48 protein-coding genes (1 of these 48 cut by a window edge) are annotated in these 56752 nt (G+C 64.0%); 32 read left to right on the top strand and 16 right to left on the bottom strand.

The annotated features are described in order from the left end of the window. Nucleotides 1-63: 63 nt before the first annotated feature. From ispG to HHL22_RS05790, 5 genes are all read left to right on the top strand, one after another. Complete coding sequence (gene ispG, locus HHL22_RS05810) at nt 64-2052, top strand: (E)-4-hydroxy-3-methylbut-2-enyl-diphosphate synthase (RefSeq protein ID WP_169529999.1); 1989 nt, start codon at nt 64-66, stop codon at nt 2050-2052. Nucleotides 2053-2055: 3 nt separating this feature from the next. Continuing rightward, on the top strand, nt 2056-2340 hold the full coding sequence (locus tag HHL22_RS05805; RefSeq protein WP_169529998.1) for a hypothetical protein: 285 nt from the start codon (nt 2056-2058) through the stop codon (nt 2338-2340). Nucleotides 2341-2375: 35 nt separating this feature from the next. After that, nucleotides 2376-3095: a phytanoyl-CoA dioxygenase family protein gene (locus tag HHL22_RS05800; RefSeq protein WP_206680687.1), complete on the top strand. Its 720-nt coding sequence runs from the start codon at nt 2376-2378 to the stop codon at nt 3093-3095. A gap of 100 nt (nt 3096-3195) precedes the next feature. Next, entirely contained in the window at nt 3196-3372 is a 177-nt protein-coding gene (locus HHL22_RS05795) for a DUF6728 family protein (RefSeq protein WP_169529997.1), read from the top strand. Between the two features lie 13 nt (nt 3373-3385). Beyond that, on the top strand, nt 3386-3751 hold the full coding sequence (locus HHL22_RS05790; protein ID WP_169529996.1) for an MmcQ/YjbR family DNA-binding protein: 366 nt from the start codon (nt 3386-3388) through the stop codon (nt 3749-3751). A gap of 36 nt (nt 3752-3787) precedes the next feature. Here the strand turns inward: HHL22_RS05790 and HHL22_RS05785 are convergent, their stop codons facing one another. The 5 genes from HHL22_RS05785 to HHL22_RS05765 all read right to left on the bottom strand — a co-directional run bounded on the left by HHL22_RS05785 (nt 3788) and on the right by HHL22_RS05765 (nt 7139). After that, nucleotides 3788-4666 carry a UbiA family prenyltransferase gene (locus HHL22_RS05785; protein WP_169529995.1) on the bottom strand — a complete coding sequence of 293 codons (879 nt, stop codon included), beginning with the start codon at nt 4664-4666 and terminating at the stop codon, nt 3788-3790. Nucleotides 4667-4676: 10 nt separating this feature from the next. Beyond that, nucleotides 4677-5477 (bottom strand): class I SAM-dependent methyltransferase, encoded by an 801-nt coding sequence (locus tag HHL22_RS05780; protein WP_169529994.1) that lies wholly within the window; start codon nt 5475-5477, stop codon nt 4677-4679. A gap of 197 nt (nt 5478-5674) precedes the next feature. Beyond that, entirely contained in the window at nt 5675-6436 is a 762-nt protein-coding gene (locus HHL22_RS05775) for a DUF4197 domain-containing protein (RefSeq protein ID WP_169529993.1), read from the bottom strand. A 277-nt stretch (nt 6437-6713) separates the two neighbouring features. Further along, entirely contained in the window at nt 6714-6938 is a 225-nt protein-coding gene (locus HHL22_RS05770; RefSeq protein ID WP_169529992.1) for a hypothetical protein, read from the bottom strand. 21 nt (nt 6939-6959) lie between these two features. Next, nucleotides 6960-7139, bottom strand: coding sequence for a hypothetical protein (locus HHL22_RS05765; protein ID WP_169529991.1), 180 nt, complete (start codon nt 7137-7139; stop codon nt 6960-6962). 98 nt (nt 7140-7237) lie between these two features. Here HHL22_RS05765 and HHL22_RS05760 point away from each other — a divergent pair, with 98 nt between their 5' ends. From HHL22_RS05760 to HHL22_RS05710, 11 genes are all read left to right on the top strand, one after another. Next, on the top strand, nt 7238-7906 hold the full coding sequence (locus HHL22_RS05760; RefSeq protein ID WP_169529990.1) for a hypothetical protein: 669 nt from the start codon (nt 7238-7240) through the stop codon (nt 7904-7906). After that, the gene (locus tag HHL22_RS05755) at nt 7903-8199 is read left to right on the top strand and encodes a winged helix-turn-helix domain-containing protein (protein ID WP_169529989.1); all 297 of its coding nucleotides are present in this window, start codon (nt 7903-7905) and stop codon (nt 8197-8199) included. Before HHL22_RS05760 ends, HHL22_RS05755 begins: the two co-directional genes overlap by 4 nt. Before the next feature lie 194 nt (nt 8200-8393). Next, nucleotides 8394-10013, top strand: coding sequence for a DUF4153 domain-containing protein (locus tag HHL22_RS05750; protein WP_169529988.1), 1620 nt, complete (start codon nt 8394-8396; stop codon nt 10011-10013). Continuing rightward, entirely contained in the window at nt 10013-10345 is a 333-nt protein-coding gene (locus HHL22_RS05745; protein ID WP_169529987.1) for a hypothetical protein, read from the top strand. Before HHL22_RS05750 ends, HHL22_RS05745 begins: the two co-directional genes overlap by 1 nt. A 55-nt stretch (nt 10346-10400) precedes the next feature. Then, nucleotides 10401-11885 carry a B12-binding domain-containing radical SAM protein gene (locus tag HHL22_RS05740; protein WP_169529986.1) on the top strand — a complete coding sequence of 495 codons (1485 nt, stop codon included), beginning with the start codon at nt 10401-10403 and terminating at the stop codon, nt 11883-11885. A 166-nt stretch (nt 11886-12051) separates the two neighbouring features. Continuing rightward, on the top strand, nt 12052-12429 hold the full coding sequence (locus HHL22_RS05735; RefSeq protein ID WP_169529985.1) for a hypothetical protein: 378 nt from the start codon (nt 12052-12054) through the stop codon (nt 12427-12429). Between the two features lie 18 nt (nt 12430-12447). Then, nucleotides 12448-13260, top strand: a complete 813-nt coding sequence (locus HHL22_RS05730) for a ferritin-like domain-containing protein (protein ID WP_169529984.1) — start codon at nt 12448-12450, stop codon at nt 13258-13260. After that, nucleotides 13257-13670 (top strand): hypothetical protein, encoded by a 414-nt coding sequence (locus tag HHL22_RS05725; protein WP_169529983.1) that lies wholly within the window; start codon nt 13257-13259, stop codon nt 13668-13670. The genes HHL22_RS05730 and HHL22_RS05725 overlap by 4 nt, the downstream gene beginning before the upstream one ends. A 92-nt stretch (nt 13671-13762) precedes the next feature. Further along, entirely contained in the window at nt 13763-14152 is a 390-nt protein-coding gene (locus tag HHL22_RS05720) for a hypothetical protein (protein ID WP_169529982.1), read from the top strand. Nucleotides 14153-14220: 68 nt separating this feature from the next. Further along, on the top strand, nt 14221-14658 hold the full coding sequence (locus HHL22_RS05715; RefSeq protein ID WP_169529981.1) for a hypothetical protein: 438 nt from the start codon (nt 14221-14223) through the stop codon (nt 14656-14658). 49 nt (nt 14659-14707) lie between these two features. Then, the gene (locus HHL22_RS05710) at nt 14708-17134 is read left to right on the top strand and encodes a transglycosylase domain-containing protein (protein WP_195809227.1); all 2427 of its coding nucleotides are present in this window, start codon (nt 14708-14710) and stop codon (nt 17132-17134) included. Between the two features lie 14 nt (nt 17135-17148). Here the strand turns inward: HHL22_RS05710 and HHL22_RS05705 are convergent, their stop codons facing one another. From HHL22_RS05705 to HHL22_RS05680, 6 genes are all read right to left on the bottom strand, one after another. Continuing rightward, nucleotides 17149-17562 carry a type II toxin-antitoxin system VapC family toxin gene (locus HHL22_RS05705; protein WP_169529980.1) on the bottom strand — a complete coding sequence of 138 codons (414 nt, stop codon included), beginning with the start codon at nt 17560-17562 and terminating at the stop codon, nt 17149-17151. Further along, the gene (locus tag HHL22_RS05700) at nt 17559-17891 is read right to left on the bottom strand and encodes a hypothetical protein (protein ID WP_169529979.1); all 333 of its coding nucleotides are present in this window, start codon (nt 17889-17891) and stop codon (nt 17559-17561) included. The genes HHL22_RS05705 and HHL22_RS05700 overlap by 4 nt, the downstream gene beginning before the upstream one ends. Before the next feature lie 36 nt (nt 17892-17927). Next, nucleotides 17928-18983 (bottom strand): aldose epimerase family protein, encoded by a 1056-nt coding sequence (locus HHL22_RS05695; RefSeq protein WP_169529978.1) that lies wholly within the window; start codon nt 18981-18983, stop codon nt 17928-17930. Between the two features lie 171 nt (nt 18984-19154). After that, nucleotides 19155-20321: a glycoside hydrolase family 172 protein gene (locus tag HHL22_RS05690; protein ID WP_169529977.1), complete on the bottom strand. Its 1167-nt coding sequence runs from the start codon at nt 20319-20321 to the stop codon at nt 19155-19157. A 245-nt stretch (nt 20322-20566) separates the two neighbouring features. Beyond that, nucleotides 20567-20713, bottom strand: a complete 147-nt coding sequence (locus HHL22_RS05685) for a hypothetical protein (protein WP_169529976.1) — start codon at nt 20711-20713, stop codon at nt 20567-20569. Between the two features lie 135 nt (nt 20714-20848). After that, entirely contained in the window at nt 20849-22270 is a 1422-nt protein-coding gene (locus tag HHL22_RS05680; protein WP_169529975.1) for a type III PLP-dependent enzyme domain-containing protein, read from the bottom strand. A gap of 347 nt (nt 22271-22617) precedes the next feature. Between HHL22_RS05680 and HHL22_RS05675 the strand changes: the two genes are divergently transcribed. Further along, nucleotides 22618-23592 (top strand): arginase, encoded by a 975-nt coding sequence (locus HHL22_RS05675; RefSeq protein WP_169529974.1) that lies wholly within the window; start codon nt 22618-22620, stop codon nt 23590-23592. Between the two features lie 115 nt (nt 23593-23707). Here the strand turns inward: HHL22_RS05675 and HHL22_RS05670 are convergent, their stop codons facing one another. Beyond that, nucleotides 23708-24916 carry an alpha/beta hydrolase family protein gene (locus tag HHL22_RS05670; RefSeq protein ID WP_169529973.1) on the bottom strand — a complete coding sequence of 403 codons (1209 nt, stop codon included), beginning with the start codon at nt 24914-24916 and terminating at the stop codon, nt 23708-23710. A 101-nt stretch (nt 24917-25017) separates the two neighbouring features. Here HHL22_RS05670 and argS point away from each other — a divergent pair, with 101 nt between their 5' ends. Then, the gene (gene argS / locus HHL22_RS05665; protein ID WP_169529972.1) at nt 25018-26811 is read left to right on the top strand and encodes an arginine--tRNA ligase; all 1794 of its coding nucleotides are present in this window, start codon (nt 25018-25020) and stop codon (nt 26809-26811) included. Nucleotides 26812-26968: 157 nt separating this feature from the next. Further along, nucleotides 26969-27550 (top strand): LOG family protein, encoded by a 582-nt coding sequence (locus tag HHL22_RS05660; protein WP_169529971.1) that lies wholly within the window; start codon nt 26969-26971, stop codon nt 27548-27550. A 145-nt stretch (nt 27551-27695) separates the two neighbouring features. On the opposite strand, the gene egtB is transcribed toward HHL22_RS05660, so the two are convergent. Next, nucleotides 27696-29000, bottom strand: a complete 1305-nt coding sequence (egtB, locus tag HHL22_RS05655) for an ergothioneine biosynthesis protein EgtB (RefSeq protein WP_169529970.1) — start codon at nt 28998-29000, stop codon at nt 27696-27698. 284 nt (nt 29001-29284) lie between these two features. Between egtB and HHL22_RS05650 the strand changes: the two genes are divergently transcribed. The 3 genes from HHL22_RS05650 to HHL22_RS05640 all read left to right on the top strand — a co-directional run bounded on the left by HHL22_RS05650 (nt 29285) and on the right by HHL22_RS05640 (nt 32089). Then, the gene (locus HHL22_RS05650; RefSeq protein WP_169529969.1) at nt 29285-29548 is read left to right on the top strand and encodes a con-10 family general stress protein; all 264 of its coding nucleotides are present in this window, start codon (nt 29285-29287) and stop codon (nt 29546-29548) included. 74 nt (nt 29549-29622) lie between these two features. Further along, nucleotides 29623-30690 carry an o-succinylbenzoate synthase gene (locus HHL22_RS05645; protein ID WP_169529968.1) on the top strand — a complete coding sequence of 356 codons (1068 nt, stop codon included), beginning with the start codon at nt 29623-29625 and terminating at the stop codon, nt 30688-30690. Between the two features lie 94 nt (nt 30691-30784). Next, complete coding sequence (locus tag HHL22_RS05640; protein WP_169529967.1) at nt 30785-32089, top strand: aspartyl protease family protein; 1305 nt, start codon at nt 30785-30787, stop codon at nt 32087-32089. Between the two features lie 135 nt (nt 32090-32224). Here the strand turns inward: HHL22_RS05640 and HHL22_RS05635 are convergent, their stop codons facing one another. Continuing rightward, a complete protein-coding gene (locus HHL22_RS05635) occupies nt 32225-34831 on the bottom strand; it encodes a M14 family zinc carboxypeptidase (protein WP_169529966.1) in 2607 nt (868 codons plus the stop codon). Between the two features lie 220 nt (nt 34832-35051). Between HHL22_RS05635 and galB the strand changes: the two genes are divergently transcribed. The 3 genes from galB to HHL22_RS05620 all read left to right on the top strand — a co-directional run bounded on the left by galB (nt 35052) and on the right by HHL22_RS05620 (nt 41616). Next, nucleotides 35052-37844, top strand: coding sequence for a beta-galactosidase GalB (galB, locus tag HHL22_RS05630; protein WP_169529965.1), 2793 nt, complete (start codon nt 35052-35054; stop codon nt 37842-37844). Nucleotides 37845-38149: 305 nt separating this feature from the next. Beyond that, nucleotides 38150-40207 carry an alpha/beta hydrolase family protein gene (locus tag HHL22_RS05625; RefSeq protein ID WP_169529964.1) on the top strand — a complete coding sequence of 686 codons (2058 nt, stop codon included), beginning with the start codon at nt 38150-38152 and terminating at the stop codon, nt 40205-40207. A gap of 275 nt (nt 40208-40482) precedes the next feature. Then, complete coding sequence (locus HHL22_RS05620; RefSeq protein ID WP_262888342.1) at nt 40483-41616, top strand: acyltransferase family protein; 1134 nt, start codon at nt 40483-40485, stop codon at nt 41614-41616. A 97-nt stretch (nt 41617-41713) separates the two neighbouring features. On the opposite strand, the gene HHL22_RS24340 is transcribed toward HHL22_RS05620, so the two are convergent. Beyond that, nucleotides 41714-44680: a leucine--tRNA ligase gene (locus HHL22_RS24340; RefSeq protein WP_169529962.1), complete on the bottom strand. Its 2967-nt coding sequence runs from the start codon at nt 44678-44680 to the stop codon at nt 41714-41716. A gap of 560 nt (nt 44681-45240) precedes the next feature. Here HHL22_RS24340 and HHL22_RS05610 point away from each other — a divergent pair. From HHL22_RS05610 to HHL22_RS05600, 3 genes are all read left to right on the top strand, one after another. Further along, a complete protein-coding gene (locus HHL22_RS05610) occupies nt 45241-45555 on the top strand; it encodes a hypothetical protein (RefSeq protein WP_169529961.1) in 315 nt (104 codons plus the stop codon). A gap of 502 nt (nt 45556-46057) precedes the next feature. Then, nucleotides 46058-48175 carry a DNA primase gene (gene dnaG, locus HHL22_RS05605; RefSeq protein WP_169529960.1) on the top strand — a complete coding sequence of 706 codons (2118 nt, stop codon included), beginning with the start codon at nt 46058-46060 and terminating at the stop codon, nt 48173-48175. 133 nt (nt 48176-48308) lie between these two features. Then, nucleotides 48309-49328 carry a potassium channel family protein gene (locus tag HHL22_RS05600; protein WP_169529959.1) on the top strand — a complete coding sequence of 340 codons (1020 nt, stop codon included), beginning with the start codon at nt 48309-48311 and terminating at the stop codon, nt 49326-49328. Nucleotides 49329-49499: 171 nt separating this feature from the next. Here HHL22_RS05600 and HHL22_RS05595 read toward each other — a convergent pair whose 3' ends face one another. Continuing rightward, nucleotides 49500-51989, bottom strand: a complete 2490-nt coding sequence (locus HHL22_RS05595) for a TonB-dependent receptor domain-containing protein (protein WP_169529958.1) — start codon at nt 51987-51989, stop codon at nt 49500-49502. Between the two features lie 379 nt (nt 51990-52368). On the opposite strand from HHL22_RS05595, the gene HHL22_RS05590 reads away from it, so the two are divergent. The 4 genes from HHL22_RS05590 to HHL22_RS05575 all read left to right on the top strand — a co-directional run. Beyond that, nucleotides 52369-53646: a glycosyltransferase family 4 protein gene (locus tag HHL22_RS05590; RefSeq protein ID WP_169529957.1), complete on the top strand. Its 1278-nt coding sequence runs from the start codon at nt 52369-52371 to the stop codon at nt 53644-53646. 72 nt (nt 53647-53718) lie between these two features. Then, the gene (locus HHL22_RS05585) at nt 53719-54900 is read left to right on the top strand and encodes a glycosyltransferase (protein ID WP_169529956.1); all 1182 of its coding nucleotides are present in this window, start codon (nt 53719-53721) and stop codon (nt 54898-54900) included. 138 nt (nt 54901-55038) lie between these two features. After that, nucleotides 55039-56262 (top strand): bifunctional 3,4-dihydroxy-2-butanone-4-phosphate synthase/GTP cyclohydrolase II, encoded by a 1224-nt coding sequence (locus tag HHL22_RS05580; protein ID WP_169529955.1) that lies wholly within the window; start codon nt 55039-55041, stop codon nt 56260-56262. A 92-nt stretch (nt 56263-56354) separates the two neighbouring features. Beyond that, nucleotides 56355-56752, top strand: partial view of a BLUF domain-containing protein gene (locus HHL22_RS05575; RefSeq protein WP_169529954.1) — the 5' portion only. 67 nt of this gene lie beyond the right edge of the window; 398 of the gene's 465 nt are visible here — the first part of the coding sequence; its start codon is at nt 56355-56357; its stop codon lies off the right edge, out of view.

Genomic DNA, 56752 nt, shown 5'->3' with positions numbered 1-56752 from the left:
GGCCCGAAGTTACCTTTGTGCGCAAGCGCAACCCTCGCTCCTGGCGCGTAGTTTCTAACTAGTATGAACAAGCAGTATTGCCCCAGCCTGACCGAATATAAGCGCCGCTGGGCGCGGGTGGTAAACATTGGCGGGGTGCCGCTGGGGGGCGACTACCCCATCCGAGTGCAGAGCATGACCACCGTGGACACGATGGACACCCTAGGGTCGGTGGAGCAGACCTTGCGCATGGTGGCGGCCGGCTGCGAGTACGTGCGCATCACCGCACCGAGTGTGAAAGAAGCCCAGAACCTGCTGGAAATCAAGAAGCAGCTGCGGGCGCGGGGCTGCAACGTGCCGCTGGTGGCCGACATCCACTTCACGCCCAACGCCGCCGAGCTGGCCGCCCGCATCGTGGAAAAGGTGCGCGTGAACCCCGGCAACTACGCCGATAAGAAGAAATTTGAGGAAATCGACTACACCGACGCCAGCTACGCGGCCGAGGTCGAGCGCATTCGTGAGCGGTTCCGGCCGCTGGTCAAAATTTGCAAGGAATACGGCACAGCTATGCGCATCGGCACCAACCACGGCTCGCTGAGTGACCGCATCCTGAGCCGCTACGGCGACACTCCCCTCGGAATGGTGGAGTCGGCGCTGGAGTTTTTGCGGCTGTGCGAGGAGGAAAACTACTACGACGTGGTGCTGAGCATGAAAGCCAGCAACACCCAGGTGATGGTGCAGGCCTACCGCCTGCTGGTGCAGAAGCTCGATGAGGAGGGCCTGCAGCCCTACCCGCTGCACCTAGGGGTGACGGAGGCCGGCGAGGCCGAAGACGGCCGCATCAAGAGCGCCGTGGGCATTGGCACGCTGCTCGAAGACGGCCTGGGCGACACCGTGCGCGTGAGCCTGACCGAAGCGCCTGAGCACGAGGCCCCGGTGGCCCGTATGCTCATCGACCGCTACGTAGACCGCGCCGCCCTGGCCCGGCCCATCGAGCCCCTAGGGGCCCCCGAGCCGCTCGACCCCTTCCAGTACCACCGCCGCAGCACCCACGAGGTGGCCAACTTCGGGGGCCTGAACGTGCCGCGCGTGGTGGCCGACCTCGCGCGCCTGCCCCGGCTAGAGTACGCCGACCTGCGCGCCGCTGGGCACCTGTACTCGCCGTTTCTGGATAAGTTCCAGATGTCGGACCTCGGGGCCGACTATATCTATACGGGTGAGCGGCCGGTGCCCTTTATGCTGCCCAATGGCCTGAAAGAAATCGTGAACTTCACGGCTTGGCGCGACGCGGGCCGCCAACCGTACCACTTCCCGCTGCTCACAGCCTGCACCTACATGGACGACGAGTCGCGCCACCCGCAGCTCAACTTCTTGATGCTGAGCCTGGCCGAGCTAGACGCCGACCTGTTGCGCCGGCTGCGCACCGATATGGCGGTGGTGTTGGTGCTGGCAACCCGGAACGCCCACGCCATGCCCGAGCTGCGCCGCGCCTACTTCAAGCTGCTGGAGGCGGGCGTGACGTGCCCCGTCATCAACTGCCGCTCCTACGGCGACCAGCCACTGGAGAAAACCCAGCTCGACGCTTCCACCGACATTGGGGGCCTGCTCATCGATGGCCTCGGCGACGGCATTGTGCTGGGCACCGAGCAGTACGCGCCGCGCGGCCAGGAGGCGTGGCTGGAGTTGCTGGGCCAGCTCAACCAGCTGAGCTTCGGCATCTTGCAGGCGGCCCGCACCCGCATGAGCAAGACCGAGTACATTAGCTGCCCGAGCTGCGGCCGCACGCTCTTCGACTTGCAGGAAACCACGGCCATGATTCGCCAGCGCACCGACCACCTCAAGGGCATCAAAATCGGCATCATGGGCTGCATCGTGAACGGCCCCGGCGAAATGGCCGACGCCGACTACGGCTACGTGGGCGTGGGCAAGGGCAAAATCGCTCTCTACCGCGGCCAGGAAGTCATCAAGAAAGCAGTGCCCGAAGCCAACGCCGTAGACGAGCTAATCGAGCTGATGCGCGAGGATGGGAAATGGGTGGAAAAGGAAGTGGTGGACGAGCCAGTAGGGGCCTAGGGTATGCTAGATTTTTATTTGATTGCCGACGAGCAGCCCAACAATACGCCCAGTAGCCAGCTGCGCCGCCTGGGTGGCATTGAGGAAGAGGAATTTGAGATGGCGCAGCACCTCGGTTTGATTGAAACTTACGCCGACTACTATGGCAAATTTCGGTGGTCGAGCCAGCAGGTAAGCCACAAGCTGTTTCTACTATCTAGCTGCCCTATGCGCGGCAGCACGGCCCTGCAAGACATTCTGCAACAGGCCCAGGCCGGTGGCTTAGGCTTGGCCGCCTGGGGCGACTAGCCGCGCCCGTAGCTTTGCCACCCATACCACCTACTGTGCTCACCGACTTCGCCGCCTGCGGCTTTGCCACGCTGCCGGGCCTCTATACGCCCACCGAGGTGGCCGCCATCCTAGCTTGCATTGAGGCGGCTCCGGCGGCCGGCCCCAGCTTTCGGCGCAGCCAGGACGTGTTTGCCATCCGCAACCTGCTGGGCGAGGTGCCGGGGCTGTGGCCGCTGCTGGATACGCCGGCCCTACGCACGCTGCTGGCCGAGCTGTTTCCTAGGGGCTGCCACCTTACGAAGGCCATTTATTTCGACAAGCCGGCGGGCTCTAACTGGCTGGTGGCCTGGCACCAGGACTTGATGATAAACGTGCGCGAGCGGGCCGAGCAGCCCGGCTACGGGCCCTGGACCGCCAAGGCCAGCTGGGTGGCCGTGCAGCCCCCGGCGGCCGTGCTCGAAAACACCGTGACCGTGCGCCTGCACCTCGACGACTGCGACGCTACCAACGGCGCGCTGCGGGTGGTGCCCGGCTCGCACCGCCTAGGGGTGGTGCCGGCCGAAACCATTGCCGGCCACACGGCGGCGGCCGAAGTGTGCGCCGTGCCCGCCGGCGGCGCCATGCTGATGCGCCCGCTGCTGCTGCACGCCTCGCACCGCAGCACCAGCCCCAGGCCGCGCCGGGTGGTGCACCTGGAGTTTTCGGCCGAAGTGTTGCCTGCCGGGCTGGCCTGGCGCGAGCACCTGGCGTTAATTAAAACTGAAGTGGCTTAGGCTGCCTCCAAGGCTTGGCGCCGGGCTAATTAAATGCGTCATTTGGTCAATCTTTCTGGCCTAGGTGATGTTACTTTGCCACACCCAACCTCGCCCCGATATGAACGGCAAAGACCTTTTTAATTTCGGCCCGGTATTCGGCTACTTCTTCCGCAAGAATGACCCGAGCCGCCAATCCAACTTCAACCTGCGCACCATGCACTTCATCAATAAGCTGAGCATGGCCATGTTTTTGGTAGGGTTGGGCGTGCTGCTCTACCGCTGGTTTTTACGCTAAAGCAGCGAGCGGTATGAACATCGAGGAGTTTCGCGACTTCTGCCTCGGGCTGGCCGGCGCCACCGAAGAAACCCCTTTCGGGCCCGACACGCTGGTGTTTAAGGTAGGCGGCAAGGTATTCGCCCTCACCGACTTGCAAACCTTTGCCAGCTTTAACGTGAAGTGCGACCCCGAGCGCGCCGCCGAGTTGCGCGAGCGCTACGACTACGTGCTGCCCGGCTTCCACATGAATAAAAAGCACTGGAACACCATTTTGGTGGGAGCCGGCGCCACGCTCGCCCAGCAGCGCGAGTGGCTCACGCACTCGTACCAGCTGGTGCGCGCCGCGCTGCCCAAGGCCCTGCAAGCCGAGCTGGCCGCAGCCGAAGCGCAGGCCTGAGCCTGGCCGCGCGGTAGTGGCGGGCACCCTAGGGCCCTAGCGGCCCCAAAGCAGCGTGGCTAGGAAAGCCGCGCTCAAGCACACCGACGATACCAGGTTCATGCGCATCGTCCAGGTGTGGTTGGCGTGGGTGGGGTCGGGCCAGGCCAGCCACACCCAGCGCCCGAACAGGGCCAGCACCGGCCCGGTAGCCACCGCAAAAATGAGCAGCGCCCGCAGTTCGCCGCGCAGCCAGTAGGCCAGGGCCAGCGTGGCCGCGCCCGCCAGCAGCCCTAGGGCCGCAAACACGAAAGTGCCCCGCACGCCCAGCCGCAAACTCAGGGTGCGGTCGCCGCGCCGGGCGTCTTCCTGGTGCTGGTAAATTTGGGTGAGCGGGTACGAGCCGCACAAAAATAGGCTGCTCACTAGCGATAGCAGCAGGTTGGTTTTCTCGAAGAGTGCCCCTGGGCCGGCGCCCGCGCCCGCGCCCACCTGGGCCAGCAAAAACGTGTAGGCTCCCTGAAACACCACCACCACGGCCGTGCTCCAGAGCGGGTATTTTTTGAGGCGGATGCCTTCGTAGCTGTAGGCCTTGGAAACCAGCGCGTAGCCCAGCACCAGGGCCGCGAAGCGCCAGCCCAGCAGCAGGGCCCCGGCCAGCCCCAGGGCATCAAATAAATACACCAGGCGCAGCAGCTCGGGCGTCACTTTGGGCGGCGCCTTGAGGCCCCCAATGCTGCCCTCGTCGCGGTCGTAGTACGAGTTGTAGCCGTTGGAAGCCGGGTACACCAGCAGGTGCAGCACCGCAAACGCCCCGAGCACCCTAGGCCAGTCGAGCGGCCCGCGCAAGGCGCTGATACCGAACCAGAACACCGGCATCAGAAATAGCGAAAACGGGATGCGAAGCAGCTTCAGCGCCGAGCGGTAGGCGGCCATTTCCTTCGAATTAGGGGGTAGGAGCTGTAAATCCCACAAGGTACGTGACCCTAGGGCCCCACCAGTGGCGCAGCTGCCCGGCCTGCCAGTGGTAGCGGCCGGCGGGGTCGGCGCGGTGGGCCAGGGCCAGCAGCGCGGCGGGCGGGTACATACGCAGGATGGACACCATGCCATCCCAAGCGGTGGTAAGCGGAATGAGCGGCAGCAAGTACGTGAATACCAGGCGGCTGAGTTGGAAGGGCCGGAAGAAGGGCGTGAGCAGCAGCTGGGCCAGCGGGAGCACCGTGAGGGCCAGCCCCACTTCGAGCCAGCTTTTAGCGGCGCCCTCAAATACGGCTACGCCCTGGCCGGCGGCCACCGCGTTGCGCAGCAGCGCCTCGGCCCTAGGGGGGGCAAAGTGGTGAAAGGCCGAGAAGATGACCCGCAGCCCCGGCAGCCCCGGCGGCACGGCCAGCGCATCGACGGGCGCGGCGTGGCCCCGAATGGCGCCGCCGGTGCGCCGCGCCACGTCGGTCCAGGCGGCAGGCTGGGGGTAGAGGTCGGTGAGCAGGATGCGTAGGCCGGGCGGGGCGCCGGGCTGCTGGCGCAAGGCCGCTAGCACAGTTTCGGTGCCGCCGCCGGCGCCGGCGCCCAGCTCCAGCAGCTGGCTTTGGTGGCTGTGGCGCAGAGCCTCGGCCAGCAGCGGCGCCACCGGGCGGTAGGTGCCCAGGTGCGAAATCATGAAGCGCAGGTAGTCCATCTGCCCCGCCCGCAGCACCCGCGGGAACCACGGCTGGTCTTCAAACTCGAACAGGTGCAGGCGCAGCTTCACGGCCGCAAGGTAGGCCAGGGGTAGGGCCTAGGGGCTGGATGGGAGCGTGGTAATTGGTCTGAGCAATACAGAAAGGCCGTCATGCTGAGCTTGTCGAAGCATCTCTACCGCGTAAGTAACCCTAACGCTAGGAGTTAGTGACGCGGTAGAGATGCTTCGACAAGCTCAGCATGACGGCCTTTTCTCCTGAACAGCTTTTAGTTGCCGCCAAATACCTTCTTGAGCAGCGAGGTAGTGCGGGCCACCGGGTTTTGCCGGATGTCGGCTTCCTGCTGCGCAATAAGCACAAACAGGCCATCCACGGCCTTGCTGGTGGCGTACTGCGTGAGGTCGGTTTGCACGGGCGTCACCAGCGGCAGGCGGTTGTAAGTGGTGGTCAGCGAAGTGTAGTACTTAGTGGCGCTCACCTTGTCGAGGCTCTGCTGCATGATGGGCGCGAAGGCCGTGGTGAGCTGCGAGGTAGTGGTGCGCTTGAGGTACTGCGTGGCAGCGTCCTGCTGGCCGGTGAGGATGTTCCACACGTCGGTGAAAGTCAGGCTCTTGATGGCGTTGAGAAAGATGGGCTTGGCACTTTTGGCCGCATCCTCGGCCCCGCGGTTCAGCGACAGCTCAAAGGCGTCGACCTGGCTGCCCAGGCCAATCTTGCGCAGGGTAGTGGCCACGCGCTGGGCATCGGGCGGGAAGGGGATGCGGATGAGCTTGTTCAAGTAAAACCCGTCGGTGGCCGAGGCCTGGTCCGAGCCCTTGCTGATGCCCTGCACCAGCGCCTCCTTGAGCCCGCTGGCCGCCTCGCTGCTGGTGAGGCCCCCTAGGGAGCTGGGCACCTTGCTAGTGGTGGTCGTGGTAGTGGTGCGCGAGCCCGGCAGCGTTAGTTTGCCCAGGCCGGGAATGCTGAACTGGGCGTGAGCGGGCAGGGTAGCCGCGGCGGCAAAAAGCAGGGCAAGCGAGTAGTTCTTCATGGCAAATAAGCGGCAGTAGCAGTAAAAAGGCGCGGCGCGGGCCCAAAAGTTCGGGGCCCTGCTCAACTGCTAGCCAAAGCCTGTGCCAAAAATGGCCCAAATGGTGCTCCCGTCGCTCGTCCGGCGTCGGGAAAGAAAAGCCGTTCGTCGGCCCGCGGGCGGGGTTGCCGCCGCCGATTGCGGCCGTTGGCAGATTGGCTGGCCGCTGGCCCGCTTTAGCTGGCTACTGCCAGCCGGTTGGTGTGCGCCGGTGGCCGCAGCACGTGCCACGTGGCTCCTAGGGCTGCCAGCCGCACATGGCTAGCGACATGGTGGGGTAAAGCAATCCGTAGCCCAGCCCGGTGGCCAGCGCCACCGTAGCCTCGAAGAGCAGCAGCGTGCCCAGCATGGCCCGCCGACGGCCTTGCGCTGGCCCTAGGGCCTGGCAGTGCGCAAATAGCCGGCGCATCAGCGGCCAGCGCAGCCCGGCTGAGGCCAGGGCTGGCAGAATGGCCGTGCCCACTACAGCGAAGTACCCACCCAGCTAATCTTTCAGCACCACCAGCAGCCAGCTTGCTGCGCTGAGGTATGCTAGCCGCTGCCAGTCTATGGCGAGGGTAAGCACCAGGGTTAGTGGCAGGGCCAGGGCCACGCCGCGCAGCACGGTTAGCCACAGCTGGCGGGTAGCGAGGGCGGTAGCGGCGGGGCTAGGGGAGGCGGACATAAAAATTTTCGTAAAAATTTAAAAGAGCAGCTAAAAAGCAAACGGAGTAGAGCTGCTTTCGTACTAGCTTTGCAGCACAAAGTACTTCACGCTTTCCCATGAAGCCCGTCGCCCAAGACCCGCTAAGCCAGCTCACCGAAATCCGCGCCATTATGGAGCGCAGCTCGCGCTTCATCTCGCTGAGCGGGCTGAGCGGGGTAGGGGCGGGGGTGGTGGCGCTGCTGGGCACGGTGGTGGCCCACTACTACCTGCAGCAGCAGTACGGCGCCCAGGGCTACCTGCGGCTGTTCCAGACGTCGGCGGCCGAGCGGTGGGCGGCGCTGCCCTTTCTGGGGGGACTAGCGGTGGCCATGATAGGGCTGGCGCTGCTGGTGGCGGCCTTTTTCACGCTGCGCCGCACCCGCCGCGAGGGCCTGCGCTCCATCTGGACGGCCCCGGCCCGGCGCCTGGCGGCCGCGCTGGCCGTGCCGCTGGTGGCGGGCGGCCTGTTTTGCCTGAAGCTGTTTGTGAGCGGCGCGCCCGAGCTGGTGGTGCCGGGGCTGCTGCTATTTTATGGCCTGGCTTTGCTGAATGGCAGCAAGTACACCCTCGACGAGATTAAGTACCTGGGTCTGACGCAGGTGCTGCTGGGGCTGGCGGCGCTGCTGCTGCCCGGCTACGGCCTGCTGCTGTTTGGGCTGGGCTTCGGGCTGGGGCACATCGGCTACGGCCTGCTGATGTATAACCGCTACGAGCGCCCGGCCGGGGCGAAATTTGCCGCCTCGTGAAATACGCCATCCATACCCTCAACAAAGCTTTCGACCACCGGGTGCGCCTAGGGGTGATGGCGGTGCTGCTGGCTAATGAGCAGGTGAGCTTCAACGACCTCAAGGAAAGCCTCGACCTGACCGACGGCAATCTGGCCAGCCACGTGGCCGCCCTCGAAAAAGCCGGCTACGTGCTGGTAAACAAGCAGTTCATCGGCAAGAAACCCAATACTACTTACCAAGCCACTGCCGAGGGCAAGGCCGCCTTCCAGGAGCACCTGGCGGCGCTGGAGAAGCTGCTGCGCGGTGGCTAGCTTTTCACCGCGGAAGGCGCGGCGGCTTTGCGCGGAAAGCTGACGCAGCCAGGTTCTTTTTAAGTAAAGATTTTATAGTCAATTTTTTATATTATAAACCTCCGCGTCCTTCCGCGCAAAACCTCCGCGCCTTCCGCGGTGAAAAAACGCACGCCGGCCTGAATCAGGCTTTTTTTACCCTTACATACTTTGAAATGCAAAGTTCTTTAGAAAGCTCCTGTTGGCCTGCTGCCGCGCCGGCCTACACCCTCCCGGCCACCCGCGTCAGCGCCATTATCAGCCTGGCCGTGGCGGGCGACTACCTGTTCTGGCAAGAAGACGCGGGCCTTAACTGGCTCGTTTACATGGGGCTGCTAGTAGCGGCGCAATTGCTACTGCTGCCGCGCCACGCGCCGGTGCGACGCACGGCCGGCTTTTGGGTGGCGGCCCTAGGGTGCCTGGCCAGCGGGGCGGCGGTGGCCTGGTACGGCTCGGGGGCGGCGGTGCTGGCGGCCCTGGGGTCGGGGCTGCTGCTGGTGGGGCTGGTCAACCAGCCGCAGCTGCGCCTGGTGGGCAGCGCGGTGCTCACGGCCGTGCTAGGCGCCTGGCCGGGGCTGCGGGCGCTGCTGGGCAGCGTGCGGGCGCCGCGCCAGTTGGGCGCGCGGCTGCAGCGCGGCTGGTTCTACGGACGGCTGCTGGGGGTGCCGCTGCTGGCCCTAGGGGTGTTCCAGCTGCTGTTTGCGCTGGCCAACCCGCGCTACGCGGCCCTGAGCGAGCGGGCCTGGCAGTGGCTGGACGAGGGGCTGGCGCGGCTGCTGGCGGCGGTGTCGGTGCCGCACCTGCTGTTTCTAGCTGCTTGCGCGGTGGTGGCGGCGGGCGCGCTGGCCGCCGTGCCGGTGTACTGGCTCACCGACCGCGAGGCCGGGCGCGGCGAGCGGGTGCAGCGCCGGCGCGATGGAGTAGCCTCGCTCGGGGTGCGCCGGCCCGACTTTCGCCTCAGCACCCGCCGCACGCTCGACCTGCGCAAGGAGTGGCTGGCGGCCGTGGCCTGCTTCGGGCTGCTCAATGCGCTGCTGGCCGCGGTGAACGCCGTGGACGTGAGCTGGATATGGCTAGGCTTCCGGCCGGCGCCGGATTTCGACCTCACGCAGTTTGTGCACGAGGGTACCTACGTGCTCATTTTCAGCATCTTGCTGGCGGCGGGCATCATGCTGTGGTTTTTCCGGCGCAACCTCAACTTCTACCAGCCGGGGTTGAAGTGGCTGCGGGCCGGGGCCACGCTTTGGGTGCTGCAAAACGCCTTTCTGGCCGCCTCGGTGGGGCTGCGCAACTACTACTACATCACGGCTACCGGGCTGGCCTACAAGCGCATCGGGGTGTACGCCTTTCTGGCGCTCACGGTATTTGGGCTGGCCACGCTGCTGCTCAAAATCTGGCAGCGGCGCACCCTCTTCAGCCTGCTGCGCCTCAACTCGTGGGCAGCCTATGCGGTGCTGCTCCTGCTGGCGGGCGGCAACTGGGAAATCTGGATTGCCCGCTACAACCTGCAAGCCCGCTTTGCGCGCCTCGACGCGGGCTTTCTGCTGAACATGCCCCCTAGGGTGCTGCCAGTGCTGCAAGCCCGCGAACGCTTGCTCGACCAGGTGCCCGCGCTGGTGGAGGAAGGCGACGACGGCTACTACCACGCCCTGGCGCCCGCCCGCGCTCACGAGCTGCTGCGCCAGCGCCTGGCCGATTTCCGGCGCGAGTACCCCGCCCGCGACTGGCAGAGCCGCACCGGCGCCGCCGAGCAGGCTTTCCAGGCCTTAACCACTACTTCAAAACTCCTTAACTAATGGACTACCAAATAGAAGCGCCGCCTAGCCTGAGTACCAAGCTGGCGCGGCTAAGTGGCCTGTGGTTGCTCACCATGCTGTGGCTGTACCTGGTCTGTATACTGGTATTTGCGCTAAGCATCAGCGTGCCGGCTGGCTGGCTGTCGGTAGTAGGCCTGCCGCTGCTGTGGGTGCTGCTGATGCGCAACGGTGTAGAGCTAGCCCTAGGCAGCGACGCTGGCCGCCAAGGTGGCTGGGAGATAGCTATTTATCCAGGCTTTGCCCTCAGCCAACTGGCCGTCTTGGTAAGCCTGCTACTCTATGCTTTATCGGACTTTTCCTTCAAACCATAGTAGCGTTCGGTGCTCAGCAGCAACGAAATAGCCTTTTTGACCAATTCTGCGGTTTATGAAAGTCAAACTCATCCTGCCCGCCCTCACTGAGGCCACCAACCCGTATTGGCGGCCCATCAAGTATTCGCTGTTTCCGCCGCTGGGGCTGGCTACGCTGGCCGCCTACCTGCCGCCCGACTGGGAGGCGGAAATCCAGGACGAGCACGTGGAAGCGCTGCGCCTCGACGATGCGCCCGACCTGGTGCTCATCCAGGTCTACATTACCAACGCCTACCGGGCCTACGCGCTGGCCGGCCACTACCGCGCCCGCGGCGCCTACGTGTGCCTAGGGGGCCTGCACGTGACGAGCCTGCCCGAGGAAGCCGCTCCCCACGCCGATACCATTTTCCTGGGGCCGGGTGAGGAAATATTCCCAGCCTTCCTGGCCGACTGGCGGGCGGGGCGGCCGCGGCCGCGCTACGTATCTACCAGCGGGCGCTCGCTGGCGGGGGTGCCGCCCATCCGGCGCGACCTGATAAAGCGCGAGCGTTACCTAGTGCCTAACTCCATCGTGGTGACGCGCGGCTGCCCGCACCACTGCGATTTCTGCTACAAGGACGCCTTTTTTGCGGGCGGCAAGTCGTTTTACACCCAAACCGTGGACGCGGCGCTAGCCGAAATCAATCGCCTGCCCGGTCGCCACCTCTATTTCCTCGACGACCACTTACTGGGCAACGTGCGCTTCGCCGCAGGGCTCTTTGAGGGGATGCGGGGCCTGGGACGGCTGTTTCAGGGCGCGGCCACCGTGGACAGCATCTTGCGCGACAACGGCCTGCTCGAAAAAGCCGCCCGCGCCGGGCTGCGCAGCTTGTTTGTGGGCTTCGAAACGCTGAGCCCCGTCAACCTCAAGGCCAGCAACAAGCCTCAAAACCTGGGCCGCGACTACGCCCAGGCCATCCGGCGCCTGCACGACCTGGGCATTATGATAAACGGCAGCTTCGTGTTTGGGCTGGACGACGACGGGCCCGACGTGTTTCGGCGCACCGTGGACTGGGCCGTGCAGCAGGGCATCACCACGGCCACCTTCCACATTGCCACGCCCTACCCCGGCACGGCCCTGTTCGCGCGCATCGAGGCCGAGGGGCGCCTGCTGCACCGTCGCTGGAACGAGTACGATACCCGCACGGTGGTGCACCAGCCGGGCCCGCACCTCACCGCCCAGCAGCTCAAGGCGGGCTACGACTGGGCCTACCGCGAGTTCTATAGCTGGCCCAACATTGCCCGCGCCAGCCTCACCCATGACACGCTGCGCCACCAGCTCAAGCACTTCGCCTACGCCGGGGGCTGGAAAAAATTTGAGCCGCTCTGGAATTTCCTCATCAAAGCGCGCCACCTCGACGCCATGCGCCCGCTGCTCGAAGCCATCCTGAGCAAAGTGCGCGGCACTGACCCTAGGGTCCCCGCCGGCCTCGAGGCTGCCGGGCCGCCCGTGCTAGCCGAGCCCGTGCCGGCCGAGCCCGTGCCGGCCGAGCTGCTGCTGCAACTGCCAGTATTACAGTAGCACATTGTAAAAGAACGTCATGCTGAGCGTAGCCGAAGCATCTCTACCGCGCCTCCCGCACTATTCAACGACGCGGTAGAGATGCTTCGGCTACGCTCAGCATGACGTTCTTCAGAATCACACCTACTTAATTCTACCTCCTTTCTGAGCTACAAAACAACCACTTATGCTAACCCTGAAACCCGAGTCCCACCCGCTGGGGCGCTGGCTGCTCGGCAGCCTCTACGACATGACTGCTGGCGTAAGCGCCTGGCTGCTGGTGCTGTACCTGGTATTAGTGCGGCTGTGGCCCCACAGCGGCTGGCCGGGCTTTGGCCTGGCGGTGGGCAGCTTCGGCGTGGTGCACTACCTGGTGTGGCGGCGGGTGGTGGCCGGCGGCTGGGCGGCCCTGGGCAAAAGCCGCCCCCTAGGGCCCCGCGCCCTCCAAACGGCCGCTGGCCTGTGGCTGCTGGCGCTGCACCTTTTTCAGTGGGGCTCGGGGGCGCTGGCCCTGGGCTACGTGCTGCTGGCGGCCTACCACCGCGCGCCCTACGGTATTAGCTGATTTACAACTAACTTACCCATGACCTTCACCGACGTTAAAACCTATTTCGAGGCCAACCGCCAGCGCTTCGCCGACCTGGCCTGGGACGACCCCTACCAACTGTCGGCCGCCGAGCGCCGGGCGGTGCAAGCCTCGCTGCAAACCTTCCAGCGGGGCGAAAGCAGTGATGGCACCCACCTGCTGGCCCTGGCCGCCGCCTGGGACGCGCCCGACTACGTGGCCGCCCTGCAGCTTTTTATGCAGGAGGAGGCCACCCACGGCGAGGTGCTGGGTCGCTTTCTCGACCAGCAGGGCCTAGGGCGCATCGGGCGGCACTGGCTGAAAGACGCCTTCCACCAGCTGGGCCGCTACCTGGGGCTCGAAAATATGCTGCGCGTCATCCTCACCGCCGAAATCATTGCCACGGCCTACTACCGGGCCCTCTTTAACGCCACGTATTCGGGACTGCTACAGCAGATTTGCCGCCGCATTTTGCAGGACGAAGAAATGCACCTGGCGCTGCACTGCCTGGCCATTCGGCAGCTGGCGGGCACGCGGCGCGGCCTGGGGGCCTGGCTGCGCCGCCTGGCCTACCGCGGGCTGCTGGCCGGCGCCGCGCTGGCCGTGTACGCCAGCTGCCGGCGCACGCTGCGGGCGGGCGGCTACCGCCTGGGCACCTACTGCGCCGCCCTGGCCGACGAGTACGCCCGCATCGAGCAAATGCAGCGGCCGGGTGCGCCGCTGGTGCTGCGCGGCAGCCCGGTGTCCGCTGCGGCCCCTGGCCCTGCCGCGCCGGCCGGCGCCTGGCAGTGGCCCCAGCCCAGCCAGCGCATAACTGCCGTAGCGCCATGAGGCAGCTGCTGTGGCTCTACCTGCGGGCCTGGCTGTGGGCCCAGTGGATGCGGCTGCCGGATTGGCCGCGCGTACCGCGGGCCTTTTGGGCCTGGCTGGGCCTAGGGGCGCTGTGCGTGCTAAGCCTAGTTTTTAGCGCCGAAATCTGGCCGCACACGCCCCAGGCCGACACCTGCGCCGGGCTGGGGCTAGCGCTGGCCGGGGGTGCCTGCGGCTGGCTGGTGCTGCGCGGCCTGTGGCGCTGGCTGGGGGCCCTGGGGCGCCAATACGCGGGCTGGCGCCGGGTGCTGTGGGTGGGGCTGCTGCTGTTGGGCGGGGGCGCGGTGCTGGCAGCCCTAACCAGCGCGGTGGCCCTAGGGGTGTTCATCGGCCTGCTGAGTACCATGGACTGGTCGGGCGCCGCCAGCTAAAGCGCAAGCGCAGCCCTAGGGCAACGGGTTATTGCTCAGCCGTCAGGCAATTATTTCGTTACTTGCGGTGCCACCCGTCTTGTTGCCCACCCATGCCCCGCACCCTGCTGCTTCTTTTGCTGGCCCTGGCCGTGGTGCTGGAAGCGGGCCTCACGGGCGGCGCCTTCTTCGCCCCCGCCTTCACGCTGCAAAAATTTGGGGCTACCTACGGGCCCAGCACGGCGTTTCTGACGTACATCGTGGCGTGGCTGCTGCTGGGCATTACGCTGGTGGCGGGGCTGGCCCTGGCCTGGGTGTGGCGCCGGCGGCGGGGCTACGCGGGGCTGTGCTACGTGCTGGGGCTGTGGTGGCTGGGCGTGGGCGTAGGCATCTACGCCACGTTTGGCCGGCCCGACAACCTGCTGCTCGATTCGCTCAAGGGCCTGCTGCTGGTCGTGCTCACGGCGTGGTGCCAGGCGCGCCGCGCGGTGGTGCAACGCTAGCGGGCCGCTCAGCTCTCTTATTCGTATACTCCTATACTTTCCCCCATACTTCTTCCCCCGTTGTTGGTATGCCCACCCGCTCGCACTCCGCCCTGCTGCCCGAGGTCAAGCGCCTATCTACGCTGGGGCGGGCCCTGGCGGCGCTGCAGCTGGTAAAGGAAACCCTGACCGTGGTGCTGCTAGGGTTGCCGCTGCTGGTGCAGCAGCCGGTGCTGGTGCCGGCGGTGCTGCCGGGGCTGGTGCTCTACCTCTACCGCTGGGGCATGGTGCTGGGGCAGGTGCCGCGCCGGGTGGCGCGCGTGGTGTGGGTGCTCACGCTGCTCGACGAGGTGTGGGGCCTTATCATCTACCACAGCGTGGTAAACGAGCCCACGGCCCGCCAATTGCGCTACCTCACTTGGAGCTACGGCCTCGGGCTCACCTTTACGGTGGCGGCCCTGGCCGAGATTTACCTGGGCCAGCGGCGCGAGCGGCGCCACCTGCGGGCACTGCTGCGGGCCGCTTAGCGTTAAGGCTGGCAGGTATCTTTGCGAACCGCCCCCGCCCTAGTCGTTCATGGCTGACGAAAATACAGTTCCTGCCTCCGCTGCCGCCCCCAATTCTGACCTGACCAACAAGCCGTTGGCCGCGCCCCGTGGCCGCCGCCGCGGTGGCGGCGCCCGCTGGGCAGTGCGCCTGGCCTGGGGCCTGTTTGTGGTGGTGGTGGGCGTGGTGCTGCTGTACCCGGCGCTGGTGCGCAGCAATTTTTTGTTTCTCTTCGGCAAATCGCCGGGCCTGGAGGAACTGGAAAACCCCAAAGTGGAGCAGCCCTCGGAGGTGCTCACCGCCGACGGGGTGCAGATTGGGCGCTACTTCCGCGAAAACCGCTCGCCGGTGCCGCTCAACGAGATGTCGCCCTGGCTCACCAAGGCCCTGATTGCCACCGAGGATGCCCGCTACTACGAGCACGCCGGCATCGACCCGCAGGCGCTGCTGTCCACGGTGTACTTCACGCTGCGCGGCGACAAGCGCGGGGGCTCCACCATCAGCCAGCAGCTGGCCAAAAACCTGTATAAAATCCGCCGGGGCGAGAGTCGCGGGGCCTTGGGCAGCGTGCCGGGCCTAGGGGTGGTGGTGGCCAAAACCAAGGAGTGGCTCACGGCCGTGGAGCTGGAGCGGCGCTACACCAAGCCCGAAATCCTGCGCATGTACCTCAATACGGTAGAGTACGGCTCGAACGCTTTTGGCATCAAGGTGGCGGCCAAGACGTTTTTCGGCACTACCCCCGACAGCCTGACGCCGGTGCAGGCGGCTACGCTTATTGGCGTGCTCAACAACCCCACGGCTTTCAACCCGCGCTTCCACCCGGCCGCCTCGCGCCGCCGCCGCAACGTGGTGCTGCAGCGCCTAGGCCAGGCCGGGGCCCTGAAGCCCGCCGAGGTGAAGGCCCTGCAAGCCGAGCCCATCGTGCTCGACTACCACGTGGAGCGGCACATCGACGGGCCCGATACCTACTTCCGCGGCGCCATTGGCCAGGCCGTGAGCAAGTGGTGCGACGCCCACGGTTACGACATGTACCGCGACGGGCTGCGCATCTACACCACCATCGACAGCCGCATGCAGGACCACGCCGAGGAGGCCGTGGCCGGGCGCATGAAAAGCTTGCAGCAGCAGTTCGACAACTTCTGGCGCAACAAGGGCCAAAACCCCTGGGTGGATGAGGAGGGCCACGAAATCCCGGACTTTATCGAAACCCAGATAAAACGCACCGAGAGCTACAAGAGCCTGGCCGCCCGCTACCGGGGCCAGCCCCAGCGCCTCGACTCGGCCCTGCACGCCAAGCGGCCGATGAAGGTGTTCACCTGGAAAAAGAAGGACCGCGATACCACCCTGGTGCTCTCGCCGCTCGACTCGCTGGCCTATTATAAGCACTTTTTGCAGGCCGGCATGATGACCATGGACCCCTACACCGGCGCTGTAAAGGCCTGGGTGGGCGGCCTGGACTACCGCTTCTTCCAGTACGACCACGTGAAGCAGGGCCGCCGCCAGGCCGGCTCCACCTTCAAGCCCTTCGTGTACCTCACGGCCCTGGCCAACGGCTACTCGCCCTGCGACCGCATCCGCGACCAGCGGGTGACCATCAACTACATCGAAAACGGCAAGCCCATGGAGTGGCAGCCCGACAACGTGACCCGCGAGTACACGGGCATCAACATGACGCTGCGCGCGGCCATGGCCCGCTCGGTGAACTCGGTAACGGCCCAGCTAACCGAAAAGGTGGGCTGGGGCAAGGTGGCCGACTACGCGCATAAAGTGGGCATTACCAGCCCCTTGCTGCCGGTGCCGAGCATCGGCCTAGGGAGCGCCGGCGACGTGAGTGTGTACGAGATGGTGGACGCCTACTCCACGTTTATGAACAGCGGCTTCCGCTCGCAGCCGCGCCTGCTGGCCCGCATCGAAGACCGCAACGGCAACGTCATCCAGCAGTTCGACCCGGTGCAGCGCCGGGCCATCACCCCCGAAACGGCCTGGCTGATGACCTACATGCTGCGCGGTGGCATGGAAGAAACCGGCGGCACCTCGCAGGGGCTGTGGGACTTCCCGGAGCTGTGGCACAAAGACAACCAGATTGGCGGCAAAACCGGCACCACCAGCAACTACTCCGATGGCTGGTACATGGGCCTGACTAAGGACCTGGTTTCGGGCGTGTGGGTGGGCGGCGAGGACCGCAGCATCCACTTCTTCCGCTCGCAGCAGGGCGAGGGTGGCCGCATGGCGCTGCCCGTTTTCGGCCGCTACATGGAGAAGATTTACCAGGACAAGGCCCTAGGGTACGACTACGGCCCCTTCCCCAAAGCCCCCGCCGACCTCAACAAGCGCCGCTACCAATGCGGCAGCACCGAGTACACCTCGCGCCGCCGCCGCTCCAGCACCGACACCACTGCCGCCGATGCCCTGCTGGAGCAGCTGAACGTGCGGGTGAAAGTGGATAGCTCGCGGTAGCGTCAATTAGTGGTTTAGTTGAGAGAAACTAATGCTGTCAGCGGGTCCATTACGGCTACTGGGCTGGCCTGGAAGCCCTTTGGGTCGCGCGTGACAATAGCCTCAGCCCCGGCGGCAATAGCCGCGAAAAGCTGCACGGCATCTTCAAAATCAGGGTAGCCTGCTTGCAGCGCCTGGCTAACGATGGTGCTATCCACGGTGGCTATTGTTACCTGAGCAGCCAAGTCAGCTAAGGCTTGCAGCGCTGGCTCTTTGCCGATAGCCTTGCTGAGTATGTAGTGCACGGTAACAAAAGTTAAGCCGGAAACGAGTAGCTCTAGTTGGCCATTTTGACCAGCTGCGAGCAGGCTTTCGGCTGCTTGGGCAAACGGAACTCGATTGAGCGCAAAATCCAGCACGATATTGCTATCCAGATAAAAGCGTCTCATAAGCCGTATTTCTCTTGAATACGCTCGGCTTCCCATTCTTGCGCCGACTTCTGCCGGTCGGCGAGGGAAAGGCCGGCCGCGATGCCCCGCAAGGCGTGTAGCGATGGGGGAACCGGAAACTTAGCGTATAAAGCAGCTGCCTCGGGCGAGGTGTAGCGAGTGGCTTCAGGGTCCCTCTGGGCCTGAGTTGCTGTGCCAGCCGTAAATTCAGGTGGCACCAGCTGCTGCTGAGATTTGTCCTGCACCAGCAGCTTATCTACCAGTTGCCCTAGGGAGAATTCAGCCGGTAGTTCCTGCGCGGCAGCAGTTAGTTTTTCGAGGGTCAGCATAAGAGTAGAACAAAAGGAAGCAGCTTAAAATTACCTCTAATCCTCCCGCACCCCAAAGCGCCACTCCGTGACGGAGCGGAACTGCTCGCCGGGGCGCAGCACGGTGCTGGGGAAGCCCGCGTGGTTGGGCGAGTCGGGGAAGTGCTGGGTTTCGAGGGCTAGGCCGGCGTGCGGGCCGTACACGATGCCTTGCTTGCCTACCAGGTTGCCGGTCAGCTGGTTGCCGGTGTAAAGCTGCAGGCCGGGCTGGTCGGTGTGCACGGCCAGGGTGCGGCCGCTGGTGGGCTCGTAGAGGGTGGCAGCTAGGGCGGGGCCTAGGCGCATGGCCTCGGCTAGTACCAGGTTGTGGTCGTAGCCGCCCGGCACCTGGCCCAGGCGTGCCCCTAGGGGGTGGGGTTGCCGAAAATCGAAGGGCGTGCCCGACACCGAAGCCAGCTCGCCGGTGGGTATCTGAGTGTCATCGACGGGCAGGTAGCGGTCGGCGGGCACCAGCAGCTCGTGGCCCAGAATGTCGCGGCCTGGGCCCAGGTTGAGGTTGAAGTACGTGTGGTTGGTGAGGTTGAGCACCGTGGGCTGCTCGGCGTAGGCCGAGTAGGTGAGGCGCACGGTGTTGGCGGCGGCCAGCACCTGGTACACCACCTGCACGTGCAGGGTACCGGGGTAGCCTTCCTCACCATCGGCGCTCCGGTAGTTGAGGGCCAGCGTCGGGCCCTCGTCGGTGGTGCCGGGCACGGCTTGCCACAGCCGCTTGTCGAAGCCTAGGGTGCCGCCGTGCAGCGAGTTGGGCGGGTCGTTGATAGGCAGCTGGTAGGGGTGCCCGTCGAGCGTAAACCGGCCCTGGGCAATGCGGTTGCCATAGCGCCCGATAAGGGCCCCGAAGTAGGGGTTCTCCTTTAGAAAAACCGGGTTGGTGTAGCCGGTTAGGGTGTCAAAGCCCAATACTACATCGCCGGGCTGGCCCTGGCGGTCGGGCACGTGCAGGCTTGTGACGTGCCCGCCGTAATTGGTCACGGTCAGGCGCAGGCCTAGGGTGTTTTCGAGCGTAAACAGCTCGGTGGCAGTGCCATCGGGAAGGGTGCCGAAGGGGAACATAGGTATAGTGACGAACTTCTAGTGACGAGTGACTACTGGTGGGCATTGCCTGGCCAAGCAACCTGCTAGCTGCCAGCGGCGACGTGGCTACAACGCAAGCCCTTCCGGCTAGGATACACTATTTTCTCCTTAATCACTGGTAGTTAGTCACTCGTCACTGGTAGTTCGTCACTAGTCATACATGCCGTAGTGGCTTACCTCCAGGTCGTCCTTGCTGGGCAGCTTGGGGAAGGGCGCGTGCGGCTCGGTCTGGTACCAGTAGGCCACCGAGGCCACGTCGTCGCGGGTGAGCAGGTAGCGGCCGTTGTAGCGCCAGCCCAGGCCCTGCACCGTCACGCGCAGGTCCTTGTCGAAGCGGATGGGGTCGGGCACGTGCCAGCGGTACATGCCGAAGCGCTGCTGCACGTTGTAGAGGCCATTGCCCTTAATCACCTGGTTGAGGCCGCCGTAGGGCGTGCAAAACGTCACGTACTCGCGCGTTTTCTTGTTCTCAAAGTTGTACGAGCCCAAGAAGTAGTCCTCCAGCCCGGTGTTGTTGATGGTGGGGTACTGCCCGTCGCCGTCGAGGTAAAACTTCACCTCGCCCTCGCCCCACCAATCGTTGCTGTGCGGGCTCCAGGCCAGGAAGGTGCCCACGTACTGCCCCCGGCCCTTTACGCCGTCCAGAATGACGTAGGGCACGCCAGCCGTCATGGGGTTTTGGCGCCGAAACTGGGCGTGGAAGTAGGCCGCGTCGGCCGGCACGTCGGTCAGCACGTAGTCCACCTGGTAATAGATGGTCATGGGCTCCTCGTCGATGTTGGTGAGCGTCATGCGGCAGCGCTTGCGGAAGGGCATCTGCCAGTACGAGGTAAAAGCCCGGCCGGGGCTGCTCAGGATGGGCAGCGAGTTGAGGTAGGACATTTCCTCCCAGCCCTGCCCAAAAAAGTCGCCCACCGGCACCTCAATCGAGGGCGTCGTCTCGTCGTCCCAGTACACGCGCAAAATCTCAAAGCGCCAGTGCCCGGTCGGCGTCATCCAAATGCGCTGCACGGCCCCCGGCCCGCTCATGTCGGCCAGCACGGCAGTTTCGCCGGGCTTGATGATGATGCTGGGGCTGATTTTCCAGCCGGGCCCCAGGTCGCGGGCGGCGTTTTTGCCAGTGCCCTCGGTGGCGCGGCTGCCCTGGCCCTTGCCCCCGGTGGGATTTTCAGGGCTGATGGAGCGGCTCTTGGCGTCCGACAGGCGGTAGAGGTTGCTCAAATCGGTGCTCAGGCCGTTGAACTTGCCCGATTGGCCTAGGGCGGCGGGGGCGGCTAGCAGCCAGAGGCCCGCCAGCCAAGCGTAGAAACGAAGCATAGGGTGGGGAGAAGAAAAGGGCCGGCACGGTAAGCGGCCTAGCTTTCAAAGACGTAGTTCCGCGCTTTCAGGTTGGGCGTAGCCGCGCGTGCCTGCCTTTTTATGGCCTGCCAATCGGCAGGCCGCCGCGCCGCTGGCCTCAACACCCCCCTAGGGTACCCCCGGCCCCGTAGGGGGCTACCACCAAAAACCGCCTGGCTTGCGCAAGGCAAACCAGGCGGTTTCGAATGAACAGGGCGAGCGAACTACTGCTGCGCTACCGGGGTGGCCGTGCTGGCCGTGATACCCACCGGGGCAGCCTTGGCCGACGAGTAGGCGGGGCAAGTTTTGCGGTTGCAGGCCCCTAGGCCCAGCGTAGCGGCCCCCAGGGCTAGGATAAACAGCTTTTTCATAAAATAATTGGGAGGTAAGTTGCGTGGTTTGGGTCCAAATATAAGGGCTTTTCGGCGGTCGAAACGGCTTGCCAGCCTGCTAACGTCCTAATTCCTTTAATAGTACTTTCCAAACCCGCCCATCTTGCTATTCGCCTAACTGGTGTAGCCCAGAATCTTCAGCATGCTAGCCGCGTCCTGCTTGGGCGCGAATACCTCGTCGGTGAGCGTGCCGTCGGCGGCGCGGCCCAGAATGACGTGTTTGGGGGCCGGAATGAGGCAGTGCTTGAGGCCGCCGTAGCCGCTGAGGCTTTCCTGGTAGGCGCCGGTGTGGAAGAAGCCCACGTAGAGCGGCTGGTTGGTAGGGGCCTCGTTGCGGGTGGGCTGCAGCTGGGGTAGGAAGGTCTGGTAGATGTGCTTCTCGGCGTTGTAGTAGTCCTGCGAGTCGCAGGTAAGGCCGCCGAGCTGAATCTTGCGGTAGGGGCGCTGCCAGCCGTTGAGGGCCAGCATGATGAAGCGCTGGTTGAGGGCCCAGGTGTCGGGCAGGTTGGTGATGAACGAGCCGTCAATCATGTACCACAGCTCCTTGTCGTTCTGCAGCTTCTCATCCAGAATCGAGTAGATAGTAACGCCGCTCTCGCCCACCGTGAAGATGCCGAACTCGGTGAAGATGTCGGGCTCGGGTACGCCCTCCTCGGCGCAGATGCGTTGGATAGTGCGCAGAATCTCGGCCACCATGTAGGCGTAGTCGTACTCCTTCTGGATGCTGGTTTGGATGGGCAGCCCGCCGCCAATGTCGATGGTAGTGAGCGTAGGGCACACCTTGCGCAGCTCGCAGTACTTGTGGATGAAGCGCGACAGCTCGGTCCAGTAATACGACGTGTCCTTGATGCCGCTGCTGATGAAGTAGTGCAGCATGGTCAGCTCGAAGCGCGGGTCGTTTTTAATCTGCTGCTCGTAGAGGGGTACCGCGTCGGCGTAGCGCACGCCCAGGCGCGAGGTGTAGAACTGGAAGCGCGGCTCCTCATCCGAGGCCAGGCGCAAACCCAGCTTCACCTTTTTGCCTTCCTGCACGTGCCCGAGGTAGTAGTCGATTTCGCCCGGCGAGTCCAGAATGGGTAGGCAGTTTACGAAGTCGTCGTTGAGCAGGGCCGTGATGTCGCGCTTGTACTCCTCGGTCTTGAACCCGTTGCAAATGATGTACTTATCCTTGCCAAATTTCCCTTCGCCGTAGAGCGTGCGAATGATGCTGATGTCGAACCAGGAGCTGGTTTCCAGGTGCACCTCATTCTTGAGCGCCTCTTCCAGGATGAAGCGGAAGTGCGACGACTTGGTGCAGTAGGCGTAGCTGTAGCGGCCGGTGTAGCCCGTCTTGGCAATGCCCTTCTCAAACCACTTGCGCGCCCGCCCTATCTGGGAGGTGATTTTGGGCAAATAAGTGAGTTTAAGCGGCGTGCCGTGCTTTTCTACCAGCGCCATCAGGTCGATGTCGTGGAAGAACAGCTCGTTGTCGCGCACCTGAAAGTCGGCGTTCGGGAAGTCGAAGGTTTGGGTAATGAGGTCCTGGTAGGTATCCATGGCGGGTGGTTGAGGAAGCTGATTGCCAGCTAAAAACGAACGTCATGCTGAGCTTGCCGAAGCATCTCTACCGCGTAAGGATGCTAACGCCTAGGGTTAGTTACGCGGTAGAGATGCTTCGGCAAGCTCAGCATGACGTTCGAATTAAACTTAGTAATTCAGCAGTCACTTACGACCTTTGTGGCCGGCGGTTCAAAAGTACCGCCGGGGGCCGGAACCAACCCGACCCCGCGCATCGGTTCTCGATGGAAGCGACATGGCTACGGCTCTTCGGGCCGCAAGGCAGCGCGCGGTGGCCCTAGGGCCCCGGCCGGTGCGCCTGCCTCATTCTGCTTGCTTCCCACCCGATGAAAAAAATAAAAATCCTGGAAGTCCGCTCCGAGCTGGGGGCCGGCACCCGCGGCAGCAGCCTCGGGCCCGACGCCCTGCGCATTGCCTGCCTCAACCAGGGCTCCGACTACTTCCGGCGCTACAACTCGGTGACGGTGCCCGACCTCAACTACGTGCTTTTCGACAAGGACCACTTCCCGCTGGCCCACCACCTCGACGCCATCTACACGGTGCAGAAAAGCGTGGCCAGCACCGTGGAGCAGACGCTGCGCTTCGGCGAGTTTCCGATTATCCTCAGCGGCGACCACTCTAGCGCCAACGCCACTATTGCCGGCATCAAGGCCGCCTACCCCAGCAAGACCCTAGGGGTAATTTGGATTGACGCGCACGCCGACATCCACTCGCCCTACACCACGCCCAGCGGCAACGTGCACGGCATGCCGCTGGCCGCAGCCCTGGGCGAGGATAACCGCGCCTGCCAGCGCCAGCAGCCCGATGCCGAAACCGAGTTTTTCTGGCGCCGCCTCCAAAACCTGGCTGAGCCCGGCCCCAAGCTGCTGCCCCAGCACCTGGTGTATGTGGCCGTGCGCGATACCGAGCCCGAGGAAGAAGCCATCATCGAACGTCTGGGCATCAGGTGGATACGCCTGCCCGAAATCCAGGAAAAGGGCAGCCGCCAGCTCACCCGCGAAATTTACGAGCACCTGCGCTTCTGCGACTTGGTGTACATCTCGTTCGACGTAGACAGCCTCGACTCGCGCTTCAGCAAGGGCACCGGCACGCCCGTCGAGGACGGCCTGTTTTTGTCGGAAGGCGAAAACCTGTGCCAAGATTTACTGGAAAACAGCCGCGTGGTGTGTTTCGAGATGGGCGAAATTAACCCCACCCTCGACCACGAAAATACGATGGCTCACAACGCCTTCGGCATCTTGGAAAAAGCCACCGCCGCCATCGAAAAGCGCCTGCGCCTGGACGAGGTAATAAGCCGATAGGGTTAAATGTGCGAATGAGAAAATGTGGTGAATATAGAAATTGCTCCCGTAGCCATTTCGGTAGTCACAGAAGTAATTTCTACATTCACCACATTTTCTCATTCGCACATTTAAATTACTTATTGTACTGGCTGATAAATGCAAACGCCCCTAAGGTATAGACCGTTACAGAAGAGAAGTGGTCGCCGCCCTGAATAGGATGCAGCTCGACCTGGGTGGCACCGCGCCGCTGCATGGCGTCGTAGGCGTCCTGCGAGTTAAAAAACGGCACGTAGTCGTCGGCCGTGCCGTGGAAGAGGGCCAGGGGCGCGGTTGGCTTCCAGTCGTAGATGTCGTTGGCGGTTAAGGTGTTGTTGAGCGCCGCGTCGCTATTGTCCAGCACTGCCTGGCGGAAGGCGGGCGCGAACAGCTGGCTCGGCTGGCTGGGCACGGCGCCAAACGGATTGGCTTGCAGCTGGGTGGCGTAGGGCTCCTGGTAGTAGAACGAGTAGGGGCGGTTGAGGCCGTACACCCGGTCGTAGGTGCGCAGCACCCACACGTAAGTGCTCAGGAAGTTGAGCGGCTGCGTGCTTTGCAGGATGTAGCGGGCGAAGGCCGACTTGTGGTAGGCGCCCGCGCCGGGCGCGCTGGCCGTCACGGGCAGGGTGGCGGCGTAATTGTCCTGCAAATACTTGTGCAGGGCCAGGGTGGCGTAGCCGCCCTCGGAGTAGCCCACCAGAAAGTTTTTTTGGTTGACCTGGACGCTTTGCTGCTGGCAGAACTCGCGGGTGGCGCGCAGCATGTCGGCCGAGGTGCTGGCCAGCGAGGCGGCGTGCTCGTAGGGGTGGGGCAGGGTTTTCGACTCGCCGTAGCCCAGGTAGTCGGGCGCCGACACCACGTAGCCCGCCGAGGCCAGCACCGACACCACCGCCCACACGTCGGAGCCCTGGGCGTAGTAGGAGGGCGCCTGGTTTTCGCTGCTAGGTGCCAGGGTGCCGTGCTGGTAGCTGAGCACCGGCAGGGCCACCGGGGCCGTGGGCACCAGCGCCGCGCCCGAGGCCGTAACCACTTGCCCATCCGTGTTGTGGGTGCGGTAGGTGAGGCGGTACACCCGCAGGGGATAGCGGGCCAGGGTAGCCACCAGCGGCACGCCGGGCACCCGGCCGGCCAGGTCGGCGGTACTCACTTGGGCCACCAGCGTGCTGCCCACGAGCACCGGCGCGTCGGCCTCGGGCGTGGTGGTAGTGGTGGGGTCGGGCGCGTTGGTTTTGCAGGCGGGCGCGGCCAGCAGGGTGAAAGCGGCCAGCCACAGGGCGCGCGGCTTTAGAAGGAATGAACGGAACATGAATAGCTAGGGTAAGTGGGGCTTTAACAGCGGCGGGGGCCTAGGGGGTTCAGTGGGGCGGGCTATAAAGCGACGCTGCCCGGTGCCGTACCTTTGCCCTCGTGCAACAGCTCGAACAAACCCTAAAAAACGCCCTCAACGAAGCCGCCAAGGCAGTTTTCGGGCAAGAAATTCCCGCCGCTAGCCTCGCGCTTCAGCCCACGCGCAAAGACTTTGCCGGCAGCTTCACCCTCGTCACGTTTCCGCTCACTAAAGCCTTTGGCAAGGGCCCCGAGCAAATCGGCCAGGCCCTGGGCGAGTGGCTGCAAGCCCACGAGCCTGCCATTAGCGGCTACAACGTGGTGAAGGGCTTTCTCAACCTCGAAATTGCCGATGCCGAGTGGCTGCGGCTTTTTGCCGAGCTGCAAAGCCAGCCGGCCGGCGCCCCGGTGCTCTTCGAGGGGCCGCGGCGCGTAGTGGTGGAGTACTCCTCGCCCAACACCAACAAGCCCCTGCACCTAGGGCACTTGCGCAATAACTTCTTGGGCTACAGCGTGGCCCAGATACTGGCCGCCACCGGCGCCACCGTCACCAAGGCCAACCTGGTCAACGACCGCGGCATCCACATCTGCAAGTCGATGCTGGCCTACCTGCGCTTCGGCCACGGCGAAACACCGGAGAGCGCGGGCATCAAGGGCGACCACCTGGCCGGCAAGTACTACGTGCTGTTCGACAAGCACTATCGCGAAGAAATCAAGCAGCTCGAAGCCGAAGGCGTGGCTCCGGAAATAGCCAAAAAGCAGGCCCCGCTGATGCTCGATGCCCAAAAAATGCTGCAGCAGTGGGAAGCCGGCGACGAGGAAATTATGGCCCTCTGGCACCGCATGAACGGCTGGGTGTACGACGGCTTCAACGAGACCTACCGCGCCATCGGCGTTGATTTCGACAAGTTTTACTACGAGTCGGGTACCTACCTGCTGGGCAAGGAGCGCGTGGAGGAGGGCCTGGCCAAGGGCGTCTTTTACAAGAAAGACGACGGCTCGGTGTGGATTGACCTCCAAGAAGAAGGCCTCGACGAGAAGCTATTACTGCGCGCCGACGGCACCAGCGTCTACATCACCCAGGACCTGGGCACGGCCGAGCTGAAATACCAGGATTTCGGTTATGACAGCAGCGTGTACGTCATTGGCGACGAGCAGAACTATCACATGCAGGTGCTGCAAGCCACCCTCAAAAAGCTGGGCAAGCCCTACGCTGCGGCCATCCACCACCTCAGCTACGGCATGGTGGATTTGCCCTCGGGCAAGATGAAAAGCCGCGAAGGCACCGTGGTAGACGCCGACGAGCTGGTGAACGAAGTAGTGGAGGCCGCCCGCCAGGCCACCCTCGGAAAAGGCAAAATCGAAGGCCTGGGCGAAGAAGAGCAGGCCGAGCTGTTCCACACCCTAGGGCTGGGTGCGCTCAAGTACTACCTGCTGAAGGTGGACCCCAAGAAGCGGATGCTGTTCAACCCGGCCGAGTCGGTACGGCTAGAAGGCGATACGGGGCCGTTTGTGCAGTATAGCTACGCGCGCATTGCAGCCATCCGGCGCCGGGCCGCCGAGCAGGGCATTGCCGAAACCACCGATTTCAGTGCCCTAGGGGCGTTGCACGCCACCGAAAGCGGCTTGGTGCAGGAGCTGGCCCGCTATGCCAGCGTGGTGGCCGACGCAGCACGCAATTATTCGCCCGCCGTGGTGGCGCAGTACGCCTACGACGTAGCGAAAGCCTACAACCGCTTCTACACTGAAGTATCGATTTTCAACGAGCCGGATGCGCTGCGCAAAGCCTTCCGCGTGGCCCTCTCGGCCCGCACCGCTGATACTCTCAAAACCGGCTTAGGCCTGCTCGGTATCGAGGTGCCCGAGCGGATGTAAGGGGTTGATTGTGACGTAAGAACGTCCTGCTGAGCTTGGCGAAGCATCTCTACCACGCCGTCAAGAAATCGTAGCAACGACCTTAGACGGCGTGGTAGAGATGCTTCGCCAAGCTCAGCAGGACGTTCTTTAATACTAAAACTAACAAGCAACTATTATGAAAAGCGTAGCCATTTACTGCGGCAGCAGCGGCGGCAACCAGCCCTTGTATGCCCAGCAGGCGCAGGCCATGGGCCAGGAGCTAGCGCGGCGCGGCCTCACGCTGGTGTACGGCGGTGGGCGGGTGGGCTTGATGGGCGCCGTGGCCGATGCCGCCCTAGGGGCCGGCGGCCGGGTGGTGGGCGTTATTCCAAAGTTCTTGGCCGACAAGGAACTGGCCCACACCGGCTGCACCGAGCTGCATGTGGTAGACACCATGCACCAGCGCAAGCTGCTGATGGCCGACCTGGCCGAGGGCTTCGTGGCCATGCCCGGCGGCTTCGGCACCCTGGAGGAGCTGTTTGAGGTGCTGACCTGGGGCCAGCTGGGCCTGCACGGCAAGCCGGTGGGGCTGCTCAACGTGGCGGGCTTCTACGACCCGCTGCTGGCGCTGCTCGACCACATGGTGGGCCAGGCGCTGCTGCGCGACGAAAACCGCCAGCAGCTGCTGCAAAGCGCCAGCGTGCCGGCTCTGCTCGACGCCATGGCTGCCTACCGCCCTGCGCGCCTGGAGAAGTGGCTGGATGAGAACAAGGTGTAGATGTAGAAAGACGTAAAAACTAGGCGGTCATGCTGAGCTTGCCGAAGCATCTCTACTGAACAACGTCTGCGAACGATTGTGGTAGAGATGCCTCGGCAAGCTCAGCATGACCGCCTAGTTTTTACGTCTTTCTACAGTTTCCACATTACCGGGCCAGCCGAATGCCGGTGAACTGCCAGCGCTTATCGGCCTGGAAGAAGTTGCGGTAGGTGAGGCGGATGTGGTTTTCGGGCGTGGCGCACGAGCCGCCGCGCAGCACCAGCTGGTTGACCATGAACTTGCCGTTGTACTCGCCCAGGGCGCCCGCGGCGCGGCGGTAGCCGGGGTAGGGGTGGTAGGCCGAGTAGGTCCACTCCCAGCAGTCGCCCAGCAGCTGGTGGCACTGGGTGGGGTCGGCGTCGGGGGCCAGGGGCTGCGGGTCGTAGAGGCCGCTTTCGAGCCAGGTGCCGCCCCGGGTGGTAGCTCCGAAGTAGCGGGCCGCCACTTCCCACTCGGCTTCGGTGAGTAGGCGCGCCCCGGCCCACTGCGCGTAGGCGTCGGCCTCGTAGAAGCTCACGTGCGACACGGGCGCGGCCAGCGGCAACGGCTCCAGGCCCCTGGGGCCGTAGCGCAACCATTGGCCGTCAGCGGCTTGCGACCAGTAGAGCGGGGCCGTCCAGTTTTCGCGGTTCACCAAGTCCCAGCCCTCGCCCAGCCAGAACTGAAACTGCCGGTAGCCGCCCGCCTCAATGAAGCGCAGGTAGTCGGCGTTGGTCACCAGCCGGTTTTGCAGCTCGAAGGGCGCCACCAATACCTCGTGCACCGGCAGCTCATTATCAAACGAAAACCCCTCGGCCTGGTGCCCTAGGGCATAAATGCCGCCCGGCACCGGCAGCCAGGTAGCGTCGGGCAAGGCGGCCGAAGTGGGTGCTGCGGTTGCCTCGCTCGCCAGGTAGCCCGGCGCCAATGGGTTGGTGCTCAGAATGTACTTGATATCCGTCGCCAGCAGCTCCTGGTGCTGCTGCTCGTGGTGCAGGCCTAGCTCCAGCAGTTCGGCGGCCAGCGGCGGCAGCGTGTCGAGCTGGGCCAGCAGGCGGGCCATGTGCTCGTCCACGTAGGCGCGGTACTGCTGCACGTCCGAGAGCGGGGGGCGCGAGAGGGTGCCCCGGTCGGCGCGGTTGACGCGGCTGCCCAGCGAGTTGTAGTACGAGTTGAAGAGGTAGGCGTACTGCGGGTTATACACCTGGTAGCCCGGCAGAAACTGCCCCAGCAGCATGGTTTCCCAAAACCAGGTGGTGTGGGCCAGGTGCCACTTGGGCGGGCTCACGTCGGGCGAGGGCTGCACCACGGTATCCTCGGGCAGCAGGGGCTGCACTAGGGCCACGGTTTGCTGCCGCACGGCGGGGTAGGTGGGGGCGGGCACGGTGGCCGCAATGGTGGGCAGCGGCAGCGAAGAGGTGTCGAAAGCCATAGGACAACCAGGAAAAAGCATATGGATACGTGTAAGCCTAACCGACAATCCCCCGTCGGGGTTATCGCTCTAGGGCACCAGGAAGGCTAACGCGCTACTAGCGTTAGGTTACTGCATCGCTAGCGCTGGGTTGGTAGTTACGAACCAGTTGCGTATAAATACGTACTTTAAATAAAAAATACTAAAAAATCAGGTAAATGGAATCTAAGTAAATACTAAGTCAGTTTGCATGATACGCTCGCTTCCCGACGAGCATCGGCATTTTTTAGCTTACATTCTCGCATATGGATTCGTTGAACCAAGAAGTAAAGAAGGCGCTGCTCAAGAACACCACTAAAACGGCCAAGCGCCCCGCGCGGCGCATTGGCGAAAAAGCCCGCCGCGGCTTTGCGGCCATGTCGCCCGAGCAGCAGCGTGACATTGCTAGCCGGGGCGGCCGGGCCTCGCACGAAAGCGGCCGCGGCCACCGCTTCTCCACCGAAGAGGCCCGCGCCGCCGGCCGCAAAGGCGGCCAAATTAGCCGCCGCGGCCCCAAGAAAGTCGCGTAGCTTTTCGAATTAGCGCGGCAGCTTCTGCCGCCAGCGAGTAGCGCAGGCCAAGCGGCTTGCGCTATTTTGCGTTCATGCTCCTCCTTTCTTACCAGCGCCGGGCGCTGCGCTTCAATTTCCCGGCCCGCACCTCGCGCGGCGCGCTCACCGAGCACGTCGCCTACTACCTGCGCCTGCACGACGCCCGCCAGCCCGCGGTAGTGGGCTGGGGCGAGGCAGCCCCCCTGGCTGGCCTCAGCCCCGACTACGGCCCCGCTTTCGAAGCGCAGGTAGCGGCCCTGTGCCAGCAGTTCAACCAGGCCCGGCACGCTACGCTAACGGCTGCCGACGCGGCGGCCCTGGTGCCGGCCGCGCTGCCCGCCCTGCGCTTCGCCCTCGAAACGGCGGCTCTCGACCTAGCCGGCGGCGGGCGCCACCAGCTGTACGCCAACAACTTCAGCGCGGGCCGGGCCGGCCTGCCCATCAACGGGCTGGTGTGGATGGGCGACGCCGCCTTTATGCGCACCCAGATTCGGCAGAAGCTGGCCGCCGGCTACCAGTGCCTGAAGCTGAAAATCGGTAGCCTCGACTTTGATACCGAGCTGGCGCTGCTGGCCGAAATTCGGGCCGAGGCCGGGCCCCAGGAACTGGTGCTGCGCGTGGATGCCAACGGGGCCTTCGCGCCCGCCGAGGCCCTAGGCAAGCTCGAGCGCCTAGCGCAGTTCGACTTGCACTCCATCGAGCAGCCGATTGCGGCGGGGCAGTGGCCCGCCCTGGCCGAGCTGGCCCGTCACTCGCCGGTGCCCATCGCCCTCGATGAGGAATTGATTGGCCTGGTGGACCCCGCCCGGCAGGCGGCGCTGCTAAGCCAGGTGCGCCCGCCCTACCTGGTGCTCAAGCCCACGCTGCTGGGCGGCCACGCCGCCACCCGCCGCTGGGTAGCCCTGGCCGAGGCCGCCGGCATTGGCTGGTGGCTGACCTCGGCCTTGGAGTCGAACATTGGGCTGAACGCCGTGGCCCAGCTCACGGGTGAGTACGACGTGGCCGGCTTCGCGCAGGGCCTGGGCACCGGCCAATTGTATTATAACAACGTGGCGGCCCCGCTCAGCATTGCCGCAGGCACCTTGCGCTACGACCCCGCGGGCCCCTGGGAAACCCCCTAGGGACCCGACACTACGGCACCCGGATAAAAAGGTTGGAAATTTTGATAAAGCATTGTAGCTTTAGGTAATCTCCCACCCCGGACTACCTACTCTCATGCTTCGCCGGGCTACCGCTTTGTTTGCCGCGTGGCGCCTGCTGGCGGCCCTAGGGCTGCTGCTGGCGGCCGCGCCCGCCTGGGCCCAGCCCACGGCCGGGCCTGCCGGCCCGTTTGTGTTTAGCCGGGCTGGCCGCCAGCAGGCGCGCCTCAAGTTCTTCACCCAGCGCAACCTCATTATCGTGTCGGCCAAGCTCAATGGGGTGGGCCCGCTGAATTTCTTGCTCGATACGGGCGTGGCTACCAGCCTGCTCACCGACCCCGCCGTGGCCGACTCGCTGCACCTGCACCACGGCACCGACTACAAAGTAATGGGCGTGGGCGGCAGCGACTCGGGCATTCGGGCCTACGAAGCCGACAGCGTGGCGGTGACGATGGCCGACGCCGGGGTGCTGGCGCCGCACCTTAGCTGGCTGGTGCTTAGCAGCGACGTGCTCGACCTGTCGGGCTACGTGGGCATGCGGATTCACGGGCTGCTGGGGGCCGATTTCTTTCGCTCGTTCGTGGTCACTATTCGGCCCGAGCAGTTTGAGCTGGTGCTGCACAACCCCGCCACCTACCGCGCCCCCAGGGGCAAGCACTGGGCCACGCTGCCGCTGCGCTTCGAGCAGGGCAAGCCCTACGTGACGGCCCAGGTGAAGCAGCTGGCCACCGGCGCCGAGGCGCTGCCCCTGCAGCTGGTGCTCGACACCGGCGCGGGCCACGCCCTGAGCCTGGAAACCAACGCCGACCGCCGCCTGCACCTGCCGGCTACCTGCCTGCGCACCGACTTGGGCCGCGGCCTGTCGGGCATCGTGAGCGGGGCGCTGGGCCGGGTGGCCGCCGTGCAGCTGGGCCAGTACCAGCTGCCGCAGGTGCTCACCTCCTTCCCCGACTCCAGCCAGGTGCACCAGCGCCTCTCGACCCGCGAGCGCGCCCTGCGCCAGGGCAACCTGGGCTACGAGGTACTCAAGCGCTTCACCTGCGTTATCGACTATTCGCGCCACCAGCTGCTGCTGCGGCCCACGGCGGCCCTGCGCGAGCCCTTTGAGCACGATATGAGCGGCATCGACCTGATGGCCATTGGCCAGGACTACCGCCGCTACCTGGTGCAGCGCGTGCTGCCCGGCTCGCCGGCCGACGATGCGGGCATCCAGCCCGAGGAGGAGCTGATGAGCATCAACTTCACGCCCGTCACGGCCTACTCCATTAGCGAGGTAAACCGGATGCTGCACTCCGAGGACGGCCGCCTGCTGGTGCTGGTGCTGCGCCGCCCCAACGGCAACCTGCACCCCGCCGCCGTGCGCCTCAAGCGCCGGATTTGAGGTAGATGAGTAGATGAGTGAAACAGGTCGTCATGCTGAGCCCCGCGAAGCATCTCTACCGAACGATACCCTAGGGGCGCGGTAGAGATGCTTCGCGGGGCTCAGCATGACGGCCTGCTTCACTCATCTACTACCTTACTGACCTACTAAGAACACGGCATTGCTGAACAGCAGCTTGCCGCTTTGCCAGAAGGCGCGAAATAGAGGGTTGTCGCCAAGGTATACCACCTGGCCGCGGCCCAGGGCCTGGGTGCCCAGCACGAAGGTGTCGCTCAATTCTTTGCGGACCTTGCTGCCGGTGAAGCCCGCGTAGTAGGCGTCCTTCTTGATGACGCCCACGTTCCAGCCGCCCTTGCCCAGGAAGCGGTAGTTGAGGGGCGTGCGCACCAGGGCGGCGTAGGTGTCGCCGTAGCCAAAGGCCAGCGGGTGGGTGTTGTCGAGCTGCACCTTGTAGATGCTGCCTAGGGCCTGCTCCTCGGCGCTTTCGCGCTCGGCGGCGCCGTATTTTTTCAGGGCCGAATAGGGTTTATCGCGCTCGATTTTCTTGATGGCGGTCGAGTCTACGGCCTTGGTTTTCAGCAGGAAATCGCGCTTATTGGCCAGGAACTTGGCGGCGCCCTCTAGGGCAATGAGCTTGCCGCCGCCGCGCACCCAGGCCTTGAGGCCGTCGAGCGCCGCGGTGGGGTAAATATCCTGGTAGTTGCCGTCGGGCAGGATGAGCACGTCAATCTTGCTCATATTTACCCGGCTTAGGTAGTCGGCGCCCAGCACCGTGATGGGGTAGCCGAGCTGCTGCTCGAAGAAGTACCACACCTCGCCAAAGGCCGTAGCGTCGGTGCCGGTGCCGGCCACCACGGCCACGGTGGGCATCTTCACAAAGTGTACCGAGCCCGAGCCCAGGTCCTTGCCCGTGGTGCTGAAGCCCGACTTCACGGCCCGCACCACCGTGCCCGCCGAGTCGGCCTGGCTGCGCACCAGCTGGTCAAATTTGGTCCCTAGGGTCTCGTTGCCGGTGCGGGTGATGATGAGCGTGCCGGGCGCGTACTTCTGGCCCTCGGCCTCGAAGGCTTCTTCGGCGTAGCGCACCTTTACTTTTTGCTGCAGCAAACGGGTCAAAAAGCGCACGTCCTGCAGGTTGTTCCAGCGGGCTAGGTAGGCGTAGGGCTGGGCCTGGGCCTCGGCCGTGCCTTTCACAATGGCCGGCGCGGGGGTAGGGCCGCTGGCGTCGAGGCGCTGGGTGAGGGCGTAGGCCTTCACCCCAAACGAGTAGGGCAGGGCCCACGACGTGATGTCGTAAGTGAGCGAGTCTTCCAGCTGGGGCCGGGGCTCGAACAGCACCTTTACCAGCGTCGATTTGGGCTGGTACATGCTGATGAGCACGTCGTGGGGCTGCACGGTCACGTCCTCGGTTTTGCCACTCAGGTAGCTGTAGGCCTTGGTTTTGACTTGCTTGGGCGCAAAGCCGTACGCGATGCGCTGGCGCTCGAGGTACTGCGTGAGCATGCGCAGCTGGCCGGGGTCATTGCCCGAGGCCAGCACGTAGGTTTTGTAGGTGCCGGCGGGCTTGGTTTTGGCGGTCGAAAAGTAGCTTTGAAACTCGCGCAGCAGCTCGTCGTGCCGCTCACTGGTGGCCTGCAGGGTAGCGCGGCTGGCGGCGTGGTGGTGGGCAATGCGCTGCCCTAGGGTCAGGGTGTCGCCGTCGGGCCGGGCGTAGCGCACGCCGCCCGCGCCGCCGCCGCCCTGCTCGTAGGTCATGCCGATGGCCCCGTTGAAGCTCGGCCAGGTGTCGCCGTAGGTGGGCGCGTACAGGTCGTAGGTTTCGCGGGTGAAATACAGCCAGTTATTCTTGTCGAACGTGGCCCGGTTGTAGTCACCAATCACGCCCTGAAACTTGCGCTGGAACGCCGTGATATCCTGGTGATACGGCTTGGCCGCCGGCGAGAAGTAGTACGAGCTGTTGGGCCCCATCTCGTGGAAGTCGGCGTGCACCTGGGGCAGCCACTGATTGTAGAGCACGATGCGCTGGCGGCTTTCCTGCTGGGTTTGCCAGGCCCAGTCGCGGTTCAGGTCGAAGTAGTAGTGGTTGTAGCGGCCGCCGGGCCAGGGCTCGTGGTGCTCCCAGCTGTCGGGGGCGGGGTTGGCGCTTTGGTTGCGCACGCGGTTGTACCAGTTCACGTAGCGGTCGTGGCCGTCGGGGTTCACGCAGGGGTCCAGGAGCACCACCGTGTTCTTGAGCCAGCCCTGCACCTGCGCGTCCTGGGGGTTGGCCAGGTCGTAGAGCACGTCCATCACGGCCTCGCTGCTCACGGCCTCGTTGCCGTGCACGTTGTAGCTCAGCCAGCACACGGCCGGCAGGGCGGTGCTGCCCGCGCCCGCGCTTAGGCTGGCCAGGCGCTGGTTATTCTGCTGAATGTCAGCCAGCCGGCCAAAGTTTTCGGCGCTGGCCACCTCAATCACTTCCAGCGGGCGGTGCTCGTAGGTGCTGCCGTAGGGCACCACCTTCATGCGGCCCGGCGCGTGGGCCACCACGTGGGCGGCGTAGCGCAGCACGTCGGCTTGGGGCGTGAAGCGGCTGCCCAGGGCATAGCCCAAAAACTGGCTGGGCGTGAGCAGCGGCCCGGCCGCATCGGCCGCGTTTTGCGCGTGGGCGCCGTAGCCAAAGAGGCCCAGCAAGCCCGCCAGCAGCCAGGAGCGCTGCAGCGTCGAAATGGGGAATAACCTGCCGTGTCGTAGAAAATTCATCAAGCAGTAGAAGTGGAGTTGGCAAAAAAGACAGGAGCGCCGCGCGCAAAGATGCAGGCGAAGCTGATTAATCTGCACTATTTTGAGGTTAAGCGAGCAGTGCAAGCCTTAGGGCGGCGCTGGTTCGCAAACCACCGGGCAGCTATCGGCACAAATTGCGCTGGGCGGGCTGCCTCATCTTCGTGCGCAACTATTTCCTCACTCGTCCTTCCGCGCTTCCATGACCAGACTAGCTGCTTTGCTGCCGGTTGCCGCAACGGGTTGGCTGCTGACTTTCGCCACCACCGGCAAGCAGCCAGCCGGCTCGCGCCCCTTTCCGCTCGCGCTTCCCCCCACTGCTGCCGTGGCCGCGCCCCAGGCCGAGCGCGGCCCTAGGGAGCGCATCTCCCTCAACGAAGGCTGGAGATTCTACCGCTACGGCCCGGCCGCCACGCCCGACAGCCTGATTTATGACGTGCGCCCCGAGGTGCGCAACGAGCAAGACAGCAAAGCCGCCGACTCCCGGCCCACCGAAGCCGTAGCAGTGGCCGCCACCCAAACCGTGCTGAAGCCGTGGATTCTGCCCACCGGCAACGACTTCATTCGTGACCCGGCCCGGCGGCACGCCCGGCCGGCCGGCAACCCGGGCGGGCACTTCCCATTTGTGCAGGCCGGCTTCGACGACACGCAGTGGGAGCGCGTGACGCTGCCGCACGACTGGGCTAGCAAGGGGCCGTTTTACGCGGGCGAGGGCGTACCCATTGGCGGTGGCATGGGCCGGCTGCCGGTGCAGGGCGTGGCCTGGTACCGCCGCAAGCTGGCGGTGCCGGCCACCGACGCGGGCCGCACCTTCTACCTCGACGTGGAAGGCGCCATGTCCTACGCCATGGTGTGGCTGAACGGCCAGCTGGTGGGCGGCTGGCCCTACGGCTATTCATCGTGGCGCCTCGACCTGACGCCGTACATCAAGCCGGGCCAGGAAAACCAGCTGGCCATTCGGCTGGATAATCCGCCGGCCTCGGCGCGCTGGTACCCCGGCGCGGGCCTCTACCGCAACGTGTGGCTGACCAAGGTAAACCCCGTGCACGTGGGGCAGTGGGGCACCACCGTTACCACCCCTAGGGTCAGCAAAACCGCCGCGACGGTGAGCCTCCGCGTGGCGGTAGCTAATAAAGGCGCTAGCGACCAGCGCGTTGACGTAGCCACCGAAATTTACCAGCTCAGCGCCCAGGGCGAGAAAACCGGCCGGCCCGTGGCCCGCCTGCCGCTGGCCACGGCCACCGTGCGGGCCCAGGCCACCGACACGGTGGCGGGCGTCGTTACCATCGCCAACCCGCGGCTGTGGGGCCCGCCGCCCACCCAAACGCCCAACCGCTACGTGGCCGTCACCACCCTGTTGGCCCAGGGCAAAGCGCTGGATGTGTACGAGACGCCCTTTGGCATCCGGGAGGTGCGGTTTGAGCCCGATAAAGGCTTGTTTGTCAACGGCGAGCATATCCTCGTTAAGGGTGCCAACCAGCACCACGACCTAGGGCCCCTAGGGGCCGCGTTCAACGAGCGGGCGGCCGAGCGGCAGCTGCAGCTGCTGCGCGCGATGGGCTGCAACGCCGTGCGCATGTCGCACAACCCGCCCGCGCCCGAGCTGCTGGCGCTGACCGACCGCCTGGGCTTTCTGGTGCTGGACGAGATTTTTGACTGCTGGGAGTTGAAAAAGACGCCCCTCGACTTCCACCTCATCTTCCCCGACTGGCACGAGCCGGACCTGCGCGCCCTCATCCGCCGCGACCGCAACAGCCCCTCGGTGGTGCTGTGGAGCTTCGGCAACGAAGTAGGCGAGCAGTACACCGGCGAAAAGGGCGCCGCCGTAGCCCGCGAGCTGTACGCCATTGCCAAGCAGGAAGACCCCACGCGCCCCACCACCGTGGCCATGAACTACGCCAAGCCCGACATGCCCCTGCCTGCCGTGGCCGACGTTATCAGCCTCAACTACCAGGGCGAGGGCATCCGCAACGGCGGGGCCTACGCCGGGCTCAAGGGCATCAGCACGCCGCCGCTGTTTCCGGCTTTCCACCAAAAATTTCCCGGTAAGATGATACTCAGCAGCGAGAACGCCTCGGCCCTGAGCAGCCGGGGCGAGTTCCTGTTTCCGGTGTATCCGGGCAACAGCGCGCCCGTGGCCGACGGGCAGGGCGGCAACTCTACCACGCACCAGGTAAGCGCCTACGAGCTGTACTCGGTCGATTTCGGCGCCTCGGCCGACAAGGTATTCGCCACCCTCGACCAGCACCCCTACGTGGCGGGCGGCTTCGTCTGGACTGGCTGGGATTACCTGGGCGAGCCCACGCCCTACTATTCGTCGCGCAGCTCCTACTCGGGCATCATCGACCTGGCCGGCTTCCCCAAAGAGCGCTTCTACCTCTACCAAAGCTACTGGCGCCCCGAGCTGCCGATGGCCCACCTGCTGCCCCACTGGAACTGGCCCCAGCGCCGGGGCCAGCCCACGCCCGTGCACGTGTTCACCTCTGGCGACGAGGCCGAGCTATTCCTCAACGGGAAGACCCTAGGCCGCAAAAAGAAGGCGGCGGGCGAATACCGCCTGCGCTGGGACGACGTGGTGTACGCCCCCGGCGAGCTGCGGGTGGTGGCCTACAAACACGGCCGGCGCTGGGCCGAAGACCGGGTGCGGACCACCGGCGAGCCTAGGCAGGTAACGCTGGCGGCCGACCGCCACACCCTGCAAGCCACCGGCGAGGACCTGGTGTTCATCACCGCGCAGCTCACCGATAAAGACGGCCGGCCCGTGCCCACCGCCGCGAATAAAGTGGCGTTTTCCGTGGAAGGCCCCGGCGAGCTGGTGGCCACCGGCAACGGCGACGCGGCCAATCTGGTGTCGTTTGCCTCGCCCGCCCGCGAAGCGTTCAATGGCAAGTGCCTCGTCATTGTGCGGGCCAGAAAAGGGGCGGCGGGTACCATTATGGTGCGGGCGCAGTCGGGCGGCCTGGCGGGGGGCAGCGTCTCGGTGCAAGTGAGGTGACTCTTGGCGGCAAGGGCTGCGCGGGTGCGTAACCCCACCCCCCGGCCCCCTCCCCTTCGGGAGAGGGGGAGCCACGGCGGCATACTTGTTTGCTTACATTAATCATTCGTCAGGCTCCTCCTCTCCCGGAGGGGAGGGGGCCGGAGGGTGGGATTACGCACCTGGGCGGCCACGCGAAGCACAGCCGAAGCAGCTTTTCTGCGCTGTTAGACGACATTCTACTGGCTCAGGCGAACAGCTTTGATAAGCTGCCCGTGGCCGCCTTTGTGGTAATTTTCTAATGCCTCGTGCAAATCAGCCTACTTATGCCCAACTACCTACTCCTGCTTGCCGCCCTTGCCCTGCCGCTGGCCGCACCAGCCCAACCCGCCCCGCACCCCCTAGGCCTGCGTGACCTCGCCCAGCTGCGCGACGTGGCCGACCCCAACCTCGCGCCCGATGGCGCCTGGGTGGCCTACACCGTGAGCCGCGTGGACACCGCCGCCGACAAGCGCGATACCGATGTGTGGATGGCCCGCACCGACGGCTCGCAGAACCTGCGGGTGACGACCAGCCCGGCTGGCGAGAGCAAGCCCCGCTTCAGCCCCGACGGCAAGTACCTGAGCTTCGTATCGGGCCGCGGCGAGGCCGACGGGGGCAACGCCCAGCTCTGGCTGCTGCCCCGCGCCGGCGGCGAAGCCGAGAAAGTGACCAAGCTCAAGGGCAGCGTGTCGGACTACGTGTGGAGCCCCGACGGGCAGCGCCTCGTGCTGGTTACCAAGGATGCCGACCCCGACTCGCTCACCGCCGCCCAGAAGGCGCAGCGCAAAACCGCGCCGGTTATCGTCATCAACCGCTTCCAGTTCAAGGAGGACGTGGATGGCTACCTCAACAGCCAGCGCCAGCACCTGTACTTGTTCGACGTGGCCACGCGCCGCCTCAGCAAGCTGACCAGCGGCCCCTACGACGAGTACCTGCCCGCCTGGAGCCCCGACGGCAAACAGCTGGTATTCAGTAGTAAGCGCGGGCCCGACCCCGACCGCCACGATAACTACGACCTGCTGCTGGTGGACGCGCAACCCGGCGCGCAGCCTAGGCCCCTGCTGAGCACCGACGTGCCCGAGAGCGCCCCCAACTACCGCAGCCGCCCCGCCTGGAGCCCCGACGGCCGCCGCATCGCCTTCGTGCAGGGCGGCCCCAAAGAGCAGCTCGTGTACGCCCTGCACCAGCTGATGGTGGTGGACGTGGCCGGCGGTCCGGCCCGCCCGCTCACCGCCGGCCTCGACCGCAACACCACCCAGCCGCAATGGGCGCCCGACGGCAAAAGCGTATACTTCCTGCTCGAAGATGACCGCGCCGAGTCGCTGATGCGGGTGCCGGCCGGGGGCGGCAAGCTGGAGAAGGTGCTGGCCGGTCCGCGCCAGGTGGCCGCCTTCGATGTGAGCGGGCGCGGGCCGGTGGTCGTGCTCACGAGCCAGCCCCAGCAGCCCGCCGAAGTGTTTGCGCTCGGCAAAAAGGAGGAATTACGGCCGCTTTCCAAGCAGAACGACGCCTGGCGGCGCACCGTGGCCCTAGGGGCCGTGGAGCCCATGCAGGCTAAAAGCAAGGATGGCACGCTGGTGAGTGGCTTCGTGGTGCGGCCGGTGGGCTACCAGGCGGGCCGCAAGTACCCCACGCTGCTGCGCATTCACGGCGGGCCGGTATCGCAGTTCGGCTACGGCTTCTCGTTTGAGTGGCAGTACTTTGCGGCCAACGGCTACGCCGTGGTGGTGGCCAACCCGCGCGGCAGCTCGGGCCGCGGCCTAGAGTACAGCAAGGCCATTTATGCCGACTGGGGCAACAAGGATACCGACGACGTGCTGGCCGTGGTAGATTATGCGGTCGCGCAAGGCCTAGCCGACCCCGACCGCCTGGGGGTGGGCGGCTGGAGCTACGGCGGCATCATGACCGACCAGGTAATTGCCCGCGACCAGCGCTTTAAGGCCGCCGTGAGCGGCGCCAGCATTGCCAACGTGCTGGCCGGCTACGGCACCGACCAGTACATCCGCGACTATGAAACCGAGCTGGGCACGCCCTGGAAAAACCCCGACGTGTACATGCGCGTGTCGTACCCCTTCTTCCACGCCGATAAAATCAAGACGCCCACCCTGTTTATGTGCGGCGAAAAGGACTTCAACGTGCCCCTGCTCAACACCGAGCAGCTATACCAGGCCCTGCAAAGCCTGCGCGTGCCCACCGAGCTGGTCATCTACCCCGGCCAGTTCCACGGCTTCACCACCCCCAGCTACATCAAGGACCGCTACGCCCGCTACCTGGCCTGGTACGACAAGTACCTGCAGCCCAAGCAAAGCCCAACCGGCGCGGCAGCTAGTAGCGGCAAGTAGCGCAGCGGGTCCGCTGCGCAGGGGCGAGCAGTTTCCGAATTACTCGGCGTTCGTTGGCTGACTATCTTACTTGTCCTGCCCAAGCAGGCTAGCTCAATGCTGCTGGGGCCGTTGCCCCAAGCCAGCACGAGCACTTGCGCCCCCGGCTACGGGTAGCGGGGGGGCGCATAAGATGATTGATAGGAAATACTAGATAAATAGGGGAATTGATAGTAGGTAGCTAGGCAACGAAAGTAGCTTTGCTTGCTTTATTTTCACTGTTTATTTAGACATATATGGGTATAATTAGACTATTACTAGCAATGGCGGTACTAATTGACCATGCTAGTTCCGCGCGCGGGTTTCACCTCGTTACGGGGTCAGTAGCGGTAGAAGCTTTTTTTATGATTTCCGGCTTTTACATGGCTTTGGTACTCAATGAAAAATATATAAAAGAAAATAGCTCATACAGTCTTTTTATCAGTCAGCGCCTCCTGCGCCTGTACCCCATCTACTGGGTAGTACTGGGCTTAACCGTAGCAATAAGCGCTGTATTATTAGGGAGTAAAGGCTATCCGCTTAAGCTAGAGGCTTATTTGCAAGCGTCTCACTTAACGCCGGTTACCTGGCTGGTGCTGGGATGGTCCAACTTAGTAATCATCGGCCAAGACGCCCTGATGTTTCTGGGTCTCGATAAGGCGAGTGGCCAGCTGTATTGGACCGCAGACTTTCATGCTACTGCCAGCCCGCAGGTTTGGCAGTTTTTATTTGTGCACCAAGCCTGGAGCCTGAGTATTGAAATTGCCTTTTATTTAATGGCGCCCTTTTTAATGCGTCGCCACACGGGCGTGCTTTTACTGCTTACTATCCTTGGCATCGGCCTGCGCATTTACATCTACCATATTGGGCTGCGTAACGACCCCTGGAGCTACCGTTTTTTACCCTGCGAATTAGCTTTTTTCTTCACCGGTGGCTTAGCCTATCGCGCCTATGCGCAGCTAAAGCGGCGGGCTATTCCACGCGCCGTATTGTGGCTGGCATTAACTACCGTCGTTGGTTTTATTATGAGCTATAGTTTCCTGCCCCCAACGTATTTAGTGCAGATACTTTTTTACGTGTGCTTTGCAGTGGCCCTACCCTTTAATTTTCTGCTCACTAAAAAATCAAGCTGGGACTATAAAATCGGCGAACTGTCCTACCCTTTTTACATCTCGCACGTGCTGGTGCTTCTGCTATTTTGGTACTTGTCGCCCGAGTTGCATTCCATGCGCGAAAAAATGGTTTTCGCCCTCGCCCTCCTCACGACTAATATCTTGTTTTCTATGCTGCTCGTGCGCTTCGTGGCCGAGCCCGTCGAGCGTTTGCGCCAGCGCCGCATCAAGAAAAGCGCGGCTATTCTAACGGTCCCTGCCGTCTGGAATGAGGCCTAGGTTGCGAGAGGCAGCCTGCTCACGCGCCGAAAACAACACGTCCTGCTCAACTGGCGGCCACCAGCTGAGCAGGACGTGTTGTTTTTCCTAAACGGCTTTACACCACCACGTTCACCATGCGGCCGGGCACTACTACTACCTTCTTCACCGGCTTGCCCTCGGCGAAGCGGGCTACGAAGTCGGATTCGCGGATGGCGGCCTCGATGTCGGCGGCGGTGGCGGTAGCGGCAAACTCGCGCTGCTCGCGCACCTTGCCGTTGATGGCCAGCGGGTAGGTCACGTTGGCTTCCACCAGGTACTCCTCGCGGAACTCGGGGTAGCTGGCGAAGCTGATGCTGTCGGGGTGTCCTAGGGCCTGCCACAGCTCCTCGGTGAGGTGGGGGGCAAAGGGCGAGAGCAGCACGGTGAGCGGCTCTAGGATGGCGCGCTTGCGGGTGCCGAGGGCCGTTAGCTCGTTCACGGCAATCATGAAGGTGCTTACGCTGGTGTTGAAGCTGAACTTCTCCACGTCCTGCGCCACCTTCTGGATGACGCGGTGCAGCACCTTCAGCTCGGCCGGGGTGGCCGGCTCGTCGCTGACGGCCAGGGCGCCATCCTCGGGGTAAAACAGGCGCCAGAACTTCTTGAGGAAGCCGCCCACGCCCGTAATGCCGTTGGTATTCCAGGGCTTGAACTGCTCCAGCGGCCCTAGGAACATCTCGTACAGGCGCAGCGCATCGGCACCGAATTTCTCAATCAGCACATCGGGGTTCACCACGTTGTACTTCGACTTCGACATCTTCTCGATTTCGACGCCACAGACGTAGTTACCATCCTTGTTTGTGATGAGAATGGCATTCTTCAAATCGTCGCGCCATTGTTGGAAACCATCCTGATTTAGAATATCATTCTCAACAAGGCTGACATCGACATGAATTGGTGTAGGATTGAAAGCGTCAAAATCAGGACCCATTGGCTCGTATTTGACCCCAGGAAAAAGCTTGCCAAGTTTTTCCTGTGCATCCTGAAACTGGATAGCAACGCTTTCCTCAGCTGCATCTTTAACTTCTGTTGAACCAGAAGTTATTTGCAGCATTACATCGTGAGAAATAAACGCTTGTGGGATGTAATCAGATGAGTTGCTGCCAGCCTCTTCGTAATCATACTTGTACTCATAATCTATCCGATACACAAAATTCGACCGGCCCAAAATCATCCCCTGGTTTATCAGCTTCTGGAAGGGCTCGGGCGAGTGCACCAGGCCTAGGTCTTTCAGGAACAGGTACCAGAAGCGGGAGTAGAGCAGGTGGCCGGTGGCGTGCTCGGCGCCGCCCAGGTACAAATCCACCTGGCCCCAGTACTCCTCGGCGGCCTCGCTCACGAAGCGGGCGGCGTTGTGCGGGTCCATGTAGCGCAGGTAGTACCACGACGAGCCGGCCCAGCCGGGCATAGTGCTCAGCTCGTACTCGTACTGGCCCTGGTACTTCCAGTTTTTGGCGCGGCCCAGGGGCGGCTCGCCGGTTTCGGTGGGCCGGTACTCGTCGATTTCGGGCAGCACCAGCGGCAGCTCGCTTTCGGGCAGGCCGTAGGCGGTGCCGTCTTTGTAATAAATCGGAATGGGCTCGCCCCAGTAGCGCTGGCGGCCAAAAATGGCGTCGCGCAGGCGGAAGTTCACCTTGCCGCGCCCTAGGCCCTTATCCTCCAAAAAGGCGATGAGCTTGGCCGTAGCTTCCTTGTAGCCCAGCCCGTCGATGATGCCCGAGTTCACGTAGCGGCCCTCCTTGGTGGGGTCGGCCTGCTCGTCCAGGTTCTGCTGCGCGTCGGTCACTTGCACGATGGGCAGGTCGAAGTGCGTGGCAAAGAGGTAGTCACGCTGGTCGCCGCTGGGCACGGCCATCACGGCGCCGGTGCCGTAGCCGGCCAGCACGTAGTCGGCCAGCCAGATGGGCACGGGCGCGCCGTTCACCGGGTTCTGAGCGTAGGCGCCCGTAAACACCCCCGACACCTGCTTCACGTCGGCCATGCGGTCGCGCTCCGAGCGGCGCTTGGTGGCGGCCACGTACTCGTCCACGGCCGCGCGCTGCTCGGGCGTCGTCAGCAGCGGCACCAGCTCGTGCTCGGGCGCCAGCACCAGGAAGGTGGCGCCGTAGATGGTATCAACGCGGGTAGTATATACCTTAATATCAGCGCCCTGGTGCTCAGCCACCGGGAAGGTCACCTCAGCCCCGATGCTCCGGCCAATCCAGTTGCGCTGCATCTCCTTCACGGCGTCGGGCCAGTCGAGGGCGTCGAGGCCCTGCAATAGGCGGTCGGCGTAGGCCGTAATGCGCAGGTTCCACTGCGGCATCAGGCGGCGCTCCACCGGGTAGCCGCCGCGCTCCGAAAGGCCGTCCTTCACCTCGTCGTTGCTGAGCACCGTGCCTAGGGCCGGGCACCAGTTCACGTAGGTATCTTGCTGGTAGGCCAGGCGGTAGGGCAGCAGCGCCGCCATGCGGGCCGGCTCGTCCATTCCATTCCACTCGGCGGCCGAGAAGGCGGGGCGCTCGGTTTCGTCGCCGGCCGCGCGCACACCCGCGCTGCCCTGCGCGGCAAAGTGCGCCGCCAGGTCGGCAATGGACTCGGCCCGGTCGGTAGCCAGGTTGTACCAGCTGTTGAAGAGCTGCAGGAAAATCCACTGCGTCCATTTATAGTAGGCGGGGTCCGAAGTCCGCACCTCGCGCTCCCAGTCGTAGCTGAAACCTAGCTGCTGCAGCTGCCGGATGTAGGTCTCGATGTTCTTCTCCGTGGTAACGGCCGGATGCTGGCCGGTCTGGATGGCGTACTGCTCGGCGGGCAGCCCAAACGAGTCGAAGCCCATGGGGTGCAGCACGTTGCGGCCCTGCAGGCGCTGGTAGCGCGCCACAATGTCGGAGGCGATGTAGCCTAGGGGGTGGCCCACGTGCAAACCCGCCCCGCTGGGGTAGGGAAACATGTCGAGCACGTAGTACTTGGGCTTGCTAGAGTCGTTGGCGGCGCGGAACGTTTGGTGCTGCTGCCAGTAGGCTTGCCACTTTTTTTCAATCTCTTGGGGGCGGTAGGCGGGCATTTCTCGGGGCGTTGTATAGGAGAACAAAGGTAGGGCCAGGGTAGCCGGCACGAAATGCCTTGGGCGCCGGCCGCGCCCCTAGGGACCGGGTGCCCGCTCCAGCCCCTCGGCTAAGCTGCTTGCCGGGCCTAAGCAAGCTAGCTGGCCGCGCGGCGCCACGCCAGTAAAAGTTTTAGTATTTAAGATAGGCGCAATTGTCTGATTCAGGCTAGCCTGAATAAACAATTAATATTGGTTATGTCATATTTATAAAACGGATAAAAGATAAATTTCATAAGAACTATAATCCCTTAACCCAGCAGTTATAAACTACTTTTTAAAATATAGTAAGTGTTTAGGCACGGCAGTTATATAATCTAATCTATTAAAATTAAGCATATTATAAACTTAAATCTAGAATTGTTACTAAAACTTATTGCTTATTATCCAAATTAATGCAAGACCTTTCTTTCAGATAGAAAAAGATGGCTTTTAGAAAAAAGTGCAAAAATTATTTGCACTTTCAAAAATAACCTTTCTATATTTGTCATGAGTTCAGCAGCTCAATTATTGCATTATATATGGAATATAACAACTACGAAACTGCTATCAACGCATTGCTACAGGCCAATCAGGGAGTGCTACCCAAGCTGGATACCTATGTATGTGTTGCCCTTGCCGGCGTGGTGCCCAGCCTGCCCGCCCACCTCACGGTGGCCGAGCTGCTGGCTCTGGCCCTGGCCGAGATTGGGGCCGAGGCGGCCCTGGCCGAACCGGTACTTGCCACGCCGGTCCCGGCCCGCCCCAAGCTCAAGCTACCCGCCAACCTGCACTACCAGGGCCGGCCGCTAGTGCTGACGGAGCTACTGGAATGGGCAGTCGAATCGGTTAATTAGGTTACGCTACTTATCTTATAACAAGGTTGCTACCAAGGTGCTACAGGTTGCTATAAGTTTAGTTTGCAGGTTGTTAGGTTAAGCATTATGGATAGAATAGGGTGCTAATGAGCGGAATAGGAGGCTAGGTTAACAGTTGCTAGATTATAAGAGGATTAGGTAAGGAGTTAGGTTAGAAGTTGCTACGGCATAGGGTGTTAGCAAGCATATGGGAGGCTAGGCTAGAAGTTGCTATGTTAGGGAAATACAAAAGCTATAAGTTGCTACGAAGTCCAGGTAGGAGTGGGGAATAGGTAATTAAGAATCAATAGGTTGAGCTAGATTACGTTATCATTAGCCAGGTTGCTAGTACTTATTTCACTGCTGAATTCCTAAAAGGCTGCCAGTTATTGGCAGCCTTTTTTTGTGCGGCGGGGGCTAGGGCCAGCGGGCCTTGGGCAAATGCCGGCCGGCCGGGCGAACTTTGTGTTTGGGCAGCCCTGGCCAGGGGCGGCCGCTGCTTATGGCCCGCATTCCGAAAGAAACCGTTGACCAGATACTCTACACCGCCGATATCCTGGAGGTGGTGGGCGACTACGTGCCCCTCAAGCGCAAGGGCGGCCAGAACTACTGGGCCTGCTGCCCGTTTCACCACGAAAAGTCGCCCTCGTTTTCAGTAAACCCCAGCAAGGGGCTTTATAAGTGCTTTGGCTGCGGCAAGGCGGGCGGGGTGGTGCAGTTCGTGATGGACATCGAGGGCACCAGCTATCCCGAAGCCCTGCGCGCGCTGGCCAAGAAGTACGGCGTGGCCGTGCCTGAGGAAGAGGAGCGCACCCCCGAGGAGCAGCTCATTCAAAACGAGCGCGACTCGCAGTACATCGTATCGAGCTGGGCCAAAGACCACTACCACGGCCTGCTGCTCAAAACCGAGGAGGGCATGGGCGTGGGCTACGGCTACCTGCGCGAGCGCGGCCTGAACCTAACCACCATCCAAACCTTCGAGCTGGGCTACTCGCTCGACCAGTGGGACGACCTGCTGAAAGCGGCCGAGGCGGCGGGCTACCAGCTCAAGTACCTCGAAAAAACTGGCCTCGTGGTGCAGCGCCAGGACGAGCAGGGCCACGACACCGGCCGGCGCTACGACCGCTTCCGGGGCCGCGTCATGTTCCCGATTCATAATATCTCGGGCCGGGTGGTGGGCTTCGGGGCGCGCACGCTCAAGCGCGACGACAAGATGGCGAAGTACCTCAACTCGCCCGAGTCGGAGATTTACCACAAGTCGGACGTGCTCTACGGGCTGTTTCAGGCCCGGCAGGCCATCCGGCAGGAGGAGCTGTGCTACCTCGTGGAGGGCTACCTCGACGTGCTGAGTTTGCACCAGGGCGGCATCAAGAACGTGGTAGCCTCGTCGGGCACTTCGCTCACGGAAGGCCAAATCCGGCTCATCCGGCGCTATACCGAGAATGTGACGGTGCTCTACGACGGCGACGCGGCCGGCATCAAGGCCAGCTTGCGCGGCGTAGACCTGCTGCTCGAGGGCGGGCTCAACGTGCGCGTGGTGCTATTTCCGGATGGCGACGACCCCGACAGCTACATCCGCAAGGTGGGCGACCAGCGCTTTGCCGCCTACGTCGAGCAGCAGAGCCAGGACTTTATCGCTTTCAAAACCACGCTGGTAGCCCGCGAGGCCAGCCACGACCCAGTGAAGAAGGCCGAGGCCATCCGCGACGTGCTGCACAGCATTGCCAAGGTGCCCGATGGGCTCAAGCGCCAGGTGTTTTTGCAGCAAACGGCCGCCACCTTCGGCATGGACGAGCAGGTGATTATCACCGAGTATAACAAGCTGCTCAAGGCCGCGCCGGCTGCTAAGGTCACGCCCGGCCCTAGGGCTGCCCCCGCCCCCAGGGAGGCCCCGGCGCCCCCGGCCACGGCCGCGCCGGGCCCGCTGGGCAGCCCGGCCAGCCCGGTGCCGCCCGCCGTGGCCACCGGCCAGCGCCCGCTCACGCCCGAGGAGGAAATCGAGATTGCTATGTACGGCGCCGCCCACGGCTCGCCCGAGGAGGCGGCCCAGCTGGCCGGGCCCTTCGCCAGCGAGGACGAGCTGGCCCACCCGCCCAACGTGCTCACGCAGTGCGAGCAGGCGGTGCTGCGCCTGCTGGTGCTCTACGGGCCCCACGAGCTGCACGAGGGCGTGTCGGTGGCGCACTACTTGCTGAGCCAGCTCGAGGGCACGCCCCTGCAAAACCCGCTCTACGCCCAGCTCTGGGACGAGTGCCGCGCGGCCTTTTTGCAGGGCCAGCTGCCCGACATGCGCCTGCTGGCCCACCACGAAAATGCCGCCGTGCGCTCGCTGCTGGCCGATTTTGCCACCGAGCGCTACGACCTGAGCCCCAACTGGCGCATCAAGGACATCTACGTGCCCACCGAGCTGAACCTGCTGCAGCTGGCCTGCGACAACGCTATTCTGCGCCTCAACAAGTGCCACGTGCAGCTCGAGCGCCAGCAGTGCCTGGCCAGCCTCAACGACGCGGGCCTGGATGAGAACGAGAAGCTCAATGCCCTGCTGCGCTACAACGAGCTCACCAAGCTCGACGGCCAGCTGGCCCAGATGCTGGGCACGGTAGTAGCGCGCAACGTGTAGGCGCCTATTTCGTTGTTAACAGGAGAACGTCATGCTGAGCTTGCCGAAGCATCTCTACCGAACAACCCGACTGGCGCGGTAGAGATGCTTCGGCAAGCTCAGCATGACGTTCTTTTTGATTGCCAATTGTTAAATGTTAAAGCAACTTAATCTTTCCCGCCTCTACCTGGCCCTAGGGCTGCTGGTGTTCAGCTTTGGGGTGGGCATCGCGGGCTTTATGGGCCTGGAGCGCTTCAACTTCGTCGATGCGTTCTACATGACCGTGATTACGGCCTCCACGGTAGGCTTTGGCGAAGTGCACCCGCTCTCCGACGGGGGGCGCATCTTCGTTTCGTTTTACATTCTCTTCAACCTGCTGGTGGTGGCCTACCTCGTGTCGGTGCTCACCACGTACATCTTCGACGGCGAGCTGCGCCACCTTTTCCGCATGATTCGGGCCGACCAAGAAATCAAGAGCTTCCGCAACCACGTCATTGTCTGCGGCTTCGGGCGCAACGGCTACAAGGCCTACGATGAGCTGCGCCACAGCGGCACGCGGGCCGTGGTAGTGGAGCAAAACCAGCAGCTGCTGGCCGCGGCCAACGACGCTGGCCACCTGCAGATTCCGGCCGTATTCGGCGACGCTACCCTCGACAGCACCCTGCGCCAGGCGGGCATCGAGCACGCCCGCGCCCTCATCACGGCCCTGCCCAAGGATGCCGACAACGTGTTCGTGGCCCTCACCGCCCGCGAGCTGAACCCGCACCTCGTCATTATTGCCCGCGCCAGCGCCCGCAGCAGCGTCAGTAAGCTCATTTCGGCCGGGGCCAACTCGGTGGTGCTGCCCGACGAGATTGGCGGTTCGCACATGGCCAACTTGGTCATTCGGCCCGAGGTTATCAAGTTTCTGGACATGATTTCGGGCCTCGACCCCAACAAGCTGCGCCTGGAAGAAATGTCGTTTAGCGACTTGAAGCCCACGCTACGCGGCCAAAGCATCCGGGAGCTGGATGTGCGCTCGCGCACCGGCGCCAACGTGATTGCCTTGCGCCAAGGAGCTGATGGCGAACTGGTAGTGAGCCCCGCCGCCGACTACCGCCCCGCCGCCGGCGACGTGCTGCTAGTGCTCGGCAACGACCAGCAGATACAAGCGCTGCACCAGCAGTTTAAGTAAGTGAGCGGCCCTAGGGGGTAGTTAAGAAGTAAGGTAATGGGGCCAAAAAGCACGTCATGCTGAGCGCAGCCGAAGCATCTCTACCACGCCGTATTGTTCGGTAGAGATGCTTCGGCTGCGCTCAGCATGACGTGCTTTTTGGCCTCCAATAGCCCTAGGGCCACCCGCCTACTACGAGCTGCCGCCGCCCTTCGAGTCGTCGTTGCGGATGGAGCGGCGCTGGCGCTGGCCGCCGGCCGACACCTGCCCGAAGCGGTAGTTGAAGGCCAGGCGCACCGTGCGCTGGTACTGATAGCTGACGCTGGTGCTGGCAAACTGGTCGGTGGTGGTTTCGGTGCGAAACTCGCGGCCGGGGCTCAGGAAGTTGCTGGCGTTCAGCGTCAGGTCGGCTTTCTCGTTGAGTAGCGTGCGCTTCAGGGCCAGCGAGTAGTAGCGGTAGCCGGTGTAGCGCGACTGCAGCTGCACGCCGCCCGTGCTGCCCCCGCCGAAGCCTTGGATGGTGTAGAGTTTGTTGATTTTCCACGACCCATTGAACCCCAGGTTGGCCGTGAGCAGGCTGGTGGTGCGGTCGAGGGCGCGGCTGTTGAGGCGGGTGTAGTCGAGCGAGAGGTTAGCGCTCAGGTTCACGGCTTGCACGGGCTTGAGCGAGCCGTAGAAGCTCAGGCCGTAGTTGGTGTTGGTGGCCAGGTTGCCGTAGGTGGTTTCGGAGCGGGCCAGGGCCTCGTTGTAGCGGTTGTAGCGCTCGATGGAGTTGCCCACGTAGCGCACGTAGGCCGAGGCGTTGAGCGAAGTTTTCTTGCCGAAGGTGCTGTACGTCAGCTCGGTCGAGTTGGCCAGCTCCGGCGACAGCTCGGGGTTGCCGTAGTACACGCTGTTGGGCGTGCTTTGGTTGACGTAGGGGTTGAGGTAGTAGATGTTGGGGCGCTGGATGCGGCGCGAGTAACTCAGGCGCAGCGTGTGGCCCGGCTCCTTGAGCGTGCGCGTGGCGCTCACGCTGGGCAGCACGTTGAGGTAGGAATTGGTGAAATCGGTAGCCGCTCCCGAAAACTCGCCCGCGATGTGCGTGTATTCCAGGCGGGCCCCTAGGCTCAGGGCGTACTTCTTGCCCGCCGCCATATTAAACGTGCCGTAGGCGGCGCCCACATCCTGCTGGTAGTCAAAGGCATTGGAGCGGCGCGGGCTGCGCGCAAAGTCGCCCTGCCGGGCCAGTAGCAGCGTGTCGAGGCCGTAGTCGCTGCTCACGCCCCGCAAAATGGCCTTGGCGCCCACCTCTAGGGTGTTTTTCTCCGAAAAAGGGTGGGTGTAGTCGGTTTGCAGGGTGGTTTCGAGGTTGCGGGCCAGGTTGCTGCTGCGCTCCTGGTACTCGAGCGGCCCCTGCTCGATGGTGGGGGCGCGGTACTGGCTCAGGGCGTAGCGGCTGGTGTTGGTGTTGCGCGTGTGCTGGGCCAGCACGCTCCACTCGCGCCTAGGGTGGTCGGGCCCGAAGGTGCGGGTATAGGCCGCGTTCAGGTCGTAGCTGCGGCTTTGCGAGCGCTGGTTGATGTCGCGGGCGTAGAGCGTATCGAGCGCCGGCAGCCCGCCCGTGTACTGCGTAAACACGGCCTGGGGCGAGGCATTCTGGTACAGGTTGCCGTTGGCGCTCAGCGTAAGGCTGTGCAGCGGCGAGGGGTCGTAGGTCAACTCTATTTGCCCGTAGCCGCCCCCGCCCTGGCTGTTAGAGGTGGTTTGCTGGGTCAGCTGCCCGTTGCCAGCGGGCCCGAAGTCGGTGCGGTCGAGGCTGGAGCGGTAGGGGTAGGTGTTGTAGAAGCTGCTGAGGCGGGTGTTCAAACCCAGCTTGCCGCGCCGGGTGTTCAGCGAGCCGTTCAGGCTTTGGTTGCGGTTGCCCACCGCCGCGCCCACGCTGCCGTTGGTGCCTTCCAGGGTGTTCTTTTTCAGCACGATGTTGATAACGCCGCCCGAGCCCTCGCCGTCGTAGCGGGCCGAGGGCGAGGTCACCACCTCAATGGCCTTAATCTGGTCGGCCGGAATCTGTTTGAGCGCGTCGGCCAGGTTGCCGTTGAGCATGGCCGAGGGCTTGTTGTTGACTAGAATGCGCAAGTTGGAGGTGCCGCGCAGCTGCACGTTGCCGTCCACGTCCACGTTGAGCAGGGGCGTCTTGCGCAGCACGTCGGCCGCCGTGCCGCCCGCGTTGGTGCCGTCCTGCTCGGCGTTGTACACCAGGCGGTCGGGCTTGCTTTCCACCAGCGGCTTTTGGCCCACCACGGTCACTTCACCCAGCTTTTGGGCAGCCGCTTGCAGTGTGAGCACCCCTAGGGCGGTGGCGTCGCTCCCCACCACCACGGGCAGCACGTGCGGCCGGTAGCCCACGAAGCTCACTTGCAAACGAAAATTGCCGGCCGGCAGCTTCTTCAACTCGAAGCGGCCTTGGTCGTCGCAGGTGGTGCTGGCCAGCGGCGCCGTGCCCGCGGCCGGCAGCAGAATAACGGTGGCGTACTCGACCGGCTTGTGGGTGGTGGAGTCCTGCACCAAGCCGCGCAGCTGGCCGGTGCCCGCTACCGGCCTGGGAGTGGTGGCTGGGGAGGCGGTTTGGGCCCGCGCGCCAGCGCTAGCCAAGCCCAGCACCAGGCCCAGGGCCAGCGTGCGCGTAAAAGTTTGTTTCATTAGCAGAGGCCAGCCAGGCGGGCTAGGGTAGGGGTGCGGCGCCGGAATGTGGGCTGCGCTACCGGCCAACTGCCAGGCTTAGCCGACGGTTGGTAGAAGCGGCAAGCCATTTTTTTTGGGCGATTAGCTGATTAGCTACAGAGTTGCCTTGCCAACGCCGAAGGTTGCAAGCAGCCGCATACCGAGCGTGAAATAATCGTGAAAATCAGTAGAAATACCGTTAAGGCAATCCGCCCAGCGGGGCCGGGCTCGCCTGGTACGCCGCCCTGGCCCTAGGCCTGCCAACCGGGGCAAGCCCCCGGCGCCGGGCTGCGCGGCCTGCCTCTGTACGCCTAATAGGCCCCGGCAGCCCCGGCGCGCGCCCTATTTTTGCCGCTCTATGCACATTCTACAGGTAAGCCCTAGGGTGCCCTTTCCGCTGCACGACGGCGGGGCCATTGGCATCTACAACATCACCAAGGGGCTGCTGGAGGCGGGGCACCGCGTCACGATGCTGGCCCTCAACACGCCCAAGCACCACCAGCCGGCCGACGTGCTGGCCCACCTAGGCCCCCATTTCCGGCTGGTGACGGTGGACGTGGACACCCGCCTGCGGCCGCTGCGGGCGCTGGCCAACCTGCTGCTGCCCGCGCGGCAAGTGCTGGGGGTGACGACGCGCCTGCCCTACAACGTGGAGCGCTTCGTGAGCCCGGCCGTGGCCCGGCGCCTCACCGAGCTGCTGCACGCCGAGCCGTTCGATATCGTGCAGTTTGAGGGGAGCTTCGTGGTTTGGTACGCCGGCTATCTGAGCCTAATGGAGCGCCAGCAGGCGCAGCCCAACGGGCCCGCCCTGCCTCCGCTGGTGGTGCGGGCGCACAACGTAGAGTACCGCATTTGGGAAACGCTGGCGCAGGGCGAGCGCAACCCTTTGAAAAAGTGGTATTTTCAGCACCTGGCCCGGCGCATGAAGTCCTTTGAGCGGTGGTCTTTGCACCGCGTCGATGCCGTGGCCGCCATCACGCCCGAGGATATTGCCCGCTTGCAGGCCCTAGGGTGCCCGGTGCCCCTGGCCCTGGTGCCGGCCGCCGTCGAGCTGGGCGCCTTCCAGCCCGACCTCGCCGCCCGGCCCCGGTCGCACACCGCGTTTATGATTGGCTCGCTGAACTGGCTGCCCAACCTGGAGGGGCTGGAGTGGCTGCTGCGCGAGGTGTGGCCCGCCGTGCACGCCGAGCTGCCCGAGCTGGAACTGCACGTGGCTGGCTCGCACCCGCCCGCCCACCTCACCAGCCGCCCCCCCGGCCAGCACAACGTCTTCATCCACGGCTTTGTAGACTCGGCTGCCGCCTTCATGCGCCAGTACGAGCTGATGCTGGTACCGCTGCTGAGCGGCGGCGGCATGCGCATCAAAATCATTGAGGGTATGGCCGCCGGCAAAGCCATTTTGAGCACTGCCCTGGGAGCCGAGGGCGTGGCCGCCCACGATGGCCGCGACCTGCTGCTGCGCGACGGGGCCGCCGCCTGGCAGCAGGCCCTGCGCGACTACTACCACGGCCGCCTGCCCGTGGCCGCCCTAGGGGCCGCCGCCGCCCAAACCGCCGCCGACACCTACGCCAACGCCCGCGTCACCCAGCGCTTCGAGGCCCTGTACGCCCAGGCCCTGGCGGCGCGGGGCGCGTAGGCCCTAGGCCCCCGCCGCCGCCCGCACCCCCGCCCGGCCCCTGGGGAGGGCGGCGCTACCTTTGCGCCCGGCATGAAGATTCTGGTACTGCTGTCGCGCTTTCCGTACCCGCTCGACAAGGGCGACAAGCTGCGGGCCTACCACCAGCTGCGCTACCTGGCGGGCCAGGGCCACGAAATTTGCCTGCTGGCCCTTAGCGACGAGCCGGTGGCGGCCGAGGCCCTAGGGGCCGTGCGGCCGCTGTGCCGCGGGGGGCTGCACGTGCACCGCCTGCGCCGGCCCGCCCAGGGGCGCGGCCTGGCGCGGGCCCTGCTGCACGCCGGCCGGCCCCTGCAAGTGGGCTACTTCTACGAGGCGGGCGCGCAGCGGCTGCTGGGCTACCTGCTGGCCGAGTTTCAGCCCGACCACGTGTACTGCCAGCTCATTCGCATGGCCGAATACCTGCGCCACTACGCCGGGCCCATGACCCTGGATTACATGGACGTGTTTTCGGCCGGCATGGCGCGGCGGGCGGCCACGGCCCCCGCCTGGCAACGCCCGGTGCTGGCCCTGGAAGCCCGCCGCTTGGCCGCCTACGAGGCCGAGGTATACGGCTGGTTTCAGCACCGCACCATCATCAGCGACCAGGACCGGCAGCTGGTGCAGCACCCGCAGCGCGCCGCCATTGCGGTGGTGCCCAATGGGATTGACATGCAGTATTTTGCGCCAAACGCTGACGCGGCCAGTACCCACGAGCTGCTGTTTTGCGGTAACATGGGCTACCCGCCCAACGTGGACGCCGCCGCCTGGCTGGCCGAGGAGGTTTTGCCCCTGGTGCGCCAGCGCCACCCCGCCGCCCGCCTGCTGCTGGCCGGCACCACGCCCAGTGCCCGCGTGCGGGCACTGGCCCAACGGCCGGGCGTAGAAGTTAGCGGCTGGCTGCCCGACATTCGGCCGGCCTACGCCGGGGCGCAGGTGTTTGTGGCGCCCATGCGCGTGGGCACTGGCCTGCAAAACAAGCTGTTGGAGGCTATGGCCATGCGCCGGCCCTGCGTCACGACCACCCTGGCCAACAATGCCCTCGGGGCCACGCCCGGCCAGCACCTGCTGGTGGCCGACACCACCCCCGCCCTGGCCGACGCCCTGAGTGCCCTGCTGGCCGATGCCCCTAGGGCCGCCCAGCTGGCCGAAGCCGGCCACCAGTTCGTGGCCGCGCACTACGACTGGGCGGCCGCCACCGCCCGGCTAGAGAACTTGTTGGTGGATACTTGTTAGCTTACTACTCATTCGGTCAGAACGTCATGCTGAGCTTGCCGAAGCATCTTGGCAGGGTCGTTGGCTGGTAAACCCCTGCGGCGTGGTAGAGATGCTTCGGCAAGCTCAGCATGACGTTTTTATCTGCTCCATAAATCAATGCTTGATTCCATAGAAAGCGCCATCGAAGACATCCGGGCCGGTAAGGTCGTGATAGTGGTGGACGACGAAGACCGCGAAAACGAGGGCGATTTTATTTGCGCCGCCCGCTGCGCCACGCCCGAAGTCATTAACTTCATGGCCACCCACGGGCGCGGCCTGGTGTGCGCGCCCCTCACCGCCGAGCGCTGCGACGAGCTGGGCCTCGACCTGATGGTGGGCCGCAACACGGCCCTGCACGCCACGCCCTTCACCGTGTCGGTCGATTTATTGACCAACGGCGTGACTACCGGCATCTCGGCCTCCGACCGCTCCAAGACCATTCTGGCCCTCATCGACCCGGCCACCAAACCCGAGGACTTGGGCAAGCCCGGCCACATTTTCCCACTCAAAGCGCGCAAAGAGGGCGTGCTGCGCCGCGCCGGCCATACCGAGGCGGGCGTGGACCTGGCCCGGCTAGCGGGCTTCGAGCCGGCCGGCGTGCTGGTCGAAATCCTGAAAGAGGACGGCGAGATGGCCCGCCTGCCCGACCTGGAAAAGGTGGCCAAGCAGTGGAACCTGAAGCTAATTTCGGTGCAGGACCTCATTAAGTACCGCTTGGCGCAGGAAAGCCTCATTCAGCGCGAAATCACGGTGAAGATGCCCACCGCGCACGGTGATTTCGACCTCTACGCCTACACGCAGCGCTCGAACGGCGCTCAGCACCTGGCCCTAGTGAAGGGCGATATTTCGGGTCCCGAGCCGGTGCTCATCCGCGTGCATAGCTCGTGCGTAACCGGCGACATCTTCGGCTCGTGCCGCTGCGACTGCGGCCCGCAGCTGCACCAGGCCATGGAGCAGATTGACCGCGAGGGCCGCGGCGTTATCGTGTACATGAACCAGGAAGGGCGCGGCATTGGCTTGCTCAACAAGCTGAAAGCGTACAAGTTGCAGGAAGCCGGCCGCGATACCGTGCAAGCCAACGAGGAGCTGGGCTTCAAGCCCGACGAGCGCGACTACGGCGTGGGCGCGGCCATTATCCGCGACCTGGGCATCCGGCAGATGCGCCTGCTCACCAACAACCCCCGCAAGCGCACCGGCCTGCTCGGCTACGGCCTGGAGGTGGTCGAAACCGTGCCCATCGAGATTACTCCCAACCAGCACAACCAAACCTACCTCGCCACCAAGCGCGACAAGATGGGCCACGACATCTTGCAGAATAGGCAGCCCGAAGCCGCCGCGTAGCCCCGGCCCCCGGCGCCGCGGCCGGGCCCTAGGGGCTTGGCCCAACCTAGGGCCGCGGGCCGCGTACTACGGCTGCTATTCCTTGTGTTGCTATGCTTGTTCCGCAGCCCCTCTACCAAATTATCTACCACAGCCTGGCCAGCGGCGACGGCCTGCCCCCCGAGGCCCTAGCCGAGCTGCTGCGCCAGGCCCGCAGCTACAACCAGGCGCACCGCCTTACGGGCCTGCTGCTCTACACCAACCAAACCAAAGAGTTTGTGCAGGTGCTAGAGGGGCCTCGGGATGAGGTGCAGAAAATTTACGAGAAAATTGCCGTCGACCCGCGCCACAAGCATGCCTTTGTGCTGCACGAGGGCGAAGCCACTGGCCGCATGTTTCCCGATTGGCGCATGGGCTTTGCCCTGGCCGAAACCCAGGATTTGCGCGCCACTACCGGCTATTTCCCGCTGGTGGCCGCGCCCGGCTACGCCCGCCCACCGGGCCTGGCCGT

This window comes from Hymenobacter polaris, from assembly GCF_012927305.1.
Taxonomy (GTDB): Bacteria; Bacteroidota; Bacteroidia; order Cytophagales; family Hymenobacteraceae; genus Hymenobacter; species Hymenobacter polaris.
The sequence above is the reverse complement of the archived record's forward strand: the minus strand, read 5'-3'. Positions and strand labels throughout refer to the sequence as shown.

Bases quoted from the DNA above. Each gene is read 5' to 3' on its own strand.
- ispG (WP_169529999.1), top strand. From the start codon at position 64: ATGAACAAGCAGTATTGCCCCAGCCTGACCGAATATAAGCGCCGCTGG.
- HHL22_RS05805 (WP_169529998.1), top strand. From the start codon at position 2,056: ATGCTAGATTTTTATTTGATTGCCGACGAGCAGCCCAACAATACGCCC.
- HHL22_RS05795 (WP_169529997.1), top strand. From the start codon at position 3,196: ATGAACGGCAAAGACCTTTTTAATTTCGGCCCGGTATTCGGCTACTTC.
- HHL22_RS05790 (WP_169529996.1), top strand. From the start codon at position 3,386: ATGAACATCGAGGAGTTTCGCGACTTCTGCCTCGGGCTGGCCGGCGCC.
- HHL22_RS05785 (WP_169529995.1), bottom strand. From the start codon at position 4,666: ATGGCCGCCTACCGCTCGGCGCTGAAGCTGCTTCGCATCCCGTTTTCG.
- HHL22_RS05775 (WP_169529993.1), bottom strand. From the start codon at position 6,436: ATGAAGAACTACTCGCTTGCCCTGCTTTTTGCCGCCGCGGCTACCCTG.
- HHL22_RS05765 (WP_169529991.1), bottom strand. From the start codon at position 7,139: ATGTCCGCCTCCCCTAGCCCCGCCGCTACCGCCCTCGCTACCCGCCAG.
- HHL22_RS05760 (WP_169529990.1), top strand. From the start codon at position 7,238: ATGAAGCCCGTCGCCCAAGACCCGCTAAGCCAGCTCACCGAAATCCGC.
- HHL22_RS05750 (WP_169529988.1), top strand. From the start codon at position 8,394: ATGCAAAGTTCTTTAGAAAGCTCCTGTTGGCCTGCTGCCGCGCCGGCC.
- HHL22_RS05745 (WP_169529987.1), top strand. From the start codon at position 10,013: ATGGACTACCAAATAGAAGCGCCGCCTAGCCTGAGTACCAAGCTGGCG.
- HHL22_RS05740 (WP_169529986.1), top strand. From the start codon at position 10,401: ATGAAAGTCAAACTCATCCTGCCCGCCCTCACTGAGGCCACCAACCCG.
- HHL22_RS05735 (WP_169529985.1), top strand. From the start codon at position 12,052: ATGCTAACCCTGAAACCCGAGTCCCACCCGCTGGGGCGCTGGCTGCTC.
- HHL22_RS05730 (WP_169529984.1), top strand. From the start codon at position 12,448: ATGACCTTCACCGACGTTAAAACCTATTTCGAGGCCAACCGCCAGCGC.
- HHL22_RS05725 (WP_169529983.1), top strand. From the start codon at position 13,257: ATGAGGCAGCTGCTGTGGCTCTACCTGCGGGCCTGGCTGTGGGCCCAG.
- HHL22_RS05720 (WP_169529982.1), top strand. From the start codon at position 13,763: ATGCCCCGCACCCTGCTGCTTCTTTTGCTGGCCCTGGCCGTGGTGCTG.
- HHL22_RS05715 (WP_169529981.1), top strand. From the start codon at position 14,221: ATGCCCACCCGCTCGCACTCCGCCCTGCTGCCCGAGGTCAAGCGCCTA.
- HHL22_RS05710 (WP_195809227.1), top strand. From the start codon at position 14,708: ATGGCTGACGAAAATACAGTTCCTGCCTCCGCTGCCGCCCCCAATTCT.
- HHL22_RS05705 (WP_169529980.1), bottom strand. From the start codon at position 17,562: ATGAGACGCTTTTATCTGGATAGCAATATCGTGCTGGATTTTGCGCTC.
- HHL22_RS05700 (WP_169529979.1), bottom strand. From the start codon at position 17,891: ATGCTGACCCTCGAAAAACTAACTGCTGCCGCGCAGGAACTACCGGCT.
- HHL22_RS05695 (WP_169529978.1), bottom strand. From the start codon at position 18,983: ATGTTCCCCTTCGGCACCCTTCCCGATGGCACTGCCACCGAGCTGTTT.
- HHL22_RS05690 (WP_169529977.1), bottom strand. From the start codon at position 20,321: ATGCTTCGTTTCTACGCTTGGCTGGCGGGCCTCTGGCTGCTAGCCGCC.
- HHL22_RS05685 (WP_169529976.1), bottom strand. From the start codon at position 20,713: ATGAAAAAGCTGTTTATCCTAGCCCTGGGGGCCGCTACGCTGGGCCTA.
- HHL22_RS05680 (WP_169529975.1), bottom strand. From the start codon at position 22,270: ATGGATACCTACCAGGACCTCATTACCCAAACCTTCGACTTCCCGAAC.
- HHL22_RS05675 (WP_169529974.1), top strand. From the start codon at position 22,618: ATGAAAAAAATAAAAATCCTGGAAGTCCGCTCCGAGCTGGGGGCCGGC.
- HHL22_RS05670 (WP_169529973.1), bottom strand. From the start codon at position 24,916: ATGTTCCGTTCATTCCTTCTAAAGCCGCGCGCCCTGTGGCTGGCCGCT.
- HHL22_RS05660 (WP_169529971.1), top strand. From the start codon at position 26,969: ATGAAAAGCGTAGCCATTTACTGCGGCAGCAGCGGCGGCAACCAGCCC.
- egtB (WP_169529970.1), bottom strand. From the start codon at position 29,000: ATGGCTTTCGACACCTCTTCGCTGCCGCTGCCCACCATTGCGGCCACC.
- HHL22_RS05650 (WP_169529969.1), top strand. From the start codon at position 29,285: ATGGATTCGTTGAACCAAGAAGTAAAGAAGGCGCTGCTCAAGAACACC.
- HHL22_RS05645 (WP_169529968.1), top strand. From the start codon at position 29,623: ATGCTCCTCCTTTCTTACCAGCGCCGGGCGCTGCGCTTCAATTTCCCG.
- HHL22_RS05640 (WP_169529967.1), top strand. From the start codon at position 30,785: ATGCTTCGCCGGGCTACCGCTTTGTTTGCCGCGTGGCGCCTGCTGGCG.
- HHL22_RS05635 (WP_169529966.1), bottom strand. From the start codon at position 34,831: ATGAATTTTCTACGACACGGCAGGTTATTCCCCATTTCGACGCTGCAG.
- galB (WP_169529965.1), top strand. From the start codon at position 35,052: ATGACCAGACTAGCTGCTTTGCTGCCGGTTGCCGCAACGGGTTGGCTG.
- HHL22_RS05625 (WP_169529964.1), top strand. From the start codon at position 38,150: ATGCCCAACTACCTACTCCTGCTTGCCGCCCTTGCCCTGCCGCTGGCC.
- HHL22_RS05620 (WP_262888342.1), top strand. From the start codon at position 40,483: ATGGGTATAATTAGACTATTACTAGCAATGGCGGTACTAATTGACCAT.
- HHL22_RS24340 (WP_169529962.1), bottom strand. From the start codon at position 44,680: ATGCCCGCCTACCGCCCCCAAGAGATTGAAAAAAAGTGGCAAGCCTAC.
- HHL22_RS05610 (WP_169529961.1), top strand. From the start codon at position 45,241: ATGGAATATAACAACTACGAAACTGCTATCAACGCATTGCTACAGGCC.
- dnaG (WP_169529960.1), top strand. From the start codon at position 46,058: ATGGCCCGCATTCCGAAAGAAACCGTTGACCAGATACTCTACACCGCC.
- HHL22_RS05600 (WP_169529959.1), top strand. From the start codon at position 48,309: ATGTTAAAGCAACTTAATCTTTCCCGCCTCTACCTGGCCCTAGGGCTG.
- HHL22_RS05595 (WP_169529958.1), bottom strand. From the start codon at position 51,989: ATGAAACAAACTTTTACGCGCACGCTGGCCCTGGGCCTGGTGCTGGGC.
- HHL22_RS05590 (WP_169529957.1), top strand. From the start codon at position 52,369: ATGCACATTCTACAGGTAAGCCCTAGGGTGCCCTTTCCGCTGCACGAC.
- HHL22_RS05585 (WP_169529956.1), top strand. From the start codon at position 53,719: ATGAAGATTCTGGTACTGCTGTCGCGCTTTCCGTACCCGCTCGACAAG.
- HHL22_RS05580 (WP_169529955.1), top strand. From the start codon at position 55,039: ATGCTTGATTCCATAGAAAGCGCCATCGAAGACATCCGGGCCGGTAAG.